47 protein-coding genes (2 of these 47 cut by a window edge) are annotated in these 57,671 nt (G+C 63.1%); 18 read left to right on the top strand and 29 right to left on the bottom strand.

Annotation, left to right across the window (positions count from 1 at the left end; translation table 11 throughout):
* From ACZ0AJ_RS09240 to ACZ0AJ_RS09270, 7 genes are all read right to left on the bottom strand, one after another.
* Positions 1-1,971 carry the 5' portion of a family 43 glycosylhydrolase gene (locus ACZ0AJ_RS09240; protein ID WP_499454610.1) on the bottom strand. It extends 516 nt beyond the left edge of the window, so the window shows 1,971 of its 2,487 coding nt (coding positions 1-1,971); it begins with the start codon at positions 1,969-1,971; its stop codon lies off the left edge, out of view.
* A gap of 3 nt (positions 1,972-1,974) precedes the next feature.
* Positions 1,975-3,516, bottom strand: coding sequence for a galactarate dehydratase (garD, locus tag ACZ0AJ_RS09245; protein WP_499454048.1), 1,542 nt, complete (start codon positions 3,514-3,516; stop codon positions 1,975-1,977).
* A 258-nt stretch (positions 3,517-3,774) separates the two neighbouring features.
* Entirely contained in the window at positions 3,775-5,352 is a 1,578-nt protein-coding gene (locus tag ACZ0AJ_RS09250; RefSeq protein ID WP_499454049.1) for a methyl-accepting chemotaxis protein, read from the bottom strand.
* Positions 5,353-5,409: 57 nt separating this feature from the next.
* A complete protein-coding gene (locus tag ACZ0AJ_RS09255) occupies positions 5,410-5,817 on the bottom strand; it encodes a type 2 periplasmic-binding domain-containing protein (protein ID WP_183552745.1) in 408 nt (135 codons plus the stop codon).
* 10 nt (positions 5,818-5,827) lie between these two features.
* Positions 5,828-7,066, bottom strand: a complete 1,239-nt coding sequence (locus tag ACZ0AJ_RS09260; protein WP_499454050.1) for a porin — start codon at positions 7,064-7,066, stop codon at positions 5,828-5,830.
* A 368-nt stretch (positions 7,067-7,434) separates the two neighbouring features.
* The gene (locus ACZ0AJ_RS09265) at positions 7,435-9,423 is read right to left on the bottom strand and encodes a TonB-dependent receptor (RefSeq protein ID WP_499454051.1); all 1,989 of its coding nucleotides are present in this window, start codon (positions 9,421-9,423) and stop codon (positions 7,435-7,437) included.
* Positions 9,424-9,504: 81 nt separating this feature from the next.
* Complete coding sequence (locus ACZ0AJ_RS09270; protein WP_499454052.1) at positions 9,505-9,834, bottom strand: hypothetical protein; 330 nt, start codon at positions 9,832-9,834, stop codon at positions 9,505-9,507.
* Positions 9,835-10,068: 234 nt separating this feature from the next.
* Between ACZ0AJ_RS09270 and ACZ0AJ_RS09275 the strand changes: the two genes are divergently transcribed.
* Positions 10,069-11,208 (top strand): GGDEF domain-containing protein, encoded by a 1,140-nt coding sequence (locus tag ACZ0AJ_RS09275; RefSeq protein ID WP_499454053.1) that lies wholly within the window; start codon positions 10,069-10,071, stop codon positions 11,206-11,208.
* A 440-nt stretch (positions 11,209-11,648) separates the two neighbouring features.
* Entirely contained in the window at positions 11,649-11,777 is a 129-nt protein-coding gene (locus tag ACZ0AJ_RS09280) for a hypothetical protein (protein ID WP_499454055.1), read from the top strand.
* Positions 11,778-11,809: 32 nt separating this feature from the next.
* On the opposite strand, the gene ACZ0AJ_RS09285 is transcribed toward ACZ0AJ_RS09280, so the two are convergent.
* A complete protein-coding gene (locus ACZ0AJ_RS09285; protein WP_499454057.1) occupies positions 11,810-12,382 on the bottom strand; it encodes a porin family protein in 573 nt (190 codons plus the stop codon).
* Positions 12,383-12,720: 338 nt separating this feature from the next.
* Between ACZ0AJ_RS09285 and ACZ0AJ_RS09290 the strand changes: the two genes are divergently transcribed.
* Positions 12,721-12,891 (top strand): hypothetical protein, encoded by a 171-nt coding sequence (locus ACZ0AJ_RS09290; RefSeq protein WP_499454058.1) that lies wholly within the window; start codon positions 12,721-12,723, stop codon positions 12,889-12,891.
* A gap of 964 nt (positions 12,892-13,855) precedes the next feature.
* On the opposite strand, the gene ACZ0AJ_RS09295 is transcribed toward ACZ0AJ_RS09290, so the two are convergent.
* The 5 genes from ACZ0AJ_RS09295 to ACZ0AJ_RS09315 all read right to left on the bottom strand — a co-directional run bounded on the left by ACZ0AJ_RS09295 (position 13,856) and on the right by ACZ0AJ_RS09315 (position 17,615).
* Positions 13,856-14,425, bottom strand: a complete 570-nt coding sequence (locus ACZ0AJ_RS09295) for a hypothetical protein (RefSeq protein ID WP_499454060.1) — start codon at positions 14,423-14,425, stop codon at positions 13,856-13,858.
* Between the two features lie 340 nt (positions 14,426-14,765).
* Positions 14,766-15,248, bottom strand: a complete 483-nt coding sequence (locus ACZ0AJ_RS09300) for a DUF6572 domain-containing protein (protein WP_499454061.1) — start codon at positions 15,246-15,248, stop codon at positions 14,766-14,768.
* A gap of 55 nt (positions 15,249-15,303) precedes the next feature.
* Positions 15,304-15,459, bottom strand: a complete 156-nt coding sequence (locus ACZ0AJ_RS09305) for a hypothetical protein (RefSeq protein ID WP_499454063.1) — start codon at positions 15,457-15,459, stop codon at positions 15,304-15,306.
* Positions 15,460-15,897: 438 nt separating this feature from the next.
* Positions 15,898-16,773: an aldose 1-epimerase gene (locus ACZ0AJ_RS09310; RefSeq protein WP_499454064.1), complete on the bottom strand. Its 876-nt coding sequence runs from the start codon at positions 16,771-16,773 to the stop codon at positions 15,898-15,900.
* Between the two features lie 17 nt (positions 16,774-16,790).
* Positions 16,791-17,615 carry an NAD-dependent epimerase/dehydratase family protein gene (locus ACZ0AJ_RS09315; RefSeq protein WP_499454066.1) on the bottom strand — a complete coding sequence of 275 codons (825 nt, stop codon included), beginning with the start codon at positions 17,613-17,615 and terminating at the stop codon, positions 16,791-16,793.
* Positions 17,616-17,814: 199 nt separating this feature from the next.
* Between ACZ0AJ_RS09315 and ACZ0AJ_RS09320 the strand changes: the two genes are divergently transcribed.
* The 5 genes from ACZ0AJ_RS09320 (at position 17,815) to zwf (ending at position 27,185) form a co-directional block, all read left to right on the top strand.
* Positions 17,815-19,212, top strand: a complete 1,398-nt coding sequence (locus ACZ0AJ_RS09320) for a glycoside hydrolase family 88/105 protein (RefSeq protein ID WP_499454068.1) — start codon at positions 17,815-17,817, stop codon at positions 19,210-19,212.
* Positions 19,213-19,227: 15 nt separating this feature from the next.
* Positions 19,228-20,448, top strand: a complete 1,221-nt coding sequence (locus ACZ0AJ_RS09325; RefSeq protein ID WP_499454070.1) for a DUF4861 family protein — start codon at positions 19,228-19,230, stop codon at positions 20,446-20,448.
* A gap of 2 nt (positions 20,449-20,450) precedes the next feature.
* Positions 20,451-22,298: a glycoside hydrolase family 28 protein gene (locus ACZ0AJ_RS09330; protein ID WP_499454072.1), complete on the top strand. Its 1,848-nt coding sequence runs from the start codon at positions 20,451-20,453 to the stop codon at positions 22,296-22,298.
* A 156-nt stretch (positions 22,299-22,454) separates the two neighbouring features.
* Complete coding sequence (locus ACZ0AJ_RS09335; protein WP_499454617.1) at positions 22,455-25,400, top strand: TonB-dependent receptor; 2,946 nt, start codon at positions 22,455-22,457, stop codon at positions 25,398-25,400.
* Between the two features lie 318 nt (positions 25,401-25,718).
* Positions 25,719-27,185 (top strand): glucose-6-phosphate dehydrogenase, encoded by a 1,467-nt coding sequence (gene zwf / locus ACZ0AJ_RS09340; protein ID WP_258834341.1) that lies wholly within the window; start codon positions 25,719-25,721, stop codon positions 27,183-27,185.
* Positions 27,186-27,212: 27 nt separating this feature from the next.
* Here the strand turns inward: zwf and ACZ0AJ_RS09345 are convergent, their stop codons facing one another.
* Positions 27,213-27,689, bottom strand: coding sequence for a MarR family winged helix-turn-helix transcriptional regulator (locus ACZ0AJ_RS09345; RefSeq protein ID WP_499454075.1), 477 nt, complete (start codon positions 27,687-27,689; stop codon positions 27,213-27,215).
* Between the two features lie 37 nt (positions 27,690-27,726).
* Here ACZ0AJ_RS09345 and ACZ0AJ_RS09350 point away from each other — a divergent pair, with 37 nt between their 5' ends.
* Positions 27,727-28,455, top strand: a complete 729-nt coding sequence (locus ACZ0AJ_RS09350; RefSeq protein ID WP_499454076.1) for a siderophore-interacting protein — start codon at positions 27,727-27,729, stop codon at positions 28,453-28,455.
* Between the two features lie 12 nt (positions 28,456-28,467).
* On the opposite strand, the gene ACZ0AJ_RS09355 is transcribed toward ACZ0AJ_RS09350, so the two are convergent.
* The gene (locus ACZ0AJ_RS09355) at positions 28,468-29,103 is read right to left on the bottom strand and encodes a class I SAM-dependent rRNA methyltransferase (RefSeq protein WP_499454078.1); all 636 of its coding nucleotides are present in this window, start codon (positions 29,101-29,103) and stop codon (positions 28,468-28,470) included.
* A gap of 70 nt (positions 29,104-29,173) precedes the next feature.
* Positions 29,174-30,124, bottom strand: a complete 951-nt coding sequence (locus ACZ0AJ_RS09360) for a 2-hydroxyacid dehydrogenase (protein ID WP_499454079.1) — start codon at positions 30,122-30,124, stop codon at positions 29,174-29,176.
* Between the two features lie 114 nt (positions 30,125-30,238).
* Between ACZ0AJ_RS09360 and ACZ0AJ_RS09365 the strand changes: the two genes are divergently transcribed.
* From ACZ0AJ_RS09365 to ACZ0AJ_RS09375, 3 genes are all read left to right on the top strand, one after another.
* A complete protein-coding gene (locus ACZ0AJ_RS09365) occupies positions 30,239-31,384 on the top strand; it encodes an acetyltransferase domain-containing protein (protein ID WP_499454080.1) in 1,146 nt (381 codons plus the stop codon).
* Positions 31,385-31,530: 146 nt separating this feature from the next.
* Positions 31,531-32,625 (top strand): alpha/beta fold hydrolase, encoded by a 1,095-nt coding sequence (locus tag ACZ0AJ_RS09370; RefSeq protein WP_499454081.1) that lies wholly within the window; start codon positions 31,531-31,533, stop codon positions 32,623-32,625.
* A gap of 266 nt (positions 32,626-32,891) precedes the next feature.
* Positions 32,892-35,087, top strand: coding sequence for a TonB-dependent siderophore receptor (locus ACZ0AJ_RS09375; RefSeq protein ID WP_499454082.1), 2,196 nt, complete (start codon positions 32,892-32,894; stop codon positions 35,085-35,087).
* Positions 35,088-35,100: 13 nt separating this feature from the next.
* On the opposite strand, the gene ACZ0AJ_RS09380 is transcribed toward ACZ0AJ_RS09375, so the two are convergent.
* Entirely contained in the window at positions 35,101-35,634 is a 534-nt protein-coding gene (locus ACZ0AJ_RS09380) for a hypothetical protein (RefSeq protein ID WP_499454083.1), read from the bottom strand.
* Positions 35,635-35,753: 119 nt separating this feature from the next.
* Here ACZ0AJ_RS09380 and ACZ0AJ_RS09385 point away from each other — a divergent pair, with 119 nt between their 5' ends.
* Entirely contained in the window at positions 35,754-36,821 is a 1,068-nt protein-coding gene (locus ACZ0AJ_RS09385) for an SDR family oxidoreductase (RefSeq protein WP_499454084.1), read from the top strand.
* Positions 36,822-36,873: 52 nt separating this feature from the next.
* Here the strand turns inward: ACZ0AJ_RS09385 and ACZ0AJ_RS09390 are convergent, their stop codons facing one another.
* Positions 36,874-38,478, bottom strand: a complete 1,605-nt coding sequence (locus ACZ0AJ_RS09390) for a methyl-accepting chemotaxis protein (protein ID WP_499454085.1) — start codon at positions 38,476-38,478, stop codon at positions 36,874-36,876.
* 342 nt (positions 38,479-38,820) lie between these two features.
* Between ACZ0AJ_RS09390 and ACZ0AJ_RS09395 the strand changes: the two genes are divergently transcribed.
* Complete coding sequence (locus ACZ0AJ_RS09395) at positions 38,821-41,142, top strand: putative bifunctional diguanylate cyclase/phosphodiesterase (protein ID WP_499454086.1); 2,322 nt, start codon at positions 38,821-38,823, stop codon at positions 41,140-41,142.
* 123 nt (positions 41,143-41,265) lie between these two features.
* Here the strand turns inward: ACZ0AJ_RS09395 and ACZ0AJ_RS09400 are convergent, their stop codons facing one another.
* The gene (locus tag ACZ0AJ_RS09400) at positions 41,266-42,186 is read right to left on the bottom strand and encodes an isoaspartyl peptidase/L-asparaginase (RefSeq protein WP_499454087.1); all 921 of its coding nucleotides are present in this window, start codon (positions 42,184-42,186) and stop codon (positions 41,266-41,268) included.
* 347 nt (positions 42,187-42,533) lie between these two features.
* Here ACZ0AJ_RS09400 and ACZ0AJ_RS09405 point away from each other — a divergent pair, with 347 nt between their 5' ends.
* Together ACZ0AJ_RS09405 and ACZ0AJ_RS09410 are read left to right on the top strand one after the other, a co-directional pair.
* On the top strand, positions 42,534-43,580 hold the full coding sequence (locus ACZ0AJ_RS09405) for an SDR family oxidoreductase (RefSeq protein WP_499454088.1): 1,047 nt from the start codon (positions 42,534-42,536) through the stop codon (positions 43,578-43,580).
* 350 nt (positions 43,581-43,930) lie between these two features.
* Entirely contained in the window at positions 43,931-45,064 is a 1,134-nt protein-coding gene (locus tag ACZ0AJ_RS09410) for a PQQ-dependent sugar dehydrogenase (protein WP_499454090.1), read from the top strand.
* Between the two features lie 41 nt (positions 45,065-45,105).
* On the opposite strand, the gene ACZ0AJ_RS09415 is transcribed toward ACZ0AJ_RS09410, so the two are convergent.
* The 4 genes from ACZ0AJ_RS09415 to ACZ0AJ_RS09430 all read right to left on the bottom strand — a co-directional run bounded on the left by ACZ0AJ_RS09415 (position 45,106) and on the right by ACZ0AJ_RS09430 (position 49,613).
* Positions 45,106-45,738 carry a PqiC family protein gene (locus ACZ0AJ_RS09415; RefSeq protein ID WP_499454092.1) on the bottom strand — a complete coding sequence of 211 codons (633 nt, stop codon included), beginning with the start codon at positions 45,736-45,738 and terminating at the stop codon, positions 45,106-45,108.
* The gene (locus ACZ0AJ_RS09420) at positions 45,735-47,393 is read right to left on the bottom strand and encodes a PqiB family protein (protein ID WP_499454093.1); all 1,659 of its coding nucleotides are present in this window, start codon (positions 47,391-47,393) and stop codon (positions 45,735-45,737) included. Before ACZ0AJ_RS09420 ends, ACZ0AJ_RS09415 begins: the two co-directional genes overlap by 4 nt.
* Positions 47,386-48,669, bottom strand: coding sequence for a paraquat-inducible protein A (locus ACZ0AJ_RS09425; RefSeq protein WP_499454095.1), 1,284 nt, complete (start codon positions 48,667-48,669; stop codon positions 47,386-47,388). The genes ACZ0AJ_RS09420 and ACZ0AJ_RS09425 overlap by 8 nt, the downstream gene beginning before the upstream one ends.
* A gap of 86 nt (positions 48,670-48,755) precedes the next feature.
* On the bottom strand, positions 48,756-49,613 hold the full coding sequence (locus ACZ0AJ_RS09430; protein WP_499454096.1) for a hypothetical protein: 858 nt from the start codon (positions 49,611-49,613) through the stop codon (positions 48,756-48,758).
* Positions 49,614-49,870: 257 nt separating this feature from the next.
* Here ACZ0AJ_RS09430 and ACZ0AJ_RS09435 point away from each other — a divergent pair, with 257 nt between their 5' ends.
* Positions 49,871-50,929, top strand: coding sequence for an AI-2E family transporter (locus ACZ0AJ_RS09435; RefSeq protein ID WP_499454097.1), 1,059 nt, complete (start codon positions 49,871-49,873; stop codon positions 50,927-50,929).
* A gap of 96 nt (positions 50,930-51,025) precedes the next feature.
* Entirely contained in the window at positions 51,026-51,679 is a 654-nt protein-coding gene (locus tag ACZ0AJ_RS09440) for a VTT domain-containing protein (protein WP_183552807.1), read from the top strand.
* Between the two features lie 51 nt (positions 51,680-51,730).
* Here ACZ0AJ_RS09440 and ACZ0AJ_RS09445 read toward each other — a convergent pair whose 3' ends face one another.
* From ACZ0AJ_RS09445 to ACZ0AJ_RS09470, 6 genes are all read right to left on the bottom strand, one after another.
* The gene (locus tag ACZ0AJ_RS09445) at positions 51,731-52,876 is read right to left on the bottom strand and encodes a sensor histidine kinase (RefSeq protein ID WP_499454626.1); all 1,146 of its coding nucleotides are present in this window, start codon (positions 52,874-52,876) and stop codon (positions 51,731-51,733) included.
* A 189-nt stretch (positions 52,877-53,065) separates the two neighbouring features.
* Positions 53,066-53,284 carry a hypothetical protein gene (locus ACZ0AJ_RS09450; protein WP_499454099.1) on the bottom strand — a complete coding sequence of 73 codons (219 nt, stop codon included), beginning with the start codon at positions 53,282-53,284 and terminating at the stop codon, positions 53,066-53,068.
* A gap of 191 nt (positions 53,285-53,475) precedes the next feature.
* On the bottom strand, positions 53,476-55,098 hold the full coding sequence (locus tag ACZ0AJ_RS09455; RefSeq protein WP_499454100.1) for a methyl-accepting chemotaxis protein: 1,623 nt from the start codon (positions 55,096-55,098) through the stop codon (positions 53,476-53,478).
* A gap of 264 nt (positions 55,099-55,362) precedes the next feature.
* Entirely contained in the window at positions 55,363-56,295 is a 933-nt protein-coding gene (locus tag ACZ0AJ_RS09460) for a type II secretion system F family protein (RefSeq protein ID WP_499454102.1), read from the bottom strand.
* Between the two features lie 15 nt (positions 56,296-56,310).
* Positions 56,311-57,285, bottom strand: coding sequence for a type II secretion system F family protein (locus ACZ0AJ_RS09465; protein ID WP_499454104.1), 975 nt, complete (start codon positions 57,283-57,285; stop codon positions 56,311-56,313).
* A 10-nt stretch (positions 57,286-57,295) separates the two neighbouring features.
* Positions 57,296-57,671, bottom strand: the 3' portion of a protein-coding gene (locus ACZ0AJ_RS09470; protein WP_499454106.1) for a TadA family conjugal transfer-associated ATPase. It continues 1,076 nt past the right edge of the window; only the last 376 of its 1,452 coding nucleotides appear in the window; its start codon lies off the right edge, out of view; its stop codon occupies positions 57,296-57,298.

Here is a 57,671-nt window from a genome sequence, read left to right on the forward strand (position 1 = left end):
CCATTGCCACTGGCGGCCCAGCACAGCGCCGTCGAATTCGTCGCTCGTCGCCGGCTCGCGGCGGGCAAACACGCCCGGCACCGGCTTGGCATGCTCTAGCACAGGCTGGCCCACGCCCGGCGTGGCGGATGCTTCCCCGATCAGCGGCCAATCGTCTAGCCAGCGCAGCGGCTGCAGATGCACGACGCGGCCGTAGGCGCGCAGGTCCTGGAAGTGAAAGAACCAGTCCCCGCCCTGCGGGGTCGTGACCCAGGCGCCCTGGTGCGGGCCGTTGATGCCCGTTGCGCCCTGCGCCATGACGATCCGGTCTTCGTAGGGCCCCTCAATGCGAGGCGAACGAAACACCGATTGCCAGCCCTGCTCGACCCCACCGGCCGGCGCGAACACGTAATACCAGCTATTCCGCTTGTACAGCTTCGGCCCTTCGAGGGTCCGGTAGCCCGGCAGGCGGTTGCCATCGATGATCACGCGGCCTTCGTCCAGCAGGCTGCGCCCGTCGGGCGCCATGCGGCGCAGGGTCAGCACGTTGTTAATGCCGGCGCGGCTTTTGGCCCACGCGTGGATCAGCCAGGCCTGGCCATCGTCATCCCACAGCGGCGCTGGATCGATGATGCCTTTACCGGGCAAGAGCAGGTGCGGCGCGCTCCACGGGCCGGCAAAGTCGGTGGCCGTGGTGACGTAGACGCCGTGGTCCGGGTCGGGATAAAAGATCCAGAAGCGCCCATCGTGATGGCGCAGGCTGGGCGCCCACACGCCCTTGCCAGGCTGGGGCGCGGCGAACGCGACCGGTGGCGTGAGTTGTGGCAGCGCGTGGCCCACCAGCTCCCAGTTCACCATGTCGCTCGAAGCGAGCAATGGCAGGCCGGGTGCATTGGCAAAGCTCGATGACACCATGTAGTAGCGCTCGCCGACGCGGATCGCATCGGGGTCGGAATAATCGGCGTGCAGGATCGGGTTGCGATAGCGGCCGTTGCCGAGATCCGGCGACCACGGCGCGCGTACAGGCACTGGACCGAGCGTCTTGCGCAAGAAGCGGTCCATCGCATCGACGGTCGGCGCCAGCCAGGGATCGAACAGCCAGAAGGAATGCGGCGCCCCGTCCAGCGCCACGGTATCGGTCGGGATGCCGTGGCTGGCCAGCGTGGCCGCCAGCGCTTCGCGTCCGCTCGAAAAGCGCGGCGCGGCGCCGACGATGAACTGCACCGGCGGGCTGTCCTTGCCGGCATGGGTCAGTGGCGACGCGTCGCGCCACAGTGCCGGTTGCTCGGCATAGCGCCCGCCGAACCAGGCGCCCGCTGCCGACGGGCGCTTGGCCGGGTCGTCTTCGAAGCGCAGCGCCAGTTCGGACGTGAAATCGGACAGGCCGTCGATATTGATCACGGCCCGCACCGCATCCGGCCGGGTCATGCCCACCAGCGCCGCGATCTGCCCGCCGGCCGAGCCGCCCGCGATGGCGACGCGCGCAGGGTCCAGGCCAAGTCCGGGCGCCTGCGCGCGCAGCCAGTCCAGCGCATCCTTGACGTCATCGATTGCCGCCGGATAGCGCGCCTGGCCCGACAGCCGGTAGCTGACGGTGGCCGCCGCATAACCGCGCGCAGCCAGGCGCGCTGCCAGCGGCGCCATGTTCGAGCGCTCGCCGCTGGCCCAGCCACCGCCATGCACCAGCACCACCAGCGGCGCCGGGGCGGCGCCCGCTGCCGGCAGATACAGATCCAGTGCCAGGGGGAGTTCTCCCCTGCGCGCGTACACGATGTCCTTGCGCACCTGCACCGGCGCTGGCGCATCGGCGCTGGCAATCCGGATGAACGGGTAGTCGCGCACCAGCTTCTTATAGGTGGTGTCGGCGTCGTAGCGTGCCTGCGCTGCTGCCGGCGCCGACGCCGACGCCGACGCCGACGCCGCGAGCGTGCCCAGCGCAAGGCAGGCCAGCACGATGCGTTTGCCCACTGCGCCCTTTGCAGCCCCGGCCATCGTTCAGGTCACGGGTGCGGGATTGAACAGCGCCAGCGAATTATGCAGCTTCCAGTGCTCGGCCCAGGTCTTGCGGCCGCTCGCCACATCCAGGATCAGCCGGAAGAGTTGCCAGCCCACGTCCTCAATGCTCGCTTCGCCGCTGGCGATGGTGCCGGCGTCCAGATCCATCAGGTCATGCCAGCGGCGCGCCAGCTCGGTGCGGGTGGCCACCTTGATGACCGGGACCGCGGCCAGGCCGTACGGGGTGCCGCGCCCGGTGGTGAAGATGTGGACGTTCATCCCGGCGGCCATCTGCAGCGTGCCGCAAATGAAGTCGCTGGCCGGCGTCGCTGCGTAGATCAGGCCCTTCTGCGTCAGCTTGTCACCCGGCGAGAGCACGCCGGTGATGGCCGTGCTGCCCGACTTGACGATCGAGCCCATCGCCTTTTCAACGATGTTCGACAGCCCGCCCTTCTTGTTGCCGGGCGTGGTGTTGGCGCTGCGATCGACACTGCCGCGCACCAGGTAATCGTCGTACCACTGCATCTCGCGCACCATGGCCGCCGCTACTTCAGGCGTTGCGGCGCGTGCGGTGAGCTGGTCGATACCGTCACGCACCTCGGTGACTTCGGAAAACATCACGGTGCCGCCGGCACGCACCAGCAGATCGGTCGCGTAGCCCACGGCCGGATTGGCCGTCACGCCCGAAAACGCGTCGCTCCCGCCGCACTGCACGCCCACCACCAGGTCGGACGCCGGACAGGTTTCACGGCGGCGCGCATTCAGTTCCTGCAGGTGCTGTTCGGCGGTGACCATCAGCGCGTCGATCATCGACATGAAGCCCACATGCTGCTGGTCCTGCAGCGTGACCACGGACGGTGCGCCATTGCCGATCGGGATCGAGCCAGCCGGGAACAGGCGCGCCGGTGGCAGCTTTTCGCAGCCCAGGCTTACCACCATCACTTTGTCGCCGAAATTCGGGTTCTTCGACAGGTTGCGAATGGTCCGTATCGGAATGTCAGCGCCGGGTGCGTCGATCGCCACCCCGCAGCCATATACGTGTTCAAGCGAGACCACGTCTTCGACGTTCGGGTAGCGCGGCAGCAGTTCGTCCCGGATGCGCCGCACGGCGTACTCGATCACGCCCGAGACGCACTGCACGGTGCTGGTGATGGCCAGCAGGTTGCGGGTGCCGACCGAGCCATCCTTGTTGCGGTAGCCCTCGAACGTGTACCCGTCCAGCAGCGGGCCGGCCGCGATGGCGTGGGTGCCTACCGGCAGGTCGTCGAGCGAGCGCGCCGCCGGCATGCGCAGCACGCGCTCCGATACCCAGCTGCCGCGTGCGATCGGACCACTGGCATAGCCAATCGTCACGCCATAGCGGATCACCGGTTCGCCGTCTGCCAGGTCGCTCAGCGCGACCTTGTGGCCCTGGGGGACGCCTTCGAGCAGCACTAGCCCGCCGGGCAGCACGGTGCCGGCGGGCAGGCCGCCATCGTTGACGACGATGGCAACATTGTCGCCTGGCTGCATGCGGATCGTGCGCGGAAGGTCGTGGTTCATGTGTCGTGTCTGCCTGACGGCTGAAGTTGGGAGGATCGTTTTAAGTATGCCATAAAACGTTCCAATGCGGCTAGTCCACATCTCTATTTTGGCCGGACCAAATATGAATGGCCTGACCAAAATAGCACAATAGCGCAACGCCGCGTCAGCGTCAGGAGGGGTCAAATGAGGGGGTTACTAAGACCTGGACTTCATTCGTCTGGCGACGAACCAGGCGCAATGGACGCTGCAAGCGGCAGCGTCCATTGCGTTTTAGTGTCAGTGATGCGCCAGCGTCAACGGCGCAGGACGGCCGTTGCCCAGCGCCGTCAGCGCCTGCGTGTGATCCAGCTTGAACACCGCCAGGGCTTCCGACAATTGCGCGGTCTGGTCCGTCAGCGATGTGGCCGCGGCGGACGCTTCCTCGACCAGCGCCGAGTTTTGCTGCGTCATCTGGTCCATGTCGCTGATTGCCAGGGCGATCTGCTCGATGCCTTCGCTCTGGCGCTGACCAGCGTCGCTGATGTCGCCCATGATCGTCTGCACACGGCGCACCGCGGCCACGATCTGTTCCATCGTGCTGCCTGCCTGGTCCACCAGCGCGCTGCCGGCGTCGACCTTGGAGACCGAGTCGCCAATCAGCTCCTTGATTTCCTTGGCGGCGGTGGCGCTGCGCTGGGCCAGGTTGCGCACTTCGGACGCCACGACTGCGAAACCGCGGCCCTGTTCGCCTGCCCGCGCCGCCTCGACGGCCGCATTCAGCGCCAGGATATTGGTCTGGAACGCGATGCCATCGATCACCGAAATGATCTCGACGATCTTGGTGGCCGACGTGTTGATGGCGCTCATCGTCAACACGACGTTGCCCACTACCTCGCCACCGCGCGTGGCGATGTCGCTGGCCGTTACTACCAGGTCTTTGGCCTGGTTGGCATTGGCGGCATTGGTACGCACGGTGTCGGTCAAGGCTTCCATCGCACGCGTCGTATTTTCCAGGCGACCGGCCTGCAGCTCGGTGCGGCTGGCCAGGTCGGCGTTGCCGCTGGCGATATCGCCACTGGCCGACGCGATCGTATCGGCCGACGTCTTGATGCCGGCGACCATATTGGCCAGGCGATCGCGCATGTCGGACAGCGCAGACAGCAGGCTGCTGTTGTCGCCCGGCTCGATGCGGATTGCCATCGACAGATTGCCGTCGGCGACCATGCGGGCGATGTCGCGCGCATATTCGGGTTCACCACCCAGTTGCTGCCAGATCGTGCGCACCATGAACCACGAGACGGCGATCAGCACGGCAATCACGATCAAACCGGTGACGATGGTGACCGTCACGACATTCGTCACGCTGGTTTCGCTGCGCGTGATGCCGGCCTTGAATTGCTGCTGCGCTTGTTCATTGACCTTGGCGACGTCGGTATTGAGTGTCGCGAGCATCGACTGCATGCGCGTGACGACCGCCTGCGGATCGCCCTGCTCCATCTCGAGCATGATCCTGGCCGCCGAAACGGCCGGTGCGTAATACTGTTCGAATTCTTTGCTGAGGCGCTCGCCGGTTGGTCCCATGCCGTCGATCTTGCCGAAGCTGGCCAGTTTGGCCCGCACCTTGTTGGCCTGCTCGCCAACCTGCGTCAGGCGCGCCTTGTCGCCTTCGCTGACGGCGTCGCGCAGGCCATTGGTGACCGACTCGATGTCGCCCGCCAGTTCCTTGCTGATGTCGAGCGCCGGATAATCCACGCTTTCAGTCGTGTGGATCGACGTGAGTGCTTTATTGGCGATGCCGGCACTGACGGCGACACCGAGGGTAAAAATGATGGCCGAAATGATCGGCAGTGCCCAGATCCTGCGTTTGATACTCATGCTGCCTGCTCCTGAAGTCAAAACCCGCCGCACGCGCGGCGGGGTACCGATAAATGATCAGGAACCGGAATAGACCACTTTGACTGACGCGTCGACCGCGCTCTTGTCGATGTAGCCAATCGCTTTCGGGTCGGCTGCAACGGCTTTCTTGACACCGGCGTTGTCGCCGACTTCCTTGGGCATCGTGGCCTTGCCGGTAAACACCAGCTTCGACCACAGGGCCTTGATCTGCGACGGATCCTTGTCCGTGACTTTCTTGTAGAACTCGGCGCGCGCCGGCGCATTTTCCGCCTGGTCGACCGGGGTCATGGCGGTCGATTTACCCAGGAAGAACTGGGACACCTGGTCCTTGGTCAGCGACGACTCGGCGGCTTTCGCATTGACGACGACGACGACCTCGGCAGCAGCTGGCAGTGCGAGCAACAGAACGCTCAGGGTCACGCTTGCTTTGAACAATTGATTCATTGGTAAATCCTTAGAACACGAAGTCAAGCGCGACGGCGCCGACGGTCACCGGGCCCTTGAAGCCAGGCTGGACGTTGATGAACTGGCCGTTGCCTTGCGGCTTGATGCGATCGACCTGGACCTTGAGCGCGGCCGAGGTCGTGAAGTCCCAGCGCACACCGATGCTGTCGGTGGTCTGGCTCGTGCCATCGATGGCCGTGGTCAGCGTATTCATCAGACCCGACAGCGCCGCCAGCGTTGGCGCGCATGCGAACGAGGCACCTGCTGGGCAGTTCGCAGGAATGGTGTTGGTCACACCCTTCGACATGATCTTGGCGCGGGTGTAGTACGGCAGGAATTTGCCGAAGCGGTAACCGCCCATCACGTAAAACGACTTGGACGAACCCAGGAACGAATCCGGCATCTTGCGCTTGGCGTATTCGGTCAGCACGACGATATTGTTCCAGTCCATGGACAGGCCAGCCGACGTGAACGTGTACTTGCGGTCCTTGGTGTTGAGCAGCACGCCCATGTCCGCCACTTGCGGGACATTGAACGCGGCAGCAGTGTTGTTGAACGTGATCACGGCAGCGTCCAGTTGCGCGTTTTCCGACGACAGCTTGGTGCCGCTACGGCCCACGCGCACGATGAACGGGCCATGTTCGGCCGTCAGGTTCAGCGCGTACTGGTCGCGGGATTTGGCGGTTGGGCCGCCCGAGGTCTTGAACTCGCTGCGGCCGTACGCGGCCGTTGCCGTGACGGTCGTGTCAGCGTACTGCTGCTGCCAGGTGATGTCGGCGCCATCGATGTTATTGAGCGGCATCTGCGAATACAGTTCCTGCGGCGGACGCAGGAAGGTGTTGGCGTAGCCGACGTTGCGGTATTCCGAAATCATGAAGGCCGGCATGGCCATGCGGCCAACGCGGATGCTCAGGTCGTCCGACAGCTTGGCCTTGACGAAGGCCCACGACAGTTCGGCGCCGTAGCTGTCTTCGCCATCCTTGCGCACCAGGCCCTGGCCGGTGACCGACAACCACGAGTTGACGGTGTAGTCGGCCTGCAGGCCGAGATTCGAATCGACGCCAGTGCGTGGATCCTTCTTGACACCCGACGACTGGTTCGAACGGCCAAACTCGGCCTGATCGGTGTCGGAGAACGTGAGGGCGCCGGTGCCGAAACCGCTGATACGAACGGCGTTACTATCCTGGGCAAAGGCAGATGCGACGGCGAATGGCAAAGCGAGTGCCACCACGATGTTACGTGTTTTCATAAATTCCTGGGGATTACGGTGAAGTAGTTTATTGAATGCAAAAACGGCGACAGGGCCTGCGCCGCATCGCATTTGCTGAGACAATTGTATCCAGACGGAAACTGTTGCCGCAACGAAAATTCACGAAAAGTCACTTTTCCTGTTCAATATGTGTGATTTTGTTGTGAACTTCTAACGCATTAATGCAATTCAATTACCCCAGTATTTACATCAAGTAGAGGTCCATGCTGCTGTACAGCGTGGACAGGCAGCACGCTTGCGTATAGCGTGCGCGCGGCCAGTTGACACGACCTGAAGCGGTCGAATCACGGTGCCGACGGATTGCGACGGGTCGCAGCCGCGCGGCACCTCCATGTACTGACTGTCTGTCAGAATTTCGTTCTGACACCCACCACGAAACGCCTGCCAGGCAGCGGCGCGATGTCCTTGAGCACCGAGGTCGACAGGCGGATATCGTCATTCAGCAGATTTTTTGCCAGTGCGAACCACGTCAGATCGACGCCCTGCACGCGCTGCGTGTAGGACAGATTGGCATCAAGCTGGTTGTAGGCCGGCGTGTCCTGCAGTTCGTTGGCAGCCAGGCGATCCTGCCCGCGCGCATGCACCAATGACATGCCGCCGCGCCACGCGCCCTCGCGGTAACCGACGCTGGCGCCAATGCGGTCCGCCGGCTGCAGTGGCAGGTTGCCCCCACCGTCGCCGAGTTCGCCGCGCGACATATCGCCGAACAGCCGGCCCGACCAGCCGGCGCCCGTCTGGTTGTAGGTCAGCTCGGCTTCCGCACCATGAATGCGGGCACGACGCTGCTCGAACGTCCGGGTACGCAACTCGTCACCCGGATTGCCTTCCTCGTCGACCAGATCGCTGCCGATACGGCCGAAGATGTAGTTGTCGATGTTGTTGCGGAACAGGTTGGTTTTCCAGCGCACCAGGCCCGTGTTCTTTTGCAGCGTCAGTTCGATATTGCGCGAGGTTTCCTTGTCGAAGTCGGGATTGCCGATGTCGAACGTGGCGGTCGCGTCGTGCGGCCCGGCCGAGTACAGCTCTTCGATTGCAGGTGCACGCTGCGCATAGGACAGCGTCGCCCCGACGCTGTAGCCCGGCATGAACGGCCAGGCCGCGCCGATCGAACCGGAACCGAGGTCAAAGGTGCGCTGTCTGCCGCTTACCGGTTCGCGCTTGACGTTTTCGTAGCGCGCGCCGGCGCTCAGGCGCAGCGGGCCGGCATCGCCCTCTTCCACCATGAACAAGGCCGTCGTCTTCGAGTGCGTCAGCGGCACCGTGTCCGGCCCGCCTTCAGCGCTGAGCGCCGAGAAGTGCGTATTCTCGGTCTGGGCGCCCACCGTGCCACGCAGACCGGCAATGGCTTCGTGCGTGAGTTCCAGCCGCGTTTCCAGCGAGCGGTTATTGAAGATCACCTCGGGACCGTCCTCGCCCAGCTCGGCGTGCTCGTAGTCGGTATAACCGGCCTTGAAACGCAGCGATTCGATGCCGCGCAACGGCTGCCTGAGCATGCTGTCGAAGTCGTAGCGATCCTGCTTCTGGTCGATGCGCGAACCCTCGTCACTTGGAATGCCGTACAGGTTGCTCAGGTGCGACGCCGACACGCCGGCGTAGCCCCAGTCGTCGACCCACGAGGCACCGGCGCCAAGGTTCTTTTCACGCGTGTCCGAGTGCGGCAGGCGGCGCATCGCCGAGTCAGGGTCCTGCAGGACCCGGCGATCCGGAATACGGTAGTCGTCGGTATCGCGCCAGTTGCCGTCGACATGCAGGGCGATCTTGCCGCTGGCAGCGTCCGCGGTGCCAGACACGTTCTTGCCATTGTCGCCCGTGCTGTAGCGGGTTTCGATCTGGCCGGTCGGCGTGGCTTCGAGGTGGGTCGGAATGCGCTCGTTGACGATGTTGACCAGGCCACCGATCGCGCCAGAGCCGTACAGCAAGGCGGCCGGGCCGCGCAGGATTTCGATCTGGCGCGCGACTGCGCCTTCGGCCGATACCGCGTGATCGTTCGACAGGCCCGACACGTCGGATACGGACATGCCGTTTTCCAGCATTTTTACCCGCGACCCTTCCAGGCCGCGAATGATGGGACGTGATGCGCCGGCGCCGAAGGCCGAGGCCGACACGCCGAGCTCCTGCGACAGCGTCTCGCCGAGCGAACTGCCAGCCTTGTCGCGCAGTTCGTCCCCGGCCAGCACCTTCGCCGGGGTCAGGATCTGGTCGTTTTCACCGTTGCGAAACGGTGACGCAGTGACGATCACCTGCGGGGTGTCGCCCCCGAGTACCGATTGGGCGTGGGCGGGCAGATTCCAGGCAAGCAGGATGGCGCTGGCGAGCAGCGTACGTTGAATATTCATGAATATAACCTCGAGCAAAATGGGTGCGAACGGCATTGCCACGGCGGCGCCGCGGCAATGCATCGATGACAGCAAATCGAATCAGTTCGCCCGAGGGGGACCGCGTGGGAGACACGCGCGTACCGGCTGCACGCGCGCGCGTTCGGTGCCCAGCGCCAGTGGGCCGGCCAGAGCGGCTTGCGGTAGATGGCCAATATATTCCGGCAGCGGCAGCGCGACATCGAGCTGGGCGCCGGCTGCGCATTCGGCGCAGAACTCCTGCAGTGCAGGTGCATCCGGCTGGCCACCCGCCTGCTGCACACCCTGGCGTTGCTGCGTGCCATGCCAGTGCGACAGCCCGTGCGCCAGCGCCATCTGCTGCGAGACGAGCAATAACAGCGATAGCAGGCAATGGAGAATGGAGCGTGGCATGCGCGGCGAATGACGGTTGACCGGCGCATTCTACGTGATGGGAGCCGATTGCGACAGCAACCATCAACAATTGCAATTCAGTTGCATTAAACAGGCGTGGCGGTAGTGAGCGCTCCGTACACAGGGGCAAAACCAGCAGTGTTGTGGAGAAACGACCGGAAAAGCGACTGTCCTTACGGCACGGTCGAGGTTGCTGGTATCCTCGCGGATCACGACCTCTCCCGATTTACCACTGTGCCACTGCTCGATCCTGCCACCGTCATTCTTACGTCGACCCTGATGGCGGCGGCGATGACCGTCGTGCTGTTTTCCGCGTACCGTAGCTTCCCTGCCGAAGTGCGGGGATTGGGCCATCAGGCGCTCGGCATGTTGTCGCTGACGGCGAGCGGGGTGCTATTCTGCGCGGCCCCACTGATTCCCGAAGGGCTGTTGCTGTTCGTGGCCAATAGCACCATGCTGGGCGCCGCCGGGCTGATGCTGATCGGCACCCAGTTATTCTATGGCCGTAAGCCGGGCTGGTGGTGGCTGGCGCTGACGTGGGTGGCCGGCATGGTCTGTCTGGTCGGCTGGTATGTGATCACCCAGGATTACGCGTTGCGGGTCGCAGTGTTTTCATTGTTGACGCTGTCGTTCTACGCGGCGCAACTGGTGCTGCTGGTGCGCCATGGTGAACGCCACTTCTCCAGCTGGTTCTTCGGCTCGCTGTTGCTGGTGCAGTCGCTGGTGCTGCTGTTGCGGTTGGTCGCGGCGCTCAATGGCGCGGTTGGCACCAGCAACGCCAGCAACAGCGCGGTACAGGGCATTTTTCTGTTGAGTGCCAACTTCATGACGCTGATGATGGCAGTCGGTTTCATGACCGTCGCCACCCGGCGCCTGCAGGTCGTGATGGAGCACCGTTCCTGCACGGACCCGCTGACCGGGGTGCTGAACCGACGCGGTTTCGCCGCTGCCTACCGCCGCGAGGTCGCGCGCATGAAACGCCACGGCGCGCCATTCTCCCTACTGAGCATCGACCTCGATTACTTCAAGGCCATCAACGACCAGCACGGCCACGCAGTCGGTGACCAGGTACTGGTGCACGCGGCGCGCACCACGATCTCGGCCCTGCGCGAGATCGACCACGTGGCGCGCTTCGGCGGTGAGGAATTCATCGTGCTGCTATCGGGGACCACGGCCGAGCGGGCGAAAGCGATGGCGCAACGCATCCAGGCATTGCTGCTCGCGGCGCGCGGCGACGTGCCAGACTACACGGTCAGCATCGGCATCGCCAGCCAACAGGCGCCCGACGAGAGCCTGGAAGCCCTGATGGCGCGCGCTGACACCGCTCTCTACCGCGCGAAGGCGGCCGGTCGCGACCGCAGCGAGTTGGCGTAAGGGCACAGGCTCGGCGGCATGCGGCACTGGGCAGCTGATGGCCAGCGCGGACAATCAGGCCGTCGTGACCTTACAGCGCAAGACTAGCTGCTAACGAATGCACACCAGTTTTGTGTGATAACTCGTGATTGCCGATGGCTGAACCGGGTCGCTGGGGCTGCTCTGCGTGCTGCTGCAGGACAGGTCTGCTGCTGGCGCGACAGGTGCAATACGACCCGGAGCGGCTCTTTATTGAAGGTGGCGGGTTAGCCAGCTTGATCCGGCTGTGAAGGTGGAGCGGCTAAACGCTTACGCATGGCTCTGAGCGTCCATGTCCCGATCAGCTATGCGCCCTTCCCGCTGGCGGTCGGCAAGCAGCACCTGACGTGGGAACGCGTAGTGGACCTGGTCGACATAGCGCTCTACATGGCAAGTCGCACGGCCGCAACCGGGCATATGGCGTGCTCGGCTTCGCCGATGACCAGCTGGATAGCCTGGATGCGATCGAACAGAACATGGTACTCGCCTGGCCCACCGGCCAGGTCGATCTGTCGACCGTGATTGCCGGACGCGATACGCCGCGCGCTTGAGCGCGCGGCTGACCCGCGTGGAGTTCGGCCTGTTAGAAGCCGACCTTCAGGCCGACCGACACCACGTCGGCCTTGGCGCCGATCTCCGGCTGCTTGCCATAGCGCTCATATTCGCCGACCAGCGACAGGTTCTGGCCCAGCGCATACTGCAGGCCGACCGCGCCGTACACGCCATTGTCGTTGTCCGAATAGCTGGCGCCGTTGGACGGCAGGTTGACCTTGCGCTCGTTACGGGCCACGCCCAGCTTGCCATAGGCCGAAAGGCGCTCGTTCAGCGGCACCGCATACTTGGCAGCGACATAGCTGCTGGAACTCTTGACTTCTCCGTGCCCGAAACCTGACGTCGACAAGACATTGACATCTTCGTTGCCGAAGCGGGTATAGCCGGCTTCCAGGGCCCAGTTCTGGTCGACGTTATAGCCTGCGAATACCTTGCCGCCGGCCTTCCAGTCGTCATCTGCGGCGCGGTTCTCGGCACCCGCTACTGCCACGCCCAGGTAGGTGCGCGAGGCCCAGTCGGGGCCGAGCCCATTGGTCGTGGTCTGGGCTTGGGCGGAGGCGATGGCGGTCAAGCCGACCGCGAGCGCGATCAGGAGTTTGTTCATGGTCTTGTTCCTTGGTCTGGTTCGCAGTTCCCAATGAATTGCGTAGCGAAAAGATACATCGCGGCGGCCCTGGTCCGAACAGCGCATGCGTAAGCACTTGTAACGAAACGCCACGGTCCATGGCCCGTCGGCGTGCTGCATGTCGCACATTCAGGCGTTGCAGTACCGATGCGCACAGTAAGCCAACAATTCGCGCGAGATGCACTATATGTATTTTGTTACGCCTGGATACAAGATCGCCTTGGCAAACCAGGAGCTAACGACAAAGGGACTACGACAAGCGGGCGAAATCGCATCGCGACAATGGGTCGCGCATCGACCAACGTACGGGCCGTCCATTGAAATCACAGATCTTCCGCGTTATCTTCGCTACTTTCCTTACAGTCTTCATCAGCGACAGCGCGCAGCAGGCGCCGCGCTGGGGCCTTGGCGTCGGTGTTGCCGTCCCGGATTCGGTCTACGCCGGTGAAGGCACCCGCGTTACGCCTTTCCCGCTCGTCGCCTACTAGGACTGGCAGCCAGCTGGCGCGGCGCCGCCCGGTAGCTCGATCTGGGCGTCAAGGGTGGCGCCACCAGCACCAGCAAGGGCCATGAAGCGAACATCACATATTCGTATCCGATCCAGCGGTGCGGCGAGGTAGCCATGTTTTTCTATATTGCCATTGCGTGAGCTATTCGTGAGGATCAAGAAAAGCTACCCGTGAAGGGTGGCCAGTTGCTGTGCGCTCGCTAGAGCAGCGTCATTTGCTTACGTTCGAGACGCCAATCCATATACGGGAGGGTTAGCTGTTATTTTCTGAAACAGGCGCGACGAAAGGTACTGCGTCACCGGGCTGCGCGCACTAGATTTGCTAATAGCTGCGACAAATTTTCCCGAACAGCTGCAACTGACCTGTAGGGATATCGAAATAGCTGCGACTCGCTGCGTCCATGACCTAACAACGCTGTAACGCCACCAACAGAGGCCGGCACCGTCTGCTTCCGACCCTTTGCGGACATTACCTCGCTGGCTACTTCAACCTCTCAATGTTGCAGCCTTACGTCGCCGACTCCTGGTCAGGCGGCCATGGCCGAATCGTGTGCCTTAGTTGGTCTTCAAGCGACCAGGTCAGAGGGCAACATTTGGAGACAAACCAAGGACAACCCTTTGCAACCCACCGCTCATAATGAGCCACATTATCGTCGTAGCCGTACTCGCAGCCACAGCAACGGCAGATCTCGAATGAGTGTCGCAGGTCCTCCGGTGAATCAAATCCAAGACCAGGGCCGTAGCCGCAAACCGGACAATAATCAATCATCATGACGATCCAATTTTTTAGCTACGAATTTTCCAGCCCACTACCCAAAATGACACGCGTCCGCTGAATAGTGGCAGACATTCCTAACGGCCGCTTTTGGCCGATAGCGGACGGTCGACCATGCTAAGTGTAGGTTGGCTTACCCAGAGCAACTAGCACTCGTTAAATTTACACATTATTCATTCATATTTTTATCATTCAAACATTGCGCCAAAAATGGCATAAAATTATCGTCCGAAACGGTATCGCAAGTTCCAGCTCTAGCCGGACTGCGGACTCTTGCTAAGCGGTGGCTCATGTCGTAATAGATATCTTTCTCCGAATTGAGTCTACTGAGGCTTTTTGAGTCACCTTGTATTATACCCATTACCAATTTCTTTCCATATAAACGTAGCCGCACAATTTCATCGTGTTGAAAAGGGAACTTTGGGACGTAATTTATATCAGAAGCGGATCCTGAATCTAGCCAAATGTCCGCGTGGTTCGAATGTGCAATTCCTCTAAATGAAGACTGATCGATCCGATCGCTGCCAATGCCGCTACGATATAGGCATCCGCAGACTTTTTGTTTCTTCTGGAATACGATGTAGCGATATAGGACCGTATAGTCTCTGCCAAATAATTCATCTACACTTTCATGCTCCCAAACTCCTGATATATTTAAAACTTGAGCATTGACAACTAAAGGTGTTAAAGCGCTCAGAAAAAGCATTGCAATCCAAGTAGACGCATGCGCAGCTCGCATAGACGAATCCTTCAAAAAAATTGTATTGTTAATCTAGAGATCGGCAAGAAAGCAGTGGACTAGCCTTTAAACGTGATTGTCAGGTGACCGCCGTCTCCGTTAATGTCATCTGACAAGCTACTTGCAGTACCGGCTGATCTTCTTTATACCGGACATTTCTAACAGCTAATAGAGCACATGCCACTACGATGCATCGTATCTGGGTTTAACATCTTTAGAAAGAACCTAGTTCCCAACGACAGCTTTTGGCCGAACCCGGCCGTTCAGATCAGCATAGCAGGTTGCCAGATTGAAAATCTAGCGGTGGGCGCGACAAGCCGGACCCGACCCGAAGCGGACCTTATAGCTCAGCGGCCTCGTATCCGTCAGGCCCGGCTCTATGCGCGAACCCAATGCCTTCCTGTCTAAGAAACGCCTCAACATGTCCAAAGAAGTGAAGAGCTTCTTCAGTTGGCTTGTATTTCGTAATCAGCTCAATCTGTATGTTCTTGCCTTCGGCTCCAGGAAGCGTATCGAAGACTTCACCGCTTTCGACAAACGACAAGTAGCAGTTGATCTTCTCCTGCAAAACGAGCAGATGCTCGCCTTCCCACTGGAGATGGTCCGTAACGCTTAGATGTACGATTCCCGTCGCCAGGTCGATGTACGCAATGTCTACAACTGAAGTTTGCTCTACTGTCATCGGAATTAGGAAATGGAGCATGTTAATGATTGGAGCAGATGTCCGCTTTTGGCCGAAAGCGGAAGTCGCCCAGAGCATGTCCGCCTCAACATCCCTTGTCAAACCTGATTGTTTTTGTGCTTGACTTGATTGCTCGTCCATATCAGTTTCGCTCCGACCAGCAACCGTTGTACACACTGCACAGGCGCGTACGACATCACTCGTCAGGGGACCTACAAACCATGCGCCCGAGAAAATCGGCGATCGCGTCGACCGTCGCCGTCAACCACGGACCGAACAGCCAGAATGAATGCGGCGTGCTGGACAACGCCACCGTCTCGGCACTAACACCGTGCTCGCGCAGTGTTGCCATGATCGCTTCGCGGCCGACCAAGAAACCCGACCCGCTCCTCACGATGAAAAACACCGGGAGACTCGCCCTGCTCCCATGGTTGATCGGCGAAGCTTGATGCCGGGGGCCACCTGCGCCTGGTTTGGCATCCGCCAAACCAGGCGCAGGTGGCAGACGGTCTGTACGCGAGATATTCCTCATGGCGCCGCGTCTCCTCGCTCGTGAAGTCCGACAGCGGTCGATATTGATCACTGCCTGCACGGCGCCGTTGCCCGCCATGCCGGCCAGCGCTGCAACCAGCCCACCCGCGATCGCGATCCGGCCAAGTGAATGCCATGGACATCGGGATCGCCGGAGACAAGATTGCGGTACGTGCGCCTGGCGTTGTACCGCTGGGCGATCGCGCTGTTGCGGCGCCAGCGACCGGCAACAGCAGCCCGATCGCCAGCGGTCAGCGCGTCACAGCGACTCGCCCCGGAAGACCACCGAGCGGCTCACACTGGCGCCGGGCGCCAGCACGGTCAAGCCGGGATAGCCCGGCATATTATGGGCATTGATCGGATGATCGACCGGCTCGAAACAGAAGAAGTCGCGGCCCGGTGGCGCATACAGGATGAAGTAATCCATCGCCGCCTCGATCGAGAGACCCACGCCCCGCCCCGGCCAGCGCACACGCGCCACGCCGTCCCAGCCGGCGAACGCGTTGTCGACCGCCTCCTTCGGCAGCGGCGCGAACGTACGGTAGTCCCAGTGCGCAGGCACGGCGCGCCGGCTCGACGGCAGCTTGTCAGCGCCTGACAACCAGACCGCATCGGCCCGCGCCTGGAGCTGCGCGCCGCCCGGATCGGGCAACCACGGATGCAGGCCCAGTCCGAATGGCAGCGCCACCGCGCCGGCATTGCGCACGGTGAGTTCGACGATCAGCGCGTCGCCATCGAGCGTGTAGCGCAGCGTGGCGTCGTATGCGAGCGGCGCAAACGCGTGGCGCGTCAGGCGCAGCAGGATCGAATCGAACGTCAGCGACTGCACATCCCACGCCTGCTGCCAGCCATCGCCGTGAATCGCGACCTTTTCGCCCGGACGGTTCGGCGTCGGCACATACCGCTGACCGCCGTACTCGAAGCCGGATGGCGCGATCCGGTTCGACCACGGCACCAGCGGGAAGCAGGCCAGCTGGCCCGGTTGCGGCACGTCCGTGAAATCGGCCGGCAGGCCACGCAGCAGCGGCACCGGCTCCGCGCCGCGCAGCCAGTCCAGGCGCGCGAGGCTCCCGCCGATCTGCGGCACGATGACAGCCGCCAGGCTGCGGTTTTGCAGCACGAGGCGTTGCAGCATGGGGCGCGCCGCCGGCATCAGTACTGCGGGCCGTCGAGCAGGAACTTGCCGCCCTGGTAGATCGTCGTCACATCATCCGGCGCCGGGAACTCGGCCGAATCCGGGAACAGGTGCGCGAACGTGCGCGAGCTGTCCTTCGGCTTGAAGCCCAGGTGCGCGACCAGGCGGTTGTCCCACCAGACGCTGTCGTTGTCCGACATGCCGTAGACGATCGTGTGGCCCACGCGTGGCGCAAACAGCGCGCAGCGCAGCAGTTCGGTCAGATCGTCATACGACAGATAAGTGCTCATCATGCGCTTGTTGGCCGGCTCCGGGAAGCTTGAGCCGATCCGCACGCACACTGTCTCGATGCCGAAACGATCGTAGTAGTAGCGCGACATCTGCTCGCCGAATACCTTCGACAGGCCGTAGTAGCTGTCCGGGCGCGTCGGCGAATTCGCGTCGAGCATCTCGGTCGTGCGGTGGTAGCCGATCGCGTGGTTCGAGCTGGCGAAGATCACGCGCTTGGTACCGGCCTTGTGCAGCGCCTCGTACAGATTGGCCACGCCGAGGATATTGGCCTGCATGATCGGCTCGAACGGCTTTTCGGTGGAGACGCCGCCAAAGTGCAGCACGGCGTCCACGCCCTCGAGCAGCTTGATGACGGCGTCCTTGTCAGCCAGGTCGCACTGGACGATCTCTTCGCCTTCGCCGGCCTCGCCCATGTCGACGACATCCGACAGCCGCACCACGTCGGCCCACGGCTTGATGCGATCGCGCAGCACCTTGCCCAGGCCGCCGGCCGCGCCGGTCAGCAGGATGCGTTTGAATGGTTTGCCGACTTTCTGTACTGCTTGGGTCATGCCCGTCTCCTCATATGTTCTATTAAATTCTGCCACGACCTTGTCCGGGGAAAGTATGCCATACAACATCGAAAAGTGGCTAGTCCAGCTTGCGATTTTGGTCAGACCAAATTAGAATGAGCCGACCAAAAGAGCGTTACCTGCACTGGAGCAACACAGGTAATACAACAGTGAATATCACGATGCCGATTGGAGACAAATGAAACTGCACTTCGTTGCCGCCCTGCTGGGCTGCGCACTGGTAGCCTCGCCCGCGCTGGCCCAGAGTCAATACCGCAATACCGACAACACGAACCTGGGCGACGCCGGCGAAGGCACCTACCCGATCCCCTACAAGAAGCCGGTGGTGGCCGAGGTCACCGCCCAGTTGCAGGCGATCCGCGCCTTCATGGACCGCGCAACCCCAACCCGCATCGTCAGCAAGCGCACCGGCCAGCCGATCACTGACCTGAAAAAGCCGAGTGCGGACGCCGTCTTTGAAAAGAGCGCCGGTGATTATGGCATCCAGGTGTACGAGATGGGCGTCGTGCATTCGGGCCTGCTCAAGGCGGCCCAGGTCACCAAGGACCCGGGCTTTACCGCGATGACCAGGCGCCACTTCGCCTTCTTCGCCGAGACGCTACCGTATTTCCGCGCGCAGGAACAGCAGTTCAAGCTCGAACGCGCCAACAGCTTCTCGCGCTTTCTCGATCCGCGCTCGCTCGACGACGCCGGCTCGATGTGCGCGGCCCTGATGCGGGCGCGCGCCGCCAAGGTCGGGCCGGATCTGAAACCCATGATCGATACCTGCAGCGACTGGGTCGCCAAGCGCCAGTTCCGGCTGGACGACGGCACGATGGCCCGCAAGCGCCCGCAGGAAGTCTCGCTGTGGGCCGACGACATGTACATGAGCATCCCGGCGCTGGCCGAGATGGGCCGCCTGACGGGCGAGCGCGCGTACTTTGACGATGCAGTCGCTAACGTGATGGGCATGTCGAGCCGCATGTTCAATCCGCAGCTTGGCCTGTACACGCACGGCTGGCACGCGAACCATCCGGACGCGCCGCGCTTTTACTGGGCGCGCGCCAATGGCTGGGCGGTGCTGGCGATGTCCGACCTGCTCGACGTGCTGCCGAAGGATCATCCTGGCTACCCGAAAGTGCTGGCGCAGCTGCGCGCATCGCTCAAGGGCATCGCCGAACTGCAAAGCGGTAGCGGCCTGTGGCACCAGATGATCGACCGTAACGACTCGTATCTGGAAACGTCGGCCAGCGCGATCTTCACGTATGTGTTCGCGCATGCCGTCAACGAGGGCTGGGTCAGCCCGACGACCTACGGCTCGATCGCGCAAACCGGCTGGAACGCGCTGTCGACCCGCATTACGGCGCTGGGCCAGGTCGAAGGCACGTGCGTCGGCACGACGCTGGCCGGCGACATGGTCTATTACTACAACCGCCCGACCAGCGTGGACGCGCTGCACGGCTATGGCCCGATGCTGCTGGCCGGCGCCGAGATCATTCGCCTGGTGACGAACCCCGCGTTCGAGGTGCAGCACAAGGTGCGCACCTACCACTACATGCCCAAGGGTGGGCAGACCGACTACCGCGAACACCACTGACCCTGGAGTGACATCATGAACCGACTCGTACTCGCCGCGCTGCTCATCCCCGCAGTGGCCGCGCCGCTGGCGCACGCCCAGGCGGATGGCATCCGCGTGACCGTCCAGCAGGACCTGGCAATCGCCCGTCCCTCCGAAACCATCTCGATCCCGTGGAAGGATGTGAACGCTGCCCTGCCCGGCGCGATGGTGCAGAAAATCGCGGTGAAGGATGCGCGTGGCCGTGTGCTGCCGCACCAGGTGACGAATATCGCGCCACAGGCGAAGGACCCGAAGAATGAGGGCATCGCTTACGGTGAACTGCTGTTCCAGCACAGCTTTGCCGCTGGCGAGAAAAGCGCGGGGTTCACCATCGAACGCATCGACGGCGTCGCGCCGCCGTTCCCGGTCAAGACCTTCGCGCGTCAGGTGCCCGAGCGGCTGGACGACTTCGCGTGGGAAAACGACAAGATTGCCCACCGCACCTACGGGCCGGCGCTGGCGGCGCCCGCACCGCCCGGCGTCGTCAAGGAAGTCCTGGTGACGAGCGGCCTGGATATCTGGTTCAAGCGCGTCGAGTATCCGATCGTCGACCGCTGGTACAACAAGGGCCACGACCATTATCACAAGGACGAGGGCGAAGGCATGGACATGTACAACGTCGGCAAGTCGCGCGGCGCCGGCGGTATCGGCGTCTGGAGCGGCGAGGCCTTGTACCCGGGCGTGAACTACGCAACCTTCAAGATCCTGGCCAATGGCCCCATCCGCACCGTGTTCGAACTGCACTACGCACCGTGGGACGCGAACGGGCGCCAGGTCAGCGAAGTCAAACGCTTTACGGTCGACGCCGGCCAATGGTTCGACCGTATCGACAGCACCTTTACCGCCAGCGGCGACGGGCCGCTGACGGTGGCCGTGGGCCTGAACAAGACGCCGGCCGACAAGGGCCAGTCCCCAAAAATCGCCACCACCCGCGACGGCAAGGTGCTGCTGCAGTGGGTCGAGCAATCTACCAATGATGCGTTCGGTACCGCGGTCGTGCTGCCAGCGGCCGAAGGCTTCGCCCAGGATGCGCTCAACGACCTGATCGTGGCCAAGGCCACGCCGGGCACGCCGCTGCGCTACTACGCCGGCGGCGCCTGGCGCCGCGCGGGCGAGATCACCAGCCGCGAACTGTGGCAACGCGAGGCGGCAACCGTCGCAGCGCGCGACGCCAGCCCGGTGCGCGTGACCATCGCACCGACCAAAGGAAACTGACCATGCCATTTCACCCGAAACGCCGCGCCCTGCTGCGCACCGTGCCGGCAGCCTCACTGCTGTTCTCCGGCGTCACCGCGGCTGCCCCCGCCGCCACCGCCCGCAAAGCTGCCACGTCACCTGACCCGTGGCAGCGCGCCAACGAAATCATCGCCCGCTTTGCCACGCCACTGGTATTTCGCAAGGAAGACTTCGACGTCACGGCCTATGGCGCCAAGCCGGCATCGATGGTGCAGGTGCGGGGCCAGGTTGCTTCGCTCGTCGATGGCGTGCTTGACACGCCGGCGCCCGGGTCGCCCGACAGCTATCCGGCCATCGCAGCCGCCATCGCCGCCTGCCACGCCAAGGGGGGCGGGCGCGTCGTGATCCCGAAAGGCGACTGGTACTGCGCCGGACCGATCGTGCTGCGTTCGAACGTGCACGTGCACCTGGCTGCCGGCGCGCGCGTGCACTTTTCGGCCAACCCTGATCACTACGCGCGCCACGGCGCGCATGACTGCGGCGTCAATGGCAAGCTGGTGCTCTCGCGCTGGCAGGGCAACGATTGCCTGAACTATTCGCCGATGGTCTATGCGATCGACCAGCAGAATATCGCCCTCACCGGTGAAGACTGGACCAGCATTCTCAACGGCCAGGGCGGCGTGCCGTTCGAGCCGGGCTTCGCGCAGCAAGCCGAATGCTGGTGGGACTGGAAGGGCCGCGCCCAGTCCGGCCAACCAAAACGCACCCGCACCGAGGTCGCCGCCAACCCGGCCAACGCCCAGCTCGACCGCGTCGTTCCCGGCATCGACGCGGGGCTGCAGGCGAGCATCCAGGGCGAGGGAAATCGCTGGCAGACCGACTCGCGCTACCTGCCGGCGCTGTCCGAGGCCGGCGTGCCGGTTGAACGGCGCGTGTTCGGGCATGGCCACTTTCTGCGTCCGTGCATGATCGAGCTGATTGGCTGCAGCAAGGTGCTGCTGCAGGGTTACCAGGTCAATGCCGCGCCGTTCTGGCTGCACCACCCGGTCGATTGCAAGGACCTGCTGATTCGCCGCGTGAACATGGAAAGCCTGGGTCCGAACAGCGACGGCTTCGATCCGGAAGCCTGCGACGGCGTGCTGGTCGACGAGTGCCAGTTCAATAATGGCGACGACTGCATTGCGATCAAGGCCGGCAAGAACAGCGATACGCAGCATGGCCCGACGCGCAACATCGTCATCCAGAATTGTGTGATGAACAGCGGCCATGGCGGCGTCACGCTTGGCAGCGAGATGGCCGGCGGGATCGAGCACGTCTACGCGCAGCAGCTTGATTTTCGTAACACGCACTGGAAGGACGATCCGCTGAACACGGCGATCCGGCTCAAGACGAACATGAACCGCGGCGGTTTTCTGCGCCACCTTTACGTGCGCGACGTGACGCTGCCCAATGGCGTGGCGCTTGAACCCGGCCTGTACAAGCCGCTCGCCGGCGCGCGCGACATCAAGCAGCCGGTCGCCTCTGGCGCCGGCGCCATCGTCACGATCGATTGCGATTACGTGCCGGGCGACGACGCGATACGCAATCGCCCGCCGCAGGTGTCGGACATCGATATCCGCAACGTCCGCACGAAGAATGTCGATACGGGCAAGGGCCAGTTCTCGTGCTACCAGGCGTTCGTGCTGCTCGGCCCCGTGGCGTCAAGCTTCAACGGCAAGCCAGGCACGGCGATCCCGCCGATCGCGCGCGTGCGTATCAGCGACTCGGACTTCGGCACACCCGTCAACACCGCGCAACCGTGGTTCGTCCACAACGCCGTGGACATCACGCTGGACAACGTCACCATCGGCGGCAAGCGCTACAAGCAGGTCCTGCATAAAAAGACCTGACTCGCAACAGGTCAGTCCAAATTAAAATATTTTTTAATTGGCCTGACCAAAATTGCAAGTTGTGTCATAGAATCTAAAAACTGGCCTGACCAGATAAATAAATGCAGCGCCGGTGGACCTTTCGTGTCCACCCCGATAAAAACGCATGGAGACAGCATGAACCAACACCCGCACCGCGCATCGCTGCGCAAACTCACCCTGTGCCTGCTCGGCACGGCCTCGGTATCCGCCATGTCGCTGGGCCCCGCGTTCGCGCAGGAAGTGGCCGCATCGCCGACGGGCACAGGCGCAGCGCAAACGGTGGTCGTCACGGGCCTGCGCGCCTCGCTCGAAAGCGCCCTGAACGCCAAGCGCCAGGAAAACGGCATCGTCGACGTCATCAAGTCGGAAGACATGGGCAAGTTCCCCGACACGAACCTGGCCGAATCGCTGCAGCGGGTGCCGGGCGTCGTCATCGACCGCGATGCCGGTGAAGGCCGTTCGATCACGGTGCGCGGTCTGGGCCAGGACTTTACGCGTGTGCGCATCAACGGTATCGAGGGCCTGGCCACCACGGGCGGCACCGACAGTTCGGGCGGCACCAACCGTGGCCGCGGGTTCGACTTCAACGTGTTTGCGTCTGAACTGTTCAGCGCCCTGACGGTGCGCAAGAGCTCCTCGGCCGACGTCGACGAAGGCTCGCTGGGCGCCACCGTCGACCTGCAAACGCTGCGTCCGTTCGACCTGAAAGGCTTCAACGCTACCGTCGCCCTCAAGGGCAAGTACAACGACGGCTCGGAGAAGACCGATCCGCGCGCGGCCTTCATGATTTCGGATACGTTCTTCGACCGCAAGGTCGGCGTACTGGTCTCGGGCGCGTTCTCGAAACGCCGTGTGCTGGAAGACGGTTTCAGCACCGTGCGCTGGGATAACGGCCCATCGTCGGGCGGCTGGTGCGCACCGCAAGGCGCTGCCGCCAACCCCACCAATTCGACGGCGACCACCTGCGGCCCGGCCGCGCAGGGCGTTGCGCGCCTGCCGAACACCCCGGCAAATCTGGCCGCCTACAACGCTGCCAGCAGCCCGGACAACTTCCATCCGCGCCTGCCACGTTATGGCCGCCTGACCCACGACCAGGATCGCCTGGGGCTGACCGCCTCGGTGCAGTGGCGTCCGCAGCGCGGCACCCTGCTCACGTTCGACATGCTGTACTCGAAGCTGGACGCCACGCGCCAGGAAGACTTCCTGGAAGCGACCTCGTTCAGCCGCAGCGCCAGCCAGGGCGGCAAGCCACAAATGAGCGTGGTGCAGGCCGAGTACGCACCGAACGGCGCTCTGCTGTACGGCAAATACAATGGCGTCGACATCCGCTCCGAGCAGCGCTTCGACGAGCTGAAAACCACTTTCACGCAGCCGACGCTGACACTGGAACACAAGCTCACCGACACCCTGAGCATGAGCGCCCGCTATGGCCGCGCCAATTCGAAGTTCCGCAATCCGGTGCAGACCACGGTCACGCTCGACGCGTTGAACGTCGACGGCTACACGCTCGATTTTCGCGGCGACGACCGTCGCCCGGTCATCGGCTATCCGTTCGACCCGATGGGCAATCGGCTCGGCCTGGTCGGCGTGCCGCAGGTGGCCAGCGGCACCCAGCCGTCCACGGTCCCCAACACCACGACCAGCGAGATCCGCACCCGTCCGCAAGGCACCGACAACGTCAACAACGTCGGCCAGTTCGATCTGGCGTGGGAAGCCAGTGACATCTTCACGATCAAGGGCGGCGTCAACAGCAAGAAGTACAGCTCCGACACCTACGAATTCCGCCGCGTGAACCAGAACGACACGATCTTCGCGCCGCCTGCAGGCGCCACCGGCCTCACGTCCAACCTGACCGGCTTTGGCAGCAACCTGGGCCTGCCAGCGGGGAACGCGAGCGGCTGGGTCGTGCCGAACCTGCAGGCGATCGCCGCTGCCTACGACATCTACTGCAACTGCATCAAGAGCGGCCCTGCCGGCGGCCCGGGCGACTTCAGGCTGTCGTCGATCGAGAACGGCAACGCACGCGGCAACAACCGCTCGGTCACCGAGAAAAGCGATGGCCTGTACCTGATGGGCGAATTCCGCTACGACCTGTGGAACATCCCGGTGCGCGGCAACGTCGGCGTGCGCCACGTGAAGACGGATCTGTCGACGACCGGCTACCAGGCTGCCGGCGGCGGCACCGCCGTCACGGTCGATCACGATTACAAGGACACGCTGCCGTCGTTCAACCTGGCTGCGAACATCACCGACGAATTCATCGTGCGCGTCGGCGCCGCCAAGGTCATGACGCGCCCGCAACTGGGCTTCCTGTCGCCGGGCGGCAGCATCGCCACCACGGGCAACCTGTCGATCAACACGGGCAACCCGTTCCTGAAACCGTTCCGCGCCAAGACCTTCGACACCAGCTTCGAGTACTACTTCAAGAACAAGGCGTTCGTCGGCGTGGGCCTGTTCCAGAAAAACATCGATACCTACATCCAGAGCCTGCGCACCAACGTGGCGTTCCGCGATTCGGGCCTGCCATTGTCGCTGCTGCCGGCGAACTTCACGGGTGAAGAAGTGTTTGCGCTGACCACCCCGGTCAATACCGACGGCGGCAAACTGAAAGGCTTCGAGATCAACTACCAGCAGCCGTTCACGTTCCTGCCTGGCTGGGGCAAGAACTTCGGCACGCTGCTGAACTACACCCGGGTCTCGTCGAAGATCGAATACCTGGTCTCGCCGACCAGCGACGCGCGCATCACGGACGACCTGCTGAACCTGTCGCCGAAAGCATGGAACGCCACGCTGTTCTATGACGACGGCAAGTTCAGCGCGCGCGTCTCGGCCGCCCAGCGCTCGGGCTTCGTGACCCGCGTGCCGGGCCAGAACAACAACGACGTCGAAGGCAAGAACGAAACGCTCAACGTCGACCTGTCGTTCTCGTACAAGGTCAACGACCAGCTCGAGTTCACGCTCGAAGGCGTCAACCTGACCAACGAAGAAAGCGACCAGTTCATCAGCCGGGCGCGCAACAGCGTCGTCGTCAACAACGTCACGGGCCGCGAATATCTGTTCGGGCTGCGTTACAAGTTCTGACCGAACGCGTCCTCGCGTCCTTGGGCCCGCGCTTGCGCGGGCTTTTTTTCGTCTGCGCCCAGCCGTTCAACGCACCGGGGCATGCCGTAGGGTGGGCGGGTTTCCCGCCCACGCGTCCAAACCAACGTCGCACCGAGGCATGCCGCGGTGCGTTGAACGCGTGGGCGGCGTAGCCGCCCACCCTACCGATGTTGCCAGCGTCCCCCGCCCGCGCCCGCATGCCACAGCGGCACGCCGGGGCATCCCTTGGCTTCAGGTACGCTACAATCTACGGCCCGCGACGCACGCGATTTTCTTCAACCTGCCAGCGAAAGACCCATGAGCACCTCGACCGAGATTGACAACGGCCTCCCCCTCGACATGACCATCTTCGGCGGGATGGGCGACCTTGCCATGCGCAAGCTGCTGCCCGCCCTGTACATGGCCTACCTGCACGGCAACTTGCCGGCATCGACCCGCATCCTGTCGACCGGTCGCCAGGACTATGACCGCGCCGCCTATCTCGCCTTCATCGAAGAGCATTCGCGCTCGTTCATCAGCGGCGACAACTTCAACGAGAAAAGCTGGGCCGGTTTCCTGGATCTGCTGGTCTACGTGAAGGTCGACGTCGCTGAGGCGCCGGTCTTCGACACGCTGCGCGACGTCTCGCGCGATGGCGCCCAGCGCGTGTTCTATCTTGCGACGGCGCCATCGTTGTTCACGATGATCTGCGACAAGCTCGCCGCCACCGGCCTGGTCGACGCCAACGCACGCGTCGTGCTCGAGAAACCGCTGGGCCGCGACCTGGCCTCGGCGGTCGAGATCAACGAGGCGGTCGGCAAGCATTTCGCCGAGTCGCAGATCTACCGCATCGACCACTATCTGGGCAAAGAGACCGTGCAGAACCTGATGGTGCTGCGCTTCGGGAACTCGATCCTGGAACCGCTGTGGCGCGCGCCGAACATCGCCAGCGTGCAGATCACGGTGGCCGAAGAAGTCGGCGTGGGCAGCCGCGCGGGCTTCTACGACAGCGCCGGCGCGATGCGCGACATGGTGCAGAACCACCTGATGCAACTGTTGTGCATCGTGGCGATGGAACCGCCAACCTCGCTCTCGCCCGACGCCGTGCGCGATGAAAAGCTCAAGGTGCTGCGCTCGCTGCGCCGCATGGGCCTGGCCGATATCGCGCGCGACACCGTGCGCGGCCAATATTCGCGTGGCGTGAGCGGCAACCAGGAAGCCAAGGGCTATCACGAAGAAAGCAACGTGCCGGCCGACAGCCACACCGAAACCTTCGTCGCCCTGCGCGCCCACATCGATACCTGGCGCTGGTCGAAGGTGCCGTTCTATCTGCGCACCGGCAAGCGCATGGCGCGCCGCTCGTCGAAGATCGTCATCGAGTTCGCCAATCCGCCGTTCCCGCTGTTCCCCGAAACCCCGGGTGGGGTGGCCAATCGCCTCGTCATCGAGCTGCAGCCCGAAGAAGCGATCAAGCTGCAGATCTTCGCCAAGCAGCCGGGCAGCGGCATGCTGATGCAGCAGGTCGCGCTGAACCTCGATCTGCAATCGGCATTCGCGCAGCGCCGCGCCGAAGCCTATGAGCGCCTGCTGATCGACGTCGTGCGGGGTCGCCTGACGCACTTCATGCGCCGCGACGAACTCGAAGCGGCGTGGGAATGGGTCGAGCCGATCATCAACGGCTGGGAGACGCTGGGCGAAAAACCGCACGCGTACGCGGCCGGTTCGTGGGGGCCGCCGGAATCGTTTGCGCTGCTGGCGCGCGACGGGTTTGGCTGGGTCGAGTAAGCGACTCGACCACCCACTGGCGCGGCCTCAGGCCGCGCCGGCTTCCAGGTTGGCGCGTACGCGCGCCAGCAACGCCATCAAGCGGGCCTGCTCGTCCTTGTCCAGCCCTGCCAGGGCAATCTTTCCCAATGCGCCGCTTTGCCGGCGCAGTTCCTCACACACCGCCTGCCCTGCACTGCTCAGTGTCAGCCGGGTACTGCGCCGATCCGTTTCGTCGGCGGTCGCATCGAGCATCCCCGCATCGCGCAAGCCCTTGATCAAGCGTGCAACCTGCGCCTTGTCCCGGCCGGAATGCGCGACCAGATCGCTCTGCGTCGCGCCAGGATGACGGCCGAAAAACCGCAGCACCTTGATTTCCATGTGCGCCAGTTCGTGCGAACCCGACTGCACATCGGCTCGCAGGCCGCGCATCTGCTGCGAACGATACAGGTGCACAATTGCGTGCATCACCTCGAGCGCATCTTCGCCGCTTTTTTGGTTGACTCTATCAACTTCTTTTTGCATAATGGTGGACGTTATCAACTAATTGATGGAGTGTAGCATGAGTGAAACCGACATCCCCACGATCGAACGCGTGCGCCACGACCTGAAACTGCGTGAGGTCACCGTGGCGCGCATCAACCGCGTCAGCCCCGGCTTTGCCAGCATCACCTTCCAGGGCGAGGCGCTGGCGGACTTCACGTCGCTATCGTTCGACGACCACGTCAAGTTCATGTTCAACGACGCCAGTGGCGAGCAGGTACGGCGGGATTACACACCGCGCCGGGTCGACACCCACGCCCGCGAGATCGACATTGAATTCGCACTGCACGGCCATGGCGGCGCGGCCGAGTGGGCGCGCAATGCGACCGTCGGTCAACGTGCGATCATCGGCGGGCCGCGCGGCTCGATGATCCTGCCGATGGCGATGGACTGGCACCTCTTGATCGGCGACGACAGCGCCCTGCCGGCCGTGACGCGCCGGCTCGAAGAATTGCCGGCAGGCGCGCGCGTCGTCGCGGTGCTGCTGGTGGATGCAGCGGACCGCCGCGCGTTTGTGACCCGCGCCGATGCCCGCATCCACTGGGTCGACAGCGACGACGCGCTGTTGCAGGTGCTGAAGGCGCTGCCGTTGCAGACCGGCGCCGGGCTGGCCTGGGGTGGCGGCGAAGCGGCGCTGATGGCGCGTGTGCGCCAGGTGCTGGTCGAGACGGGCATGCCACGCCAGGCCGCCAAAGTATCGGCCTACTGGAAACGCGGCGTGGCCGATCATCACGAGCGCCTGGACTGACAGGGCAGCCGCTCAGCGCGGATAGGTAAACCCGGTGGCGATATCCATCGGCACCAGGCGTTTGCCATCGCGTACCATCAGGCGGTCGGGCGGCTCGTCGCCGGCCAGTGCGCCCGGTGTGTTCAACAGCCCTTCGCCCTGGCGCACGAGCGGGTCGCTGCGTTCGTAGACGTTGCGGCAACCGGTGGCTTTCAATAGCGCCTGCACGACCGGCACCTTCCACATGTCGACACCGGCGGCGTTGAATTGGCAGATCAGATAGCCCTCGGCGCCACCATACTGATGCACCTGCAGGCCCGGCAAGCCATCCTTTTCACCATCGATCAACCCGATCAGCGCCTGCGGATCGGCAGTGCGCAGCGTAGCGGCGCGCTTGTCGATGGCGGCCTGCACGCGGCGCTTGATCATCGCATGGTCGACCGGCTCGTCCTCGCGCAACGACCACATGCGCCCGACGATCTGCGACTTGGCGTTGTAGGCGGCGCGGCCGATGAACTGGCGGGTCGACGTTTGCACGATGGCGGTGATGCCCGGCTTGTTGCGTTCGTGGCCCTTGCCGTCGACTTTTTCGACGGCCGACAGGTAAATCCACGGGTCGCCGGCGAGCAGGGCTTTTTCCTTGCCCTGCTTGATGGTGATGATGAGCATGTGTGACTTTCGTTTGCAGGACGGGGATGATACAGCAATCGCGCCCCCTCACTGCCCTTGAATAGCGGCCTCAGTCCACCGGCGTGGGCAGCGGCTCGCCGTTGAAGTGTGCGACCAAATTGGCCACCGCCAGCGCGCCCATCGCGCGCCGCGCTTCGACCGTGAAGCTGCCCACATGCGGCGTGAGCACGACATTGTCCAGCGCCAGCAGCGCCTGCGGCACCTGCGGTTCGTTCTCGAACACGTCCAGGCCCGCGGCGCCCAGCCGGCCATCCTGCAACGCCGCGACCAGCGCCGCTTCGTCGACCACGGTGCCGCGCGCGATGTTGATCAGGGTACCTTGCGGGCCCAGCGCCTCGATGATGGCGCGGTCGATCATGCCCTGCGTGTCGGCGCCGCCCGGCATGCACAGCACGAGCATGTCGCTCTCTTGTGCCAGCGCGAGGAGCGTCGCACTGCGCTGCGCGGGCGCCGGCCCGGGGCTGCGCTGGTAATAGCGGATCTGCAGCCCGAACCCCTCCAGGCGCGCGGCAACGGCCTGGCCGATGCGCCCGAAGCCGACGATGCCGGCGACCTTGCCCCTCAAAGCGCGTGCCTGCACGTGCCCCAGCGGCGCCTTGGCCAGCCAGTCGCCGGCGCGCACGTAGCGATCGAGCACCGGCAGGCGGCGCACTGTCGACAACAGCAGCAACACGGCGAAATCGGCCACGTCGTCGGTCAGCACGTCGGGCGTGTTGGTCACGTGGATGCCCTTTTCGGCCAGCAGCGACAGCGGCACGGCATCGACACCCACGCCGTGCACCGTCACGATTTCAAGACGCGGCAGCTGCGCCACCAGCGCGGGCGTGACGCCAACCGTACCGGTGGTGAGCACGCCGCGGATGCTGCCGGCGATCGCGTCGAACGCGGCGTCGCCCGCGTGCGGAATCGCCTTCATGAAGTGACAGTCGAAGGCTTGCGCCACCTGTTCGCGCACGTCGTCCGACCAGACGCTGCCCAATACGAGAATGCTCGGTTTCATCGTTCAACATCCTGCCGTTTCGTCGTGGAAGATGGCCCGAGTATGACAGAGGCGCGGCTTGCCGGGCGCGGCGCAGGGTAGAATGCCGGGCTTTGCCACTGCATGAACGCCGCCGTGCACAGCTTCCCAGTCAACCCGCCAAACCCGCGTATCGCGTCGATCGACGTCGTGCGCGGCCTCGTCATGCTGATCATGACGCTCGACCACGTCCGCGAAACCTTCTACCTGCAGCATCAGGTCAGCGACCCGATGGATGTCGCGAGCACCGACCCGGCCCTGTTCTTTTCGCGCCTTGCCGCGCACTTCTGCGCGCCGATGTTCGTGTTCCTGACCGGCCTGTCGGCCTGGCTGTATGCCAATCCGGCGAGCGGACCGAGGAGCGCCACGGGTTTTCTGGCCACACGCGGCGCCTTCTTGATCTTTCTCGAAATCATCGTCATCAACTTCGCCTGGACCGGCACCTTCACGCCGCACACCGTCTATCTGCAGGTGATGTGGGCGATCGGCCTGTCAATGCTGGCGCTGGCCCTGCTGCACCGCCTGCCGCTGCCGCTGCTGGCGGCCATCGGCGCGACGATCGTGGCCGGCCACAATGCATTGGCCGGCGTGGCGTTCGCGCCGGACACCTTGGCCGCCAGTGCCTGGACGATCCTCGAGCAGCGCGGCAATCTGATGGACGACCCGGTGCGGGTGCGCATCAGCTATCCGCTGCTGGCGTGGATTGGCGTGATCCTGCTCGGTTACGCCTGCGGGCCGCTGTATGCGCGCGGCATGCCCGCCGCGCAGCGCCGGCGCTGGCTGATGCTGGCCGGCGTGGCCAGCCTGCTGGTGCTCGCGCTGCTGCGCACCTGGAACGTGTATGGCGAGCCGCTGCCATGGACGCCGCACGAGACGCTGCTGCGCAGCGCGATGTCGTGGCTGAATTTCACGAAGTACCCGCCATCGCTGGACTTTCTGTTGCTCACGCTCGGCGTGGGCGTGCTGGTGCTGGCCTGGATCGAGCGCATCGACGCTGGCTGGGTACGGGTCGCGGCCGTGTTCGGCGGCGCGCCACTGTTCTTTTATATCGCGCATCTGTATCTGTTGCTGGTGGCGCAGCGGGTGGCCGCGTTCGTGCTGGACCTGCCGCGCGTCGATGTCGGGCATGTCTGGCAGGTCTGGCTCGGCTCGGTCCTGCTGGCGCTGCTGCTGTACTGGCCAACAAAGCGATTCGGGCGCTACAAGCGCGAGAGCGGCAAGGCCTGGGTCAAGTACCTGTAGCTACTGGCTGCAATGTCGGCATGGCCATTGCCGGCGTGGCCCGGGTGGTAGCGAGCGCAAACCCCATGGCGATTCCTGCACGCCCCGATTGGCGCAGATCGCCGAAGCAGGTACAGTTTGAGGGTCGTCACTTCGATGGGATCGCCATGTACGCCAGCAACTGGACTACCCTGGGGCCGCAGCAAGTACAAGCCCTCAGAAATATGGACCGCAGCCGCCAGGAACGCGGCCGGCAACTCGAGCAGGCCGGTCACGGCCCGCAGGAAACGCCGTTCACGGTCATCCTGGCCGAAACGGGCCTGCAACTGCGCCGCTACGAACCTGCCGCCACGGGCGGGCCGGCGGTGCTGCTGGTGCCGGCGCCGATCAAGCGCGCCTACATCTGGGACCTGGCGCCCGCCATCAGCGTCGTGCAGCGCTGGCAGGAGCGCGGCTACCGCGTCTATCTGGCCGAATGGCTGCCGATGCCCGATGGCGACCCGGCCGTCGGCCTGGCCGACTATGGCGACCGCATGCTGGCGAGCTGCCAGCGCGCCATCCAGGCCGATAGCGGCGAAGCCAGCCTGACAGTGGTGGGCCACTCGCTCGGCGGCATCCTCGCCGCGATCTACAGCGCCATGCATCCCGAGCACGTGACGGCGACCGTACTGCTCGAATCGCCGCTGCGCTTCGGGCACGGCGCCTCGTGCTTTGCGCCGCTGGTCAAGGCCACGCCCGATGCGCGCCAGATTGCTGACACCTTCCGTCACGTGCCGGGCGCCTTCCTCAACCTGATGAGCGCGATGGCCGAGCCGCAGGCCTTTGGCTGGGAGCGCGCAACCGACCGCTGGCTGTCGCTGTTCGACCCAAAAGCGCTGGCCACGCACATGCAGGTCGAGCGCTGGAGCCATGACGAATTCCCCCTGCCGGGCAAGCTGTTCGTCGACATCGTCGAGTCGCTGTATCGCAACGATGACTTCATGGCCGGCCGGCTCGTCATTAATGGCCGCACCATCGGCCCGGCCGACCTGCGCTCGCCATTGATCAGCGTCGTCGATTTTCGCAGCAAGGTGATTCCGCCGGCCGCCATGGTGCCATTCCACGAGGCGACCTCGAGCGCGCGCAAGCAGGTGCTGCAATACCATGGCGACATCGGCGTGAACCTGCAGCATGTCGGCGTGCTCGCCGGGCGCAACGCCCATGCGACGCTGTGGCCCACCATCTTTGACTGGCTCGGCGCGCCCTCGGCGTCAGGCGCCTGATCCGCGGGCCGCAGCGCGCTCTGCGCCGCGGCCGCTTCCTGTCCACCTCCACGAGTATCGCTGGCACCTGTTCCAGTGGCGCCATCGGTCATCCCTCGAGCTACCTCCCTCCTGGCCTGCCCATCCGTTGTTCAATAACAAGTTGACACCCGCAGATGAGAATGGTTATCATTCCGGGCGATCAGTCATGTGGTCATGGCTGGCGCAGATCATCCGGATCCCGGGTAGTCGCCTTACGTACCAATCACGAACAACAGGAAACAACGATGGATAAGCTGGTTCGCCCTGTCGGGCATCTTCACTTGACGACACTGACGGTCTGCGTGGGCCTTGCCCTGCCGCTACTGGCCCAGGCCCAGTCCACCGACGCGGGCACCACGTCGATGCCGCAAGTGCAGGTGCAGGCCCAGAAGCTGGGCGATGCTGTCGGCTCCTACACCATCGGCCGTACCCGCACCGCCACGCCACTGGACATGTCGCTGCGCGACACGCCGCAATCGGTGTCGGTCATTACCCAGCAGCGCATCGAAGACCAGGGCCTGCTCACCATCACCGACGTCGCCAACAACGTCACCGGCGTCTCGGTCAACCAGTACGAAACCCACCGCGCCAGCTTCACCGCCCGTGGTTTCGAAGTGACCAATCTGCAGATCGACAATATCCCGACCACCTGGGATGCTGCCTGGAGCGCGGGCGAAGTGCTGGGCAGCCTGGCCCTGTACGACCGCGTCGAAGTCGTGCGCGGCGCCACCGGCCTGATGACCGGCGCCGGCACGCCATCGGCCGCGCTGAACCTGGTGCGCAAGCGCGCCTTCGGCAAGAAGCTGGACGGCACGATCGAGGCCACCGTCGGCCGCTGGGACAAGCGCCGCATCATGGCCGATGTCTCGACGCCTTTGAACGCATCGGGCAGCATCCGTGGCCGCGCCGTGGCCGAGTACAGCGCCGGCGACAGCTGGGTGCAGTATCTGGAAAACAAGGATCGCACCATCTACGCCACCGTCGAAGCCGACATCGGCCGCAACGGCACCTTCTCGACCGGCTTCTCGCGCCAGAAAATGAGCCCGCGCGGCTCGATGTGGGGCGGCCTGCCCTACCGCTACAGCGACGGCTCGATCATCGACTGGGACCGCTCAAAAACCACCGCCGCCCCGTGGGCCGGCTACGAAAACCAGTACGACAACTTCTTCGGCGACTACGAGCACCGCTTCGCCAACGGCTGGAAGCTGCGACTGACCTACACCGACGCCACCCGCGACGGCGACTCGCACCTGCTGTACCTGTCGGGCGTGCCGGATCGCGTGACGGGCTCGGGCCTCAATGCCTTCACGGGTTCGTACGTGATCCAGACCAAGCAGAAGGATTTCGGCGTGCACACGAGCGGCAAGTTCACGCTGGGTGAGCGTCAGCACGAAGCTGCCTTCGGCTACCTGCATGCAAAAACCGACTTCAATTCGAACAACCGGCTTGCCAACTACGATGGCGCCAGCCAGGTGGTGAGCGACATCAACAACTGGAACCCGGCGTCGTACCCGACGCCAACCTTCGGCCCGCAAGCGTTCTATGAAGGCAGCGAAACCACCCAGCAAGGCCTGTACGGCATGGCGCGTTTCACGTTGACCGACCGCCTGAAAGCCGTCGTCGGCGCACGCGTGACCAAATATGAAAAAGAAGGTTTTGGTGCTGCGCCTTACTCGCTCAAGTACGACAACGAGATCACGCCGTACGCCGGCCTCGTGTTCGACCTGAACGACACCTACTCGCTGTACGCCAGCCACACCAGCATCTTCGAGCCGCAGAACCTGAAAGACTTCGCGGGGAATATGCTCGACCCGATCGAAGGCAAGGCCAACGAAGCGGGCATCAAGGGCGAATTCTTCGACCGCCGCGTGAACGCCTCGCTGGCCGTATTCCACCTGAAGCAGGATAACCTTGGCCAGGCCGCGGGCCGCATCGACCGCGACGGTGCGGCCGGGCCGCTGCTCGAAGAAAGCTACTACCGCGCCGCCCAGGGCGCCACCAGCAAGGGAATCGAGCTGGACGTATCGGGCGAGATCGTCTCGGGCCTGAACGCCAGCGTCGGCTACGCGATTTTCCGCGCCAAGGATGCGACCGGCGTCGACTTCAACTCGATCTACCCACGCAAGACGCTGCGCGCGTTTGCCAGCTATCGCCTGCCGGGCCAATGGAACAAGCTGACCGTCGGCGGCGGCGTGAACTGGGAAGGCAGCACCTACACGGTCGACGGCACCGTCGCCCCTGGGATTGACGGCCGCATGGAGCAGGAGTCGTACGCGCTGGTCAACCTGATGGCGCGCTACGAGTTCAACAAGCAGTTGTCGGCCCAGCTCAACGTCAACAATGCGACCGACAAGAAAACCTTCGCCATGTTCGCCGCCTACAACCAGTTCACGTACGGCGCACCGCGCAACACGTCGCTGACGCTGCGCTACAGATTCTGATGGGGTAAGGCAGTCAGCGCGTCGCCACGGCCCCGACCGCATCGCGCCAGGGGCAATTTTGCGCGGCAGCGAACCCCTTCAGAAACGCGCGCCGCACCGAGCCCGCCGCGATGCAGGCCGAGACGTGCTTCGAATGGCGCTCTGCTCCGCTTAGCTTGCGCACCCAGCCGCGAAACGGAATCAACCCTTCGGCCGTACGCTGGAGAACGCCGACCGCCTGGTCCTGGGCCAGCGATGAAGCGCGGCGCACCATCGAGAGATCGGTTGGCGACACCGCCGCGTCGAGGTCCGCACCCAGTACCTCGTCCAGCGCGCGGATTTCCAGCGACAGCGCCACGCAGTTCTGGCTGGCTGGAAGCTGGTAGGGATTCTTCAGCGCTGCCAGCAGCACGCCGGGAACATCTTCTCTTGTCACGTTCAGGTCGGCGAGCGGCGTGGTCGCTGCCGTCCCGATCCTGGTCGCGGTCGTCGATGCACAACCCGTCAGTACGACGAGCGCAGCGATACAGCCAAGCCGGTAAAACAGGCACTTACGAATCGTCGTCATGATTGAATTATTTCTAGTTGGAAATGAATTCAACTGTAGCGAGTGCAGCCCAGCTCGCCAGCACGCACATCAATCGTGCGCAGTAAAATGAACGACAATTGTCAAATCAGGAGTCACACATGAAACGAACCGCACTCGTCGTTGGTGTTACCGGTATTGGTGGCAATCACACTGCTCGTGAATTGCTGGCGCAAGGCTGGGATGTGATTGGCCTGTCGCGCCGCGCACCGCGCGACCTGCCGCAGGTGCGCCACATCGCCGCCGACCTGCTCGACCCTGCTGCGCTGGGCGCTGCGCTGAAGGACGTCGCCCCGACCCACGTCTTCATCACGACCTGGATGCGCCAGGATACCGAAGCCGAGAATATCCGCGTCAACGCCGCACTGGTACGCAATCTGCTGGACGCGCTGTCGTCGCACAAGAGCGTGCGCCATGTCGCCCTGGTCACGGGCCTGAAGCATTACCTGGGGCCATTCGAAGCGTACGCCAGTTCGGGGACGCTGCCCGACACGCCGCTGCGCGAATCGCAGCCGCGCCTGGCGCTCGAGAATTTCTATTACGCGCAGGAAGACGAAGTCTATGCTGCTGCCGAGCGCGACCGCTTCACCTGGACCATTCACCGTCCGCACACCGTCATCGGCCTGGCGGTTGGCAATGCGATGAACCTCGGTACCACGCTGGCCGTGTATGCAACGATCTGCAAGGAGACGGGCCGCCCGTTCCAGTTCCCCGGTTCAGCCGCGCAGTGGAATGGCATGTCCGATGTGACCGATGCCCGCATGCTGGCCAAGCAGCTGGTCTGGGCCGCCGACACCGATGCATCGCGCAACGAAGCTTTTAACATCGTCAATGGCGACGTGTTCCGCTGGAGCTGGTTGTGGCCGAAGCTGGCCGCGTTCTTCGGCGTTGAGGCGGCCGGTTTCAATGGCACCGTGCAGCCACTCGAAGCGGCGATGGCAAACGATGCGCCGCTGTGGCGCGACATCGCGGCGCGCCATGGCCTGGTGGAAGCCGATCTGGATCGCCTGGCCTCGGCCTGGCATACCGACCTCGATCTGGGCCGGCCGCTGGAAGTCATGACCGACATGAGCAATAGCCGCCGCCTTGGCTTCACGGCCTACCAGGCCACCGATGCATCGTTCTTCGACCTGTTTGAACGCCTGCGCGCAGAACGTCTGATTCCGTAATTAACACGGCAGGTGCGACCGCTCGTATCGCAGTCGCACCGTAACGCCATGTTCAAGCAACAGCGGCAAGTCGCAGCGGCGCAGTGCCAGGCGCGGTGCGCCCTTGCCGGCTTGTCTCGCCACTGACGTTGGCAAGCCGGAACTGCCCCACCAGGCTGGCCAGGCCCGATGCCTGCGCCTGCAGTTCCTGCGATGCGGCGGACGCTTCTTCAACGAGCGCCGTATTCTGCTGCGTCATGCCATCCATTTCGCCGATCGCGTTGCTCACTTCGCCCAGGCCGACGCTCTGCTCGGCACTAGCAGTTGAGATGTCGCCCATGATTTCGGTCACGCGCTGCACGCTTTCCATCAGGTTCTGCATGGTACTGCCGGCGCGCTGGACCAGTTCGGAACCCGTGTCCACTTTGCCGACCGAGTCTTCGATCAGGACCTTGATTTCCCTGGCGGCGCTCGCCGAGCGCTGCGCCAGGTTGCGTACTTCACTGGCCACGACGGCAAACCCGCGCCCTTGTTCTCCTGCGCGGGCTGCTTCCACGGCCGCGTTGAGCGCCAGGATATTCGTCTGGAACGCGATGCCGTCGATCACCGAAATGATGTCGACGATACGCTTGGATGACGCATTGATCGACGCCATCGTATCCGTCACCTGGAGCATGACCGCACCGCCTTCCTGCGAGACGGAGGATGCCGACTGTGCGAACGTGTTGGCCTGCTGTGCATTGTTGGCGTTTTGCTGGACGGTCGTGGTCAGCTCTTCCATGGCAGATGCGATGCGCTCCAGTGACGACGCCTGTACCTCGGTGCGTGCGGCCAAGTCGCCGCTGCCCTGGGCGATTTCCGACGAGGCACTGGCAATTGCATCCGTGCCATGGCGTACCTTGCCCACGATGGATGCAAGGCTGTCGCGCATGGTCTTCACCGAGAACAGCAGGCTCGTGCTATCGCCCGCGCGCACATTCACGTTCGTGGCAAGGTCGCCGGAGGCAATCAGGTTGGCGATCTGGGCGGTATAAGCAGGCTCGCCACCCAGCTGTTTGAGCAGCAGGTTCTTGATGGCGGTCGAGATAACAACACTTAGCACAAACGCGACGATGGTCAGCCCGATGACCCAGTTGCGCGCGGCAGCTTCGGCATGTTCGGCCGAGGCGTCAGCGTCGGCCAGCTCCCGTTCAGCATTGGCGACGAGCACCGCAATGTCGTTGACGATCTGACGGCGCAGCGGGCTGCACTCTTCGACCAGGAATTTTCCGAACGCCTCCATCTGACCCGCTTCACGGAACTTGCGCGGTTTTTCCAGCGCAGTGGCCATCGCCAGCAATCCTGCGCGCACCTTGTCGAACTGGGTATCGCCGGCAAATGCGGGCGACATGCCTTCAAGCGCACTGAGATACACCTTTTTCTGCTGATCGACCAGATCGAGCTCGTTTCTGGCCTGCGCGTCGCTGGTGAAGACGTAGGCATTGCGCGCTGCCAGCCCGGTCTGGGCCAACGCTTCACGCGCAACATACAGCGGCTTGAGGTGTTCTTTGTTAACGCGGTGAAGTTCCTTCGTTGCGCCGTGAATCGCCGTCAAGCCGAATAGAGAAAACGCGCCAAGTAACAGCATCAGCGCGGTGACCAGGCCAAACCCCAACGTGAGTTGGGTGCCGATTTTCATGTTCTTGAACGCATACATAATTTGCCTTAAAAGAGTTTCCGCTAGTCACCATAATACTGAGTTAGACAAGCGTTAATGTCAGTAAAAATCCTCTCAACAAAGGCGATGCAAGGCGCTTAATGTATTTACTGTTGCCGTGAAACAACATATTGAACGATGGAACGCGGTGCTCCTACCAGGCGTCCACGAGCATTGAATTTCAATGCAAGCTCGCCCTCGAAGACCACCGATTTTGAAACAACAAATTCCGCTGGATCAGACCGAAATTAGCTGAAAGTGATAAAATATTTCCCTTGCACAATAAAGATGATCAAAAAATAATATCTTTGATCTCTACTTTTCATGACCGATCTCGCCGATATCGCCCAATGGCGCGTCCGTATTTTTGCCTCCCTCATGTCGACCTTGCGGATACTGGCAATCATCGGCGTGGTGCCCAGTGCGGCGCTGGCTGTGTATCGGGGCGCACTCGCCGTTGCACTGATGGATGCCGTCGCACTGGCCTGGATCCTCGTCATCTGCCGCATCAAAACGCTCGACTACAAGTGGCGTGCCCTGAATTACCTGGTCATGCTGTTCAGCGCGGCGGTATGCACGATGATGACCGTCGGGCCGCTGGGGTTGTTGTACCTGCTGGCGGCACCGGTCATGTCGGTCATTTTATTGGGCGTGCGCGCCGGGCTGATCATGGTGGCACTCGGTGCGGCATCCATGATGGTGCTTGGCCTCACAGGCTTAAGCCATTTCCCGATAGACAACGCCGATGCCAACTCCTTCGGCACCGTTGCGATCTTTACATTGAACTATGCCTGCGTTGGCGGGTTCATCACACTCACCTGCGGCAAGCTGTTAAAGGGATTGTCCGCATCGCTGGACGGCCAGCGCTTCGTGGCCGAAGCCCTGGCCGAACGGCAGGCTGCCTTGAGTGAATCGAACGATGATTTGCGCCTGACCTCGGCAGCATTGGCCGGACTGAACGATATGGTGTTGATCGCCAGGGTTGCCCCCGACGGAAGCCCGAAGCACCCGGTCATTTTTGCCAACGCAGCGTTCGAGCGCCGCAGTGGCTACCGTGCCGATGAAATCATCGGGTGCAGCATGCGCATACTGCACGGTCGCGATTCGGAAGCGGCGGTCGTCGACAAGATCGCGCTGGCAATGGCCCGGCAAGAGCCGGTCTCGGGCGAACTCATCCACTACACCAAGTTCGGCGAACCGTGCTGGATCGAAGTGGAGATGGTGCCATTTGCCAATCAGAGCCGCGAGGTCACCCACTGGGTTGCCGTGGGTCGCGACATCACCGAGCGGCGCCGCTCGGCCGATGCCATTCACCAGCTGGCATTTTTTGACGTGCTGACCGGTTTGCCGAACCGGCGCTTGCTGATGGAACGGCTGGACCTGATGGTGGCGCGCACACATGCGGGCGACAGCATGGGCGCGGTGCTCTACATTGACCTGGACAATTTCAAGCACGTCAATGACGCCCGCGGCCATGCGACCGGCGACGCCGTTCTGCGCCATATCGCCGCATGTCTGTCACGCGCCGTGCATCCCAAGGATACGGTGGCGCGCCTCGGTGGCGACGAATTCGTCGTGCTGGTCGAGCATCTCGACTGCGCGACGGGGAGCGCCACCCACGCCGCGCTGGCGCTTGCCGGCAGGGTGCGCGCGGCCATGACCGAAGGCGTTCACATCGACGGCCAGTTGTATCAACTCACCGGCAGTATCGGTATCGCCCTGCCAACGCGGCCCGGGCATACGGTGCCGGACCTGCTCCGCGAAGCGGACACGGCGATGTATCACGCCAAGGACAACGGGCGCAATGGTGTGGCGCTGTTCGAGCCTGGCATGCTGGCCGAAGCCGAGAACAAACTGATCCTGGAGCGCGACCTCGCCCATGCCATCGCCAACGATGAACTGGCATTGCATCTGCAACTGCAGGTGGACCACGATGGCACGCCCATCGGGGCCGAAGCCCTGCTGCGCTGGCGCCGGGCAGATGGCGTGCTGGTGCCGCCGGACGTGTTCATCCCGGTGGCCGAAGCATCCGGTCAGATCGTGGCGCTCGGCGCCTGGGTGTTGCGCCAGGCCTGCCTGACCTGGTGCGAGCTTGACCGGGTAGGCCACGCACTGCCGCTGTCGATCAACATCAGCCCGCGCCAGTTCCGCGAGCCGGATTTTGTGTCACAGGCCAAGGCGATCATTGGCGCCTCCGGTGTGCCGCCACAGCAGCTGATCTTTGAAGTGACCGAAGGCCTGCTGGTCGACGACCTGGACCTGACGATTGCGCGCATGGACGAACTGGCCCAGTTCGGCATCCGCTTTTCAATCGACGATTTCGGCACCGGTTACTCGAACCTGGCCTATCTGCGGCGCATGCCGCTGTATGAACTCAAGATCGACAAGAGTTTCATGCGCGATATGCCGCACGACATCAATGGCACCGCCATTGTCCAGTCAATCCTGGCCATGGCCGGCCATCTGAAGCTGCGCGTCGTTGCCGAAGGCATCGAAACCGCTGAACAGGCGCACTTTTTGACCGAGCATGGCGGCCCCTGCATGCAAGGCTACCTGTTCTGCCGGCCAATGGCGCTGTGCGATCTGCTTGAGCGCATGACGGCTTCCCGGCAGGCCCTCACGAAGCTGGAAGTCGTAGCCGGCTAACGCGGCCAGGAGATCGCCACGGGATGTAAATGAGCGCCTGCGCCCGGATAGGCAATACCTGCCAGTTAAACTCTGTGTCAGCGTGCTTCAACAACCGGGATTACCTGCTGACCTCTGGTCGTACTACGAATCCTTTGTAATGCAGATTTTCCCGACTGGCATATGCGTGTTGCTGCAGGATGCTGCTTCGGTTTTGGTCACGGCAATCAAGCCTGTATCGACATCGTTGTCGATCAAGTCAATACCACGCTGAAGGGCCTCCTGCAATGGCATGCCTTGCTCGATCCAGCCATAGACAGTGCGGGCAAGCATGTGACGTATGATGTGCTCACCCACCCCAGTGGCAGCGATTGCACCCAAGGGACCCGCATAAAAGCCGCTACCGACAAGGGCCGTGTCGCCAACGCGGCCAAGGAGCGAAGGGGCCGAACCGCCTGTCGAGCCGGCTACGGCGAAGTGGCCATCGGGACCACGTACCACTGCGCCCACGGTATCGTGCGACTGGCTAGACGGCAGCGCCAAAGGGATCTTGTAGTTCCAGAATTGCTCGAACAGCCGGTTCTCAATGCCTGGCATCACTGGCGCGGAACCGGCAAGTTCGCTCAGGAGCCTGGTGTGCTTTTCGTGCTGACTGCTGCGAATCGGCTGCGCTCTTTCGTGACCCAGCGCGCGGGCTAATCGGTCGGCGCCTTCACCAATCAGGAAAACGTGCGGCGTATCAGCCACCGCGCGTGCCAGCAAGACAGGATTGCGCACGTCACGCACGCCGGCGATGGCAGCGAGGCGACCGCGTGTATCCATGACGGACGCATCCATCTCGATGGTGGTACCGTCCAGGCACAGTACAGCACCGGTGCCCGCATTAAAGCGTTCGTCTTCTTCGAGGACGACGACCGCAGCGATCGCCGCCGCAAGCGCGTCGCCGGTTTCAAGCATGCACTCGCGGCCGCGCCTGGCAGCGGCCTCGCAGCCGTCAGTAAATTCCAGCGGCTCGCCTGCACCGCCGTGCGTAACGATGGCGAAGTCGTCTAATTCTCCCGTCATTACATCAGTCCTTTGGTTTAGTTGCTACACCAGCGAATGCAGTCAATTCATTGAGCGCATTATGCAAATCCAGGCAGATAAAACCTATCGGAAGTGCTGCAGCAGGTATGTAAGATTGTCCTTACAAAGATTTGCAGCTTACTGTGATATTCAGAATGGAACGCCGGCGAGCCACTATCGACGCCCAAACCAGTAGTACAACCGGTGTATCGAACATTGGTGTTCTGGCATGCTGGTAAAATAAAATGACATCCAACGATGTGATGGCAGATGACGATTAATATGTGCGGTTATCACTCACAAACGCTATTCAAAGGCGAGCGTGATTACCAGATAAGGAATAAAGCATGAGTAATGGAAATGTCGCGTTGGTGGTCGGTGCAAGCGGAATTATCGGCAATGCGCTGGTAGAAACATTGGCTGCCCATCCCGACTGGACGGTGCGGGCGTTGCGACACACGGAAGTACAGGGTGTCGCGACGATCGATGCCGATTTGCACGACGCCGCAGCCACTGCTGCAGCCCTGCGTGATGCCAGTGACACGACCCATGTATTTTATGCCGCGCTGGCGCCTCATTCTGACCTGGGTCACGAGGAAGTGGTCAACCTTGCCATGCTGGAAAATCTTCTCGATGGCCTCAAGGTAACAGGCGCACCGGTACAGCGGGTAGTACTCTACCAGGGCGCCAAGGTGTACGGGGTCCACTTGGGCAAGGTTCACGCGCCATTTTACGAAAACGATCCGCGCTATCTTGGCCCCAATTTCTATTATGCCCAGGAAGACTTGCTGTGTAGCCGCGCTGAACGCGATGGCTTCGACTGGTCCATATTGCGCCCGGACGTCGTCGTTGGCAGTACGGCCGGCAATCCAATGAATATCACCGTCACGATGGCGGTGTACGCCGCCTTGAGCCAGGCACGCAGGTTGCCGCTGCGGTTTCCAGGCACATCGGTGACCTATCGCGATGTACTGGCGCAAGTAACGGATGCAAGCTGGCTGGCGCGTGCGAGCCTGTGGGCAGCGCTGGCCCCAGCGGCGCGCAACGAGGCGTTCAATCTCGTTGGAGAACCATTTCGCTGGGAACGCATCTGGCAGCACGTCGCTGACAACTTCGGTATGGACGTGGCAGCGCCGCAGCCGATGTCGCTGGCGCGACAGATGCCGTCGCTGGCAGGCGAATGGGAGAAACTGGCCACGCGCCTTGCCTTGCAAGGGCCAGCGTTCCAGAAGCTGGTCAGCTGGGGGTTCGGCGACTTTATTTTCAATTGCGAATTCGACGTCATTTCCGATATGGGAAAAATTCGCCGTACAGGCTTTGTCGAGCCATCTGACAATGAGCGCTGGATTCAAACAGCACTGCACCAGTTAAGGCAGAAGAAAATCATCCCATGACCAGGTAAGTTGCCAGGCGTTATACAAGCAGACCATTCCAGCCAATAATATGACGGTGCTGAACGCCGACGGTCTCGAAAGGTCGCAACCGGCCAAGGCTGCGTAGAAACGCTTGCTCTACGCGTTTCCGTGGGCCGTTCTAACATTCCCGACTTTGAGAAATTGCCGTACCTAGCGTGTTGAAAAGCCGGGTGCCGCGACCAGCGCAGCGTCTGCAATGGGCGTTTTGCTCTACACTTCCAACTGCCCTTTTGCACCAACAGCGCGAACGCCTGCTTCGCGCGCGTAAGCAACAGGCGCGCACCGCATCAACAACCTGGCATTAAACCGCGAATGGAGATCTGGACAACATGAATTCAAGCATGCTCGGCCTTGCCACCACTTTCTCGCTCACCCTGCTCGCGTTCGCCGCCCCGGCGGCCGCAAACGCGCAGGCCAGCGCAACCGCGACCAGCAGCCTGCCTTTCGAGGTCAAGCCGGTCGGCACATTCAACAACCCATGGGCCATGGCATTTCTGCCTGACGGCAAAGTGCTGGTGACGCAGAAGGAAGGGACGCTGATCCTGTTCGATCCCGCTACCGGTACCAAGCGGACCGTGTCCGGCACACCCACCGTCAGCAGCAAGGGCCAGGGCGCGCTCATGGACATCGTGCCCGCCCCCGACTTCGCGGCCAGCAAGCTGCTCTACTTCAGCTACTCGGAAGCGGGTAGCGGCGCCGATACCCGCGTCATGCTCGCCACCGCGACACTGGATCAGGCAGGCGGCTCACTCAAGGATACGAAGGTCATTTTCCGCGGCCAGGATGCGTCGACGGGCGGGCACTATTCGGGTCGTATCGGCTTCTCACCGGATGGCAAGTACCTGTTCTTTACGAGTGGCGATCGCCAGCTGTTCGACCCGGCGCAAGACCCGAAGTCGACGCTCGGCAAGGTGCTGCGCCTGAACCTCGACGGCACGCCAGCATCTGGCAATCCGCTCGCGGCGAAGGGGTTCAACCCAGCTGTCTGGTCGTATGGCCACCGCAATCTGCTGGGTGTGGCCTTCGACAAGCAGGGGCGCTTGTGGGAAATGGAGATGGGGCCGCGCCATGGCGACGAGATCAACCTGATCAAGCCAGGCCTCAACTACGGCTGGCCGAAAGCATCGAATGGCAGCCACTATGACGGCCGCGACATCCCCGACCACAAGCCAGGCGACGGTTTCGAAGCACCGAAAGTGTTCTGGGATCCGGCCATTTCGCCGGGCGGCCTCGCCTATTACGATGCGGACCTGTTCCCGAAGTGGAAAAATTCCCTCTTCATCACGGGCCTCTCAGGCAAGTCGCTGGACCGCATCGCGCTCGACGGCGAGAACGCGAAGAAGGTCGACCATTGGGACATGGGCGAACGCATCCGCGCCGTTCGCGCCGGGCCGGACGGCGCAGTATGGCTGCTGGAGGACGGCCCGCGTGGCAAGCTCCTGATGCTGACACCGAAAAAGTAAGCCAGCAAGAGCTGCGTGACGCGGGCGTGCCCGCTGTTGCGCTATGGGTTGTTCACGCAGGCCAGCGTGCCGCCGGCAACCTGGCTGCGCACGCCGGCCGAGATCGCCGCAGCGAGCTTGGCCAGCGCAGCGCGATGTCCGGCCACCAATGCCTCGTACCCCGGTCCCACGTTTTCCTGGAACACGCTGCGGCACGTCTGCACCGAGCCGCCATCGACCTTGCGCACGTTCCAGACCGCGTCGATCAGGGCGTAGCCGCCTTCCTTCGACTCGAAACGCTGGACGTTCGCGCCAATGCGGTACAGCGTACTGCCGGCCGGCGCCGGGTTGCGGTACACATCCACACCACCCAGATTGGCCGCGATCCCCAGCGACAGCCCGGTGGTGATTTCATCGGCCAGCGGACCGGCCCAGCGATGGTGCTCCATCAGTTCGATCTTGCCGGCCTCGCCCGCCACCATCAGTTGCGGACGGCGCACCTGCGCGGGAATCGTCACGGGGCGCATTTCAAAAAACAACGGTGCGCTGGCCGCTGCCGGCGGCACGACCGTAGCGGCGCCGCCGCTGAGCGTATAGAACTGGTCGGTCGGCGTGCTGGAGCAGCCCGCCAGCAGCAACGGGGCTGCCAGCGCCGCCCCGGTCAGTGCGCGGCGCGCCTGGATAAACAGCGTCATTCTTTTTTCTCCTGAGGTTTGCCGCGAATGAGCGACTGCGGATTGCGTTCGAGGTAATCGGCCAGCGCATCGATCTTGGCCATCGTGTCGGTCACCGACTGCAGCGCCTTGCGCAGATCGGACTGCAGCGGCGCATCCTGCGCCAGCACGCTTTCGGCGCTGGCGAAGGTGGCCTTGGCGGCGTTGAGCGTCTGCTGCATCTCGGGCAGCACCTTGCCATCGATCCGTGCCAGTGTCGCATTCGCCTGCTTCAGCGTCAGGTTCAGGTTCACGCCGATCTCGTCGAATGGAATCTTGTCGAGTTTGCCCGCGATGCGCGAAATCTGGCTTTGCAGTTCATCGAGCTGGCCTGGCACCGTCGGCAACACCAGGAACTCGCCCTGTTCGGCGATCGTGGCTTTGCGTGCGTTGGGGAAGAAGTCCAGCGCGATATACAGCTGGCCCGTCAGCAGATTGCCGTTGCGCAGCTGTGCGCGCAGGCCGCGGCCCACCATCGCGGTCAGGGCGCGCTGGCCGCCGTCTTCGCGCTCCATCGCCGCCATGAAGCCTTTGCCCAGACGGCCCGGATACAGGTCAACGGTGATCGGCATCGTGAATTTCTGGCGTTCGCGGTCGAACTCGATGCCGACGGCGCGCACCTCGCCCAGCGCCACGCCGCGAAAATCGACGACGGCGCCCGGCGACAGCCCGCGCAGCGACTGGTCGAAGTACAGCATGGCCGTGACGGCCGGCCCGTCAGGCGGGCGCAGCGCAGCGCTGCGGTCTTCCGACAGCAGGAAACGCGTGCCGACCGGCGCCGGGGCAACCGGCTTGCGCCCATCGGCCGATTCAAAGGCGATGCCGCCGGTGGCCAGTGCCGCCAGCGATTGGGTATTGAGTTTCAGGCCGCTCGCATCCAGGCGCAAGTCGACGCCGCTGGCGTGCCACCAGCGCGTGTCCTGACCGACCAGGCCAATATACGGCTGCTCGACGAAGACCGACATGTCGATGCCCTGCCCGGCCTTGTCCAGCGCCACCGAGGCCACCTGGCCCACGCGCACGCGCTTGAAGTAGACGGGCGAACCGGGCGCCACTGAGCCGAGCGTTTCGGCATGCAGCTTGTATTCGCGGCCCTTCAGGCCAATTGGAATCGGCGGCGCCGTTTCCAGCCCCGTGAAACTGTTTGTCGTGTCTTCCTTCACACCGGGCGCCGCGCCGATATAAGGGCCGGACAGCAGCGTGCCCAGGCCCGAGACGCCGCTGGCGCCGATCTGCGGCTTCACGACCCAGAAGCGCGAATCGATGGCGGTAAAGCGGTCGGCCTCCTTGGCCATCTCGATCTTGGCAACGACGCGGTTACCATCTTCGCCCAGCGTAACCGAGACGACGCGGCCGATGTCCACGTCCTTGTACTTGACCTTGGTCTGGCCCGCCTCGAGTCCTTCGCCGCTGGAGAAATACACGTAGACGGTCGCACCCTTGTTGGTGACCCAGCTGACCACTTGCCAGGCGCCGATCAGCGCCGCGAGCACGGGAATCATCCAGATCAGCGATGGCAGCCAGCGGCTGGGGCGGTCGACGGCGGGTGAAGCGGCCAGTGGCGCCGATGGGCCCACGGGTGGTTCCGGCGGGGCCGGCGGGTTGGCAGGTGCGTGCGCGCTGTCCGGTTCAGACATGGGGTTCTCCGTTCGATTCAATAGGGTCCCAGATCAGGCGCGGGTCGAACTGGTGGGACGCGACCATCGTCACGATCACCACGCAGCCAAACGCGATCGCGCCCGGTCCGGCCGTGATCACCACCAGCGCATCGAAGCGCACCAGCGCGACGGTCAGGGCAACCACGAAAATATCCAGCATCGACCAGCGGCCGACGAATTCAATGGCGCGATACGCGCGTGTGCGCGCCATCGGCGCCGTGCGCGAGCGCGCCTGGGCGGTGGCATTCAGCCACGCCAGCGCGGCGAGCTTTGACACCGGCACCACGATACTGGCAATGAAAATGATGATGGCCAGGCCCTTCGAGCCGGTGTTCCAGAACAGCACGACGCCGCTCATGATCGTGTCGCCCTCCGTGCCACCGATCGAGCGGGTGTACATCACGGGCAGCATATTGGCGGGAATATAGAGCAGCGTGGCGGCCAGGAGCATGGTCCAGGTCCAGCCGACGCTGTGGGGAATCCGGCGATGCAGCGCGGCGCTGCAGCGGGCGCAGCGATCGGTGCCGTCGCGTGACGGGCATGTGTGATTCACGAGGCCGCAGGCGCTGCACGAGACCAGCACCGAATCGGCTTCGGGAATCGTGGTGGTCTGACGTGCCGGATCGGACTTGCGCAGCGGCGCCAACCGGTCGGCCAGCGCCCACAGCGCTTTCGGTTCATAGCGCATGACGAGCGCGCACAGGATTGTCAGCACACCAAAAGCAAACAGCGCAGGATGCGGCTCCACGCGCGCCAAACTCGTCATCTTGATTACGGTGATCAGGATGCCGATCATCAGCACCTCGGTCATTGCCCAGTGGCGTGCGCCCTGGACGGTGCGCAGCACGAGATTGAAACCGGGTACGCGCACGCCCCGGGTCAGACCGAGCGCCACATAAAACAGGGAGCCGAGCTCGATGCCGGGAAAAATGATGGCGCAAAAGAAGACCATGGCCGCAATGACCTGGTCGCCCGCCCCCCACAGCACAGCCACGGCCTGGTACAGCGTGGCGCCCGAGAGCATGCCGCCCATCTCGAGCGTGACGATGGGGAACCACTGCGCCAGCAGGAACACGAACACGGCGCCCAGCGTCAGCGCGGCCAGCACCTCGGCCTGACGCGCCGGGCTGCCTTTGTGCCAGCGGTACAACTCGTGCTGGCAGCGGTGGCAGCTGGCGCGCTCGCAGGCGGCCAACGGCCGCCAGTGATACAGGCTGCCACAGTCATGACACGCGACCAGTTGATCCGTTTTCACCCACTCCCCTTACACCAGTGCTTTCACACTAGGTATTATGACCGAGAGCAACTGAACGTGCAGTTCCAACGTGAGCGCAGTCCCGATCAGAAGCGGACCTTGACGTAGGCCGACGGGCCGGTCAGCTTGAGGTCGATGTCGGCGGTGCGCTCGCCATTGCGGTGCAGGTCGATTTTCTGGATGCCGTAGTCGAGGACCAGGCCGATGTTCTTGTGCGGGAAGTATTCCACGCCGAGCGCGCCGTTGTAGATGTGACCTTCGACATTGCCGCCGTTCTTCTTCACGCCCGAGGCTTCCGCGTAGAAGCGGACCTGGTCGTTCAGCGCGTGGCGCCATGCCAGTTCGACGGTTGGGGCCCAGACGCTTTCGCTGGCCGACGCCGAACCGCTCCACGAGTAATTTTCCACGGGTGCGGTCGCGCTGACATTGGCCGACGCCGAGCCGGAAATCTTGGCGCGCAGGTGGGCTGCGCCAAGGCCAACACCGAAGACATTCTTTTCCTTGCCGAACCACAGCTTGTACGACAGGCGCGCCAGCTCGATGCGCAGGTTGGCGTCGGCGCGCAGCGAGCCGCTGACCGGACGGCCCTCATACACGGTGTCGCCCTTCAGGTCGGCGCCGTAGCCTTCGTCAAAGCGGAAATAGTCGAACGAGATGCCGTGACTGTCACCGATCAGGACTTCGCCCTTGACGCGTGGCAGCGTGACGTCGCTGATCTCTTCATCCGGCGTGTCGACACGGCCGTAGCGGGTATCGCCGCCCAGATGGATTTCAGGATCGGCGTAGAACGCGCCGGCCGAGATGCTGACGCGATCGAGCGCTGGCGACTGCTGTGCCTGCGCCATGCCTGCTGCGGCGGCGCCCAGCAAAATGGCGCCCTTGATTGCGCGGACAAGGGTGGTGTGGATGGACGGGGCAGCAATGCGTGGTGCAGGGCGGGACATGGGTTCTCCGGATAGTCAATTGATAGAAGTGCCCGCCAGACTGTGTCTCGACGCGGCAACAATTAATTATCGCAAGATGTTAGTTTGCCAACCCGCACGATTGAACTGACTTTGTGGTCATTAAGCCACACCGATATTTGGCAGCATGCAAGTTGCATACTGGGCACACCGCGGCGCGTCATTACACGAACGCACCCGGTGCTGCGCGCCTCATGGTTTATCATCCAGAAACATTAACCTTTTCACAAACGCAGCCAATGAAGCAATTTACCCTTCCGCAGAATTCCTTTCTGCTCCTGCTGACGATCGTCACCATCGCTTTCCTCTGGATTCTGCTGCCGTACTCCGGCGCCGTGTTCTGGGGCGTCGTGTTCGCCATCATCTTCGCGCCGCTGCAATCGAAATTGCTGCGGGCAACCAAGGGCAAGCCGACCGTTGCCGCCCTGCTCTCGCTGCTGGTCATCGTGCTGATGGTGCTGCTGCCGCTGGCCATGATCACGGCGTCGCTGGTCGATCAGGTCGCCGGCATCTACACGATGGTCAGCAGCGGGCAGATCGATTTCGCCCACTACTTCGAGGTCGTGATGCGCGCCTTGCCGAACTGGGCCATTTCGATCCTGGAGCGCTTTGAACTGACCAACCTGGCCTCGCTGCAGACCAAGATCACCGAATTTGCCGCGCAGATCAGCCAGGCAGCCGCCACGTATGCGCTCAATATCGGTCGCAACACGCTCGACTTCGTCGTCAGCATGACGATCATGCTGTACCTGCTGTTCTTCCTGCTGCGCGACGGCCGCATCCTGGCAGCGCGCATCCAGCGCGCCGTGCCGCTGAGCGTCGAATACAAGAGCCGCCTGTTCCAGAACTTCACGACCGTCATCCGCGCCACGGTCAAGGGCAATGTGCTGGTGGCCGTTGCGCAAGGCGCACTGGGCGGCCTGATCTTCTGGATGCTGGACGTGTCCGGCCCGCTGCTGTGGGGCGTGGTGATGGCCTTCCTGTCGCTGCTGCCGGCCATCGGCGCGGCACTGGTCTGGGGGCCGGTGGCGATTTATTTCCTGGTGACGGGCGATATCTGGCAGGGCGTGGTGCTGGCCGCGTATGGCGTTCTGGTCATCGGTCTGGTCGACAATATCCTGCGCCCGATCCTGGTCGGCAAGGATACCAAGCTGCCTGATTACGTCATTCTGCTCTCCACCCTGGGCGGTATGGCGCTGTTCGGCCTGAACGGTTTCGTGATCGGGCCGGTGATTGCCGCCCTGTTCATTGCTGCGTGGGATCTGTTCTGCCGCTCGGACGAGTTCCAGGAAGAGTAACAGCAAGGGTTAGACTAAAGGTAAGATACGCGCTTTGCCCCGGCCAGCATGACGTCGGCCGGGGTCCTGCCGCAACCTGATTCAACGAGAAATTCAATGCTGACTACCCTGCTCGACTGGTTCCTTCACCTGGACCGCCACCTCGCCGTACTGGCTGCCGAATACCAGTTGCTCGTCTATGTGCTGCTGTTTGCCGTGATCTTCGTCGAGACGGGCGTGGTCGTGATGCCGTTCCTGCCTGGCGACTCGCTGCTGTTCGTTACCGGCGCACTGGCCGCCAAGGGCATGCTGTCACTGGAAATACTGATTCCGCTGCTGATTGTCGCCGCGGTGACCGGCGATATTCTTAACTTTGCCATTGGCAGTGCGTTTCGTGAACGCGTGAAGCGTGGCTACCGCTTCCGCCTGATCAAGGACGAACACATTGCGCACACCGAGCGCTTCTTCGAGCGTCATGGCCCCAAGACCATCGTGCTGGCGCGTTATGTGCCGATCGTGCGTACGCTCGCACCGTTCGTGGCAGCGCTGGGCAGCATGCGCTACGCCACCTTCCTCGGGTACAACATCGCTGGCGGCACCTTGTGGGTCGTGTCGCTGACGGTTGCCGGCTACATCTTTGGCAATATCAAGTGGGTCAACGATAACCTGACAGCCGTCATCATGGGCATCATCGTGCTGTCGCTGGTGCCGGGCATCGTGGCCTGGCTGATGGAACGGCACCGCGCGCGCCGTGCGGGCGGTCCAGTCTGACCTGACCATCTTTGCCGCGACCCAAGCCGGGGAATATCCCCGGCCAGAAGGTCAGGCAGCGCAGACGGCCACTGGCAAGGCCATCGACACGGTGGTGCCCATCCCCGGCCCCGCGCTGCGCACGAAGATCGATCCGCCATGGGCTTCGCACACGCCCTTGGCAATCGTCAAGCCCAGGCCCGCACCGACGGGCGCGCGGCCCGGCGCCAGTGCACGGCGCTCGAATGGCTCGAAAATGTGCTGCAAGTCTTCCGCCGCAATGCCTGCCCCGCAGTCGATGACCTCGGCGCGCAGTACATTGCCCTCGATATAAACCCGCAGGCAGATTTCCTCGCCATCAGGCGTGAACGCGCTGGCATTGCACAGCACGTTGCCCAGTGCCTGCGCCACCCGCTCCGGGTCGCAGCGCAACTCGGCATCAGGATTGTCGACCTCGACGATCAGGCGCTGGTTGCGCGAGCGCACCAGCGTTTCCACCGCGTCGAGCGACAAGTTCACGATCTCATGCTTCGTGCAACGGCGTGGTTCGACCGGCAGCGTGTGGACGCAGTCAACACGTGACGCATCCAGCAGATCGGCAATGAAGCGCGCCAGTTGCTTGGTTTGGCGCTGGACAACACCCGCCATTTTCGCCACGCCCGGGTCCTTGTTCGCGCGCTGCAACAGGCCAGCGATGCTCATGATGGGCGCCAGCGGGTTGCGCAACTCGTGCGCCAGCATGGCCAGGAATTCTTCACGCGCGTGGGCGGCGTCGCGCTCCCGCTCTTGCAGCCGGCGCTGCTCGCTGATGTCGGTCAGGCAGCACAGGGCGCCCACGACGGCGCCATCCGCGTGGAATACCGGCTTGGCATGCACGACAATACGGCGGGGCTGACCATCACGGCACACGGCGAGCAGCTCAGTAGGACATGGCGACGCCCCGGCGGCTGCCTGCGCCGCCGGACTTGCCGTCTTGTCCAGCAATTCACCATCCAGGGACCGCAGCGTCTCGAACCCATCCCACCGCATGTCTTGCAGCAGCGGGCAAGCATCACCCCAGATCCGCTTCGCTGCTGCATTGACGTGGACCAGTGTGCCATTGGGAGAGCAGCAGTACGCAGGGCAAGGCATTTGCTCGATGGCCCACGCATAGGATTCGGGCCACCCGTTATCCAGCTCGCTAAATTCGCCGTCGAGCGGCGTGTTCTCATTGTTCATGGTGCAAATGCGGAAAGAGCACCGCTATCAAAGTCTCAATCGACATTATCGAGGTTGCAACATTTGCACAGCGTAGGAGAGCGACTACCGGGCTTGTGGGAGGTTGACGTGCAGGCAGCCTGTAAACGACAAACGCCCCGCATTCTGCGGGGCGCTGGATATGGGTTGGGCAAGCGCCCAACCCGGAAATCAGTTCGACTTGGCGTGCGCTGCCAAGCGACGGGCAATGGCTGGCGAGACGGCATCGGCGCCGCGGGTCATGCGGTACAGCGCCCAGACATCGGCGCTGCCAGTGGTGCGGGTTGCGGCGGTTGGCGCTGCCTTGACTTCACGCACGAAATCGAATGCGGTGCTGAACACGGCGGCCAGTTGGGCAGCGAACGATGGGCGAAGGGACAAGGTGGTCATGGTTTTCTTCCTGTGTATTTGATCTGGTATGAAGCTAGTATGCGCTCTATCAGATAGAAATCAAATTGCGATCCATGATAGTCGTCATTCACAAATCAACTATCTTGAATATTCAATATTTGATCGACAACAGGAAACCAGTTGGTGCCGGCGTCACGCGAGCACCTTCATTCCACTGCGTCCAGCCCGTCTTAGACGCCAGCCAACGCAAGGCGTCCGACCGGCGCTTCCTGGCTGCGTGCCGGGGCAGGTGCAGCGTGGGCGGCGACCGTGCTGCCACCGGTCTTGAACACGCTGACCACGTCGGCCAGGTGCGCCGCCTGCTCCTGCATCGAGCCAGCGGCAGCGGCGGCTTGCTCGACCAGCGCGGCGTTCTGCTGCGTCGCCTGGTCCATCTCGGTGATGGCGGCGTTGACCTGCTCGATGCCCGCGCTCTGCTCGTCGCTGGCATGCGAAATCTCGCTCATGATGCCGGTCACGAGGGAAATGCTCTGCACGATATTGGTCATCGTGGTGCCCGCATTGTCGACCAGACCGGTACCAGCTTCGACTTTCTGCACCGAGTCGTCGATGAGGCCTTTGATTTCCTTGGCTGCAGCCGCCGAGCGATGCGCCAGGTTGCGCACTTCGCTGGCAACGACGGCAAAGCCGCGGCCCTGTTCACCGGCACGCGCCGCTTCCACGGCAGCGTTCAGGGCCAGGATATTGGTCTGGAAAGCGATGCTGTCGATGACGCTGATGATGTCGACGATCTTGCGCGAAGATGCATTGATCTCGCTCATCGTGCCGACCACTTGCGCAATCACGGCGCCGCCCTGCCCGGCAATGCTGGCGGCTTCGGAGGCCATCGTGTTGGCGCGGCGGGCGTTATCGGCATTCTGGCGCACGGTAGAGGTCAGTTCTTCCATCGACGAAGCCGTTTCTTCCAGCGAGCCGGCCTGCTGTTCGGTACGGCGCGACAGGTCCAGATTGCCAGCGGCGATTTCTGCCGATGCGGTGGCGATCGTTTCGGTGCCGGCGCGCACCTGGCTCACGATCCCGAGCAGGTTATCGTTCATTTTTTGCAGTGCTGCCATCAACTGGCCGGTTTCGTCGCGGGTCGTGACGGTGAACTGGCTGCTCAGGTCGCCCGACGACACACGGTCGGCAACGGCAACGGCATCCTGGATCGGTCGTACGATCGAACGGGTGATGAAGATCCCGAAGGTCACGCCCAAGCCGATGGCAAGAATCCCCAGGCCGATCAGGGTCGTGCGCGCCGTGTCATACGCTGCGGTCGCGTCGGCCACGAATTTTTCTGCTGACTTTTGCTGCGCAGCGGCGAGCTTGCTGATCGATTCGACGTAGACCACGCTGGTCGGGAGCATCTGGCTCTCGAAGATGCGCTGCGCGCCCTCGTTGTCGCCGGCCATCTTGGCCGCCAGCAGCGCCTTGCGTGCCGCTGCGTACGGCACGCGGGCCGTCACCACCTCTTCGAGCTGCGCCTGCGACTTCGGATTACGCAAGCCGGCCTTGATGGTCTGCTGCAATTCGGTGGAGCGTACGGAACCAGCTGCGATGCGCTCGCCAATGAGCTTGACCTGCTCCGGCTCCGGCGTACGGTAAGCCATCTCGACCAGCGCGCGGTTCACTTCAATGATCTTGGCCCACTCGGCCACATTGCGCTGGTTCTTCATGCTGGTGTTGACCACGCGATCGGTCGCATCCTTCATGTCGCCCATGCGACCGAGGGTAACGACAATCACGATGGCCATCAGGATCAGTACGGCCGCGTAGCTGAACGCCAGGCGCGTGCCTATTTTTAAGTTTTTCATCAACGGTTATCCGGGAAGTTGTGAGAAACGGCGCCCTGCGTATGCCAAGGAACGCCGCGTGGTAAAGATGCTCAAAAGAAATATGATCGCACATGCGGGCAAGTCGTGTGTTGCACACGACCAACATCTTCGGTCAACAGTACTGATTCGGCGTGTAGTTCACGCAAGTACTTTCAACCTCAAACATGGTCGATCCGCCATGCATGGAACAAGCGCGGATCATCCGCGCTGACGAGAGCGCAGACGTGTGTCTGCCCCGCCTTCTCAGCTGCCGGCAACCGGGCTCATCGCGCGGAAAATCTGAATGACGGCCGGTCCCAGCAGTACGACCAGCAATGCTGGAAAAATGCAGAAGATCAATGGAAACAACAGCTTGGTGGCAATCTGCGCCGCCTTCTCTTCCACCAGCTGCCGGCGCCGCGTGCGCAGCTGTTCCGACTGCACCCGCAGCGCCGTACCGACGCTGGTGCCGAAGCGCTCGGCCTGGATCAGCATCTTGACCAGCGCATCGACGTCTTCCACGCCGGTGCGCAGCGCCAGGTTGCGCAGCGCCTTTTCCTTGGCGCTGCCGGCGCGCAGTTCCAGCGTCACCAGTTGCAGTTCGTCGGCCAGCACCGGACTTTTCAGGCCGATCTCGTTGCCCACGCGCGCCAGCGCCGCGTCCATCGCCAGGCCTGCTTCGACGCAAACCGTCATCAGGTCGAGCGCATCGGGAAAGCCCTCGAAGATGTCGCGCTGGCGATTGGCGACACGGCGCTTGAGGAGGAAGTCGGGCAGGTAGTAGCCGATGCTGGCCGCGCTGACGAGCAACAGGAAGGTCAGCGCCAGCGGTCGGTTGGCATGGTGCGGCAGCGCGATCCAGACCACCAGCGGCAGGCCGAGCGTCAGCACCGACTTGCCGGCGTGGTACAGCCCGGGGGCGGACGGCGCGCGCCAGCCGGCATTAATAAAGCGCAGCCGCAATGGCGACGATTCCCAGCCGTCGGCCGGCACCGACAGCTTGGCCAGCGGCTCGGCGAAATCGGCCAGGCGCTCGCGCCAGCCGTCCCCGCTCCGGGTCTTGGGCACATCGCGTTCATCCAGCGCCACCAGGCGCGCCTTGACGGGATCGCGCGTCAGCAGCAGCAAGGCGACGACTGCGATGCCGAACACCAGCAGGAACATCGCTGCCAGCATGAGAATGTTTGCCATGGTCATCGTGTCGTCCTGTCGTTACATCCGGATGCGGACGATCTTGCGGATCGCCAGCACGCCAAAAGCCATCATGCCCAGCGCTGCGCCACTCAGCTGGCGCCCGATCGGGTCGTTTACCAGCACGCTCATCGTCTCGGGATTGGCCAGCGCCATCATGCCGCCGGCGCCAAACGGCAGCAGGCCCAGCACCCAGGCCGAGATGCGGCCCTCGGCCGACAGCACGCGCACCTGGCCGGCCAGCTTGTGGCGATCACGGATGATGCTCGAAATCGACGTCAGCAATTCGGTCAGGTTGCCGCCGCTTTCGCGCTGGATCAGCACCGCGACAACGAAGTACTGCAAGTCCATGCTCGGCACGCGCTGCGCCAGGTTGTTCAGTGCATCGGCCATCGAGACGCCAAAATTGACTTCATCGAACGCGGTCTTGAATTCTTCCCCCAAAGGCGCTGCCACTTCGTCGGCCACCAGCTTCAGGGCCGTCGGAAACGCGTGGCCAGCGCGCATCGCGCGGCTCATCATGTCGAGCGCCTCGGGCAACTGGCGCTCGAAGCGCACCATGCGCGCATCGCGCGCCCGCGTCAGGCGCAGCAGCGGCAGCCAGCCGGCAACGAGCATGCAGGCCAGCAGGCCCAGTAACGGCAGGCGCAGCAGCAAGGCGGCCACGAGCCCGCCGAACGCGCATGCTGCGCACACGGCCAGCAGCGACGCCACCTTCTGCGCGCTGCCCGCCTGCAGCAGCATGCGATCCAGCCGGTACACGCCCGGCAGGCGCCCCAGCAGCGGCTCGAGCTCCGGGTTGTCGGACAGGCGCCGTTCCTTGACGATGGTGACATCGAGTTCGCGCGTCTCGCGCCCGATCACGCTGCGCAGCCGGCGTGCGATGCGCTCGGCTTCTGGGTTGTTGTTCGCCTGCCAGGCCGTGTACACGCCCCATACCAGCAGCAGGACGGCGACGAACAGCAGCAGGATGAACAGGATGAAGGTGGTATCCATGCCAGGCGTCCTAACGCGGCTCGAAGATGTGCGGCGCCAGGTTCACGCCAAACGTGCGCAGGCGCTCGGCGAAGTGCGGCCGCACGCCGGTGGCGGTCGCCTGCCCCAGCACCGTGCCATCGTCGGCCACGCCGGTCTGGCGGAACGTGAAGATCTCCTGCATCGTGATGACGTCGCCTTCCATGCCGGTCACTTCCGTGATCGACAGCACCTTGCGCTTGCCGTCGGTCAGGCGCGAGACCTGCACCACGACGCCCACGGCCGACGCAATCTGCTGGCGCATAGCTTTTGGCGGCAGGTTCGGCGCCGCCATGCTGATCATGTTTTCCAGGCGCGTGAGCGCTTCCCGCGGCGTGTTCGCGTGCAGGGTCGCCATCGAGCCTTCG

The organism is Telluria sp. AC161 (genome assembly GCF_979258535.1).

Excerpts from the sequence above, each read along its gene's own strand:
- ACZ0AJ_RS09450 (WP_499454099.1), bottom strand. The coding sequence starts at position 53,284 with ATGACCACCTTGTCCCTTCGCCCATCGTTCGCTGCCCAACTGGCCGCC.
- ACZ0AJ_RS09345 (WP_499454075.1), bottom strand. The coding sequence starts at position 27,689 with ATGCAAAAAGAAGTTGATAGAGTCAACCAAAAAAGCGGCGAAGATGCG.
- ACZ0AJ_RS09335 (WP_499454617.1), top strand. The coding sequence starts at position 22,455 with ATGAACCAACACCCGCACCGCGCATCGCTGCGCAAACTCACCCTGTGC.
- ACZ0AJ_RS09420 (WP_499454093.1), bottom strand. The coding sequence starts at position 47,393 with ATGTCTGAACCGGACAGCGCGCACGCACCTGCCAACCCGCCGGCCCCG.
- ACZ0AJ_RS09385 (WP_499454084.1), top strand. The coding sequence starts at position 35,754 with ATGAAACGAACCGCACTCGTCGTTGGTGTTACCGGTATTGGTGGCAAT.
- ACZ0AJ_RS09405 (WP_499454088.1), top strand. The coding sequence starts at position 42,534 with ATGAGTAATGGAAATGTCGCGTTGGTGGTCGGTGCAAGCGGAATTATC.
- ACZ0AJ_RS09415 (WP_499454092.1), bottom strand. The coding sequence starts at position 45,738 with ATGACGCTGTTTATCCAGGCGCGCCGCGCACTGACCGGGGCGGCGCTG.
- ACZ0AJ_RS09265 (WP_499454051.1), bottom strand. The coding sequence starts at position 9,423 with ATGAATATTCAACGTACGCTGCTCGCCAGCGCCATCCTGCTTGCCTGG.
- ACZ0AJ_RS09250 (WP_499454049.1), bottom strand. The coding sequence starts at position 5,352 with ATGAGTATCAAACGCAGGATCTGGGCACTGCCGATCATTTCGGCCATC.
- ACZ0AJ_RS09255 (WP_183552745.1), bottom strand. The coding sequence starts at position 5,817 with ATGAATCAATTGTTCAAAGCAAGCGTGACCCTGAGCGTTCTGTTGCTC.
- ACZ0AJ_RS09270 (WP_499454052.1), bottom strand. The coding sequence starts at position 9,834 with ATGCCACGCTCCATTCTCCATTGCCTGCTATCGCTGTTATTGCTCGTC.
- ACZ0AJ_RS09360 (WP_499454079.1), bottom strand. The coding sequence starts at position 30,124 with ATGAAACCGAGCATTCTCGTATTGGGCAGCGTCTGGTCGGACGACGTG.
- ACZ0AJ_RS09370 (WP_499454081.1), top strand. The coding sequence starts at position 31,531 with ATGTACGCCAGCAACTGGACTACCCTGGGGCCGCAGCAAGTACAAGCC.
- ACZ0AJ_RS09445 (WP_499454626.1), bottom strand. The coding sequence starts at position 52,876 with ATGAACAATGAGAACACGCCGCTCGACGGCGAATTTAGCGAGCTGGAT.
- ACZ0AJ_RS09355 (WP_499454078.1), bottom strand. The coding sequence starts at position 29,103 with ATGCTCATCATCACCATCAAGCAGGGCAAGGAAAAAGCCCTGCTCGCC.
- ACZ0AJ_RS09330 (WP_499454072.1), top strand. The coding sequence starts at position 20,451 with ATGCCATTTCACCCGAAACGCCGCGCCCTGCTGCGCACCGTGCCGGCA.
- ACZ0AJ_RS09395 (WP_499454086.1), top strand. The coding sequence starts at position 38,821 with ATGACCGATCTCGCCGATATCGCCCAATGGCGCGTCCGTATTTTTGCC.
- ACZ0AJ_RS09300 (WP_499454061.1), bottom strand. The coding sequence starts at position 15,248 with ATGGACGAGCAATCAAGTCAAGCACAAAAACAATCAGGTTTGACAAGG.
- ACZ0AJ_RS09380 (WP_499454083.1), bottom strand. The coding sequence starts at position 35,634 with ATGACGACGATTCGTAAGTGCCTGTTTTACCGGCTTGGCTGTATCGCT.
- ACZ0AJ_RS09350 (WP_499454076.1), top strand. The coding sequence starts at position 27,727 with ATGAGTGAAACCGACATCCCCACGATCGAACGCGTGCGCCACGACCTG.
- ACZ0AJ_RS09375 (WP_499454082.1), top strand. The coding sequence starts at position 32,892 with ATGGATAAGCTGGTTCGCCCTGTCGGGCATCTTCACTTGACGACACTG.
- ACZ0AJ_RS09260 (WP_499454050.1), bottom strand. The coding sequence starts at position 7,066 with ATGAAAACACGTAACATCGTGGTGGCACTCGCTTTGCCATTCGCCGTC.
- ACZ0AJ_RS09315 (WP_499454066.1), bottom strand. The coding sequence starts at position 17,615 with ATGACCCAAGCAGTACAGAAAGTCGGCAAACCATTCAAACGCATCCTG.
- ACZ0AJ_RS09285 (WP_499454057.1), bottom strand. The coding sequence starts at position 12,382 with ATGAACAAACTCCTGATCGCGCTCGCGGTCGGCTTGACCGCCATCGCC.
- ACZ0AJ_RS09310 (WP_499454064.1), bottom strand. The coding sequence starts at position 16,773 with ATGCTGCAACGCCTCGTGCTGCAAAACCGCAGCCTGGCGGCTGTCATC.
- ACZ0AJ_RS09295 (WP_499454060.1), bottom strand. The coding sequence starts at position 14,425 with ATGCGAGCTGCGCATGCGTCTACTTGGATTGCAATGCTTTTTCTGAGC.
- garD (WP_499454048.1), bottom strand. The coding sequence starts at position 3,516 with ATGAACCACGACCTTCCGCGCACGATCCGCATGCAGCCAGGCGACAAT.
- ACZ0AJ_RS09305 (WP_499454063.1), bottom strand. The coding sequence starts at position 15,459 with ATGGCAACACTGCGCGAGCACGGTGTTAGTGCCGAGACGGTGGCGTTG.
- ACZ0AJ_RS09440 (WP_183552807.1), top strand. The coding sequence starts at position 51,026 with ATGCTGACTACCCTGCTCGACTGGTTCCTTCACCTGGACCGCCACCTC.
- ACZ0AJ_RS09430 (WP_499454096.1), bottom strand. The coding sequence starts at position 49,613 with ATGTCCCGCCCTGCACCACGCATTGCTGCCCCGTCCATCCACACCACC.
- ACZ0AJ_RS09460 (WP_499454102.1), bottom strand. The coding sequence starts at position 56,295 with ATGACCATGGCAAACATTCTCATGCTGGCAGCGATGTTCCTGCTGGTG.
- ACZ0AJ_RS09325 (WP_499454070.1), top strand. The coding sequence starts at position 19,228 with ATGAACCGACTCGTACTCGCCGCGCTGCTCATCCCCGCAGTGGCCGCG.
- ACZ0AJ_RS09410 (WP_499454090.1), top strand. The coding sequence starts at position 43,931 with ATGAATTCAAGCATGCTCGGCCTTGCCACCACTTTCTCGCTCACCCTG.
- ACZ0AJ_RS09400 (WP_499454087.1), bottom strand. The coding sequence starts at position 42,186 with ATGACGGGAGAATTAGACGACTTCGCCATCGTTACGCACGGCGGTGCA.
- ACZ0AJ_RS09455 (WP_499454100.1), bottom strand. The coding sequence starts at position 55,098 with ATGAAAAACTTAAAAATAGGCACGCGCCTGGCGTTCAGCTACGCGGCC.
- ACZ0AJ_RS09465 (WP_499454104.1), bottom strand. The coding sequence starts at position 57,285 with ATGGATACCACCTTCATCCTGTTCATCCTGCTGCTGTTCGTCGCCGTC.
- ACZ0AJ_RS09435 (WP_499454097.1), top strand. The coding sequence starts at position 49,871 with ATGAAGCAATTTACCCTTCCGCAGAATTCCTTTCTGCTCCTGCTGACG.
- ACZ0AJ_RS09320 (WP_499454068.1), top strand. The coding sequence starts at position 17,815 with ATGAAACTGCACTTCGTTGCCGCCCTGCTGGGCTGCGCACTGGTAGCC.
- zwf (WP_258834341.1), top strand. The coding sequence starts at position 25,719 with ATGAGCACCTCGACCGAGATTGACAACGGCCTCCCCCTCGACATGACC.
- ACZ0AJ_RS09390 (WP_499454085.1), bottom strand. The coding sequence starts at position 38,478 with ATGAAAATCGGCACCCAACTCACGTTGGGGTTTGGCCTGGTCACCGCG.